Source organism: Variovorax sp. 05N34, from assembly GCF_056397405.1.
This window is the reverse complement of the sequence record NZ_JBFTNI010000003.1, coordinates 1-55919: the sequence shown is the minus strand read 5'-3', so window position 1 is coordinate 55919 and position 55919 is coordinate 1. Positions and strand designations below refer to the sequence as shown.

The 55919-nt window shown below is 63.3% G+C and carries 53 protein-coding genes and 4 tRNA genes (1 of these 57 running past the window's edge); 31 read left to right on the top strand and 26 right to left on the bottom strand.

Translation table 11 applies throughout. The features are described from left to right. Positions 1–159 carry the 5' portion of a signal recognition particle-docking protein FtsY gene (ftsY, locus tag AC1DMA_RS09225; RefSeq protein ID WP_478144007.1) on the bottom strand. Its footprint begins 1101 nt before the window's first position, so the window shows 159 of its 1260 coding nt (coding positions 1–159); it begins with the start codon at positions 157–159; the stop codon falls past the left edge of the window. Between the two features lie 29 nt (positions 160–188). Here ftsY and AC1DMA_RS09220 point away from each other — a divergent pair, with 29 nt between their 5' ends. The 6 genes from AC1DMA_RS09220 (at position 189) to AC1DMA_RS09195 (ending at position 5970) form a co-directional block, all read left to right on the top strand. Then, a complete protein-coding gene (locus AC1DMA_RS09220; RefSeq protein ID WP_478144006.1) occupies positions 189–1652 on the top strand; it encodes a M16 family metallopeptidase in 1464 nt (487 codons plus the stop codon). A 95-nt stretch (positions 1653–1747) separates the two neighbouring features. Continuing rightward, positions 1748–3058 carry a M16 family metallopeptidase gene (locus AC1DMA_RS09215; protein WP_478125270.1) on the top strand — a complete coding sequence of 437 codons (1311 nt, stop codon included), beginning with the start codon at positions 1748–1750 and terminating at the stop codon, positions 3056–3058. 34 nt (positions 3059–3092) lie between these two features. Then, entirely contained in the window at positions 3093–3758 is a 666-nt protein-coding gene (locus AC1DMA_RS09210) for an RsmD family RNA methyltransferase (RefSeq protein ID WP_478144005.1), read from the top strand. 45 nt (positions 3759–3803) lie between these two features. After that, entirely contained in the window at positions 3804–4307 is a 504-nt protein-coding gene (coaD, locus tag AC1DMA_RS09205; RefSeq protein WP_478144004.1) for a pantetheine-phosphate adenylyltransferase, read from the top strand. Further along, entirely contained in the window at positions 4304–4966 is a 663-nt protein-coding gene (gene pxpB, locus AC1DMA_RS09200) for a 5-oxoprolinase subunit PxpB (protein WP_478124752.1), read from the top strand. The genes coaD and pxpB overlap by 4 nt, the downstream gene beginning before the upstream one ends. Then, on the top strand, positions 4966–5970 hold the full coding sequence (locus tag AC1DMA_RS09195) for a 5-oxoprolinase subunit C family protein (RefSeq protein ID WP_478144003.1): 1005 nt from the start codon (positions 4966–4968) through the stop codon (positions 5968–5970). The genes pxpB and AC1DMA_RS09195 overlap by 1 nt, the downstream gene beginning before the upstream one ends. 25 nt (positions 5971–5995) lie before the next feature. Here AC1DMA_RS09195 and AC1DMA_RS09190 read toward each other — a convergent pair whose 3' ends face one another. Beyond that, the gene (locus AC1DMA_RS09190) at positions 5996–6706 is read right to left on the bottom strand and encodes an alpha/beta fold hydrolase (protein ID WP_478124750.1); all 711 of its coding nucleotides are present in this window, start codon (positions 6704–6706) and stop codon (positions 5996–5998) included. Positions 6707–6763: 57 nt separating this feature from the next. Here AC1DMA_RS09190 and AC1DMA_RS09185 point away from each other — a divergent pair, with 57 nt between their 5' ends. The 7 genes from AC1DMA_RS09185 (at position 6764) to glxR (ending at position 13558) form a co-directional block, all read left to right on the top strand. Next, complete coding sequence (locus tag AC1DMA_RS09185; protein ID WP_478124749.1) at positions 6764–7456, top strand: histidine phosphatase family protein; 693 nt, start codon at positions 6764–6766, stop codon at positions 7454–7456. A gap of 72 nt (positions 7457–7528) precedes the next feature. Continuing rightward, positions 7529–8335 carry a phytanoyl-CoA dioxygenase family protein gene (locus AC1DMA_RS09180; protein WP_478124748.1) on the top strand — a complete coding sequence of 269 codons (807 nt, stop codon included), beginning with the start codon at positions 7529–7531 and terminating at the stop codon, positions 8333–8335. 27 nt (positions 8336–8362) lie between these two features. After that, complete coding sequence (locus AC1DMA_RS09175) at positions 8363–9394, top strand: LacI family DNA-binding transcriptional regulator (RefSeq protein WP_478124747.1); 1032 nt, start codon at positions 8363–8365, stop codon at positions 9392–9394. 103 nt (positions 9395–9497) lie between these two features. Then, entirely contained in the window at positions 9498–10460 is a 963-nt protein-coding gene (locus AC1DMA_RS09170; protein WP_478124746.1) for a Bug family tripartite tricarboxylate transporter substrate binding protein, read from the top strand. A 28-nt stretch (positions 10461–10488) separates the two neighbouring features. Beyond that, on the top strand, positions 10489–11850 hold the full coding sequence (gene gudD, locus AC1DMA_RS09165; RefSeq protein WP_478124745.1) for a glucarate dehydratase: 1362 nt from the start codon (positions 10489–10491) through the stop codon (positions 11848–11850). A gap of 14 nt (positions 11851–11864) precedes the next feature. Further along, a complete protein-coding gene (locus AC1DMA_RS09160) occupies positions 11865–12662 on the top strand; it encodes an HpcH/HpaI aldolase family protein (protein WP_478124744.1) in 798 nt (265 codons plus the stop codon). Positions 12663–12676: 14 nt separating this feature from the next. Then, positions 12677–13558, top strand: coding sequence for a 2-hydroxy-3-oxopropionate reductase (glxR, locus tag AC1DMA_RS09155; protein ID WP_478125269.1), 882 nt, complete (start codon positions 12677–12679; stop codon positions 13556–13558). A 1-nt stretch (position 13559) separates the two neighbouring features. Here glxR and AC1DMA_RS09150 read toward each other — a convergent pair whose 3' ends face one another. The 7 genes from AC1DMA_RS09150 to AC1DMA_RS09120 all read right to left on the bottom strand — a co-directional run bounded on the left by AC1DMA_RS09150 (position 13560) and on the right by AC1DMA_RS09120 (position 21574). After that, positions 13560–14906, bottom strand: a complete 1347-nt coding sequence (locus tag AC1DMA_RS09150; RefSeq protein ID WP_478144294.1) for a tetratricopeptide repeat protein — start codon at positions 14904–14906, stop codon at positions 13560–13562. Positions 14907–14943: 37 nt separating this feature from the next. Next, positions 14944–16347, bottom strand: a complete 1404-nt coding sequence (locus tag AC1DMA_RS09145) for an amidase (protein WP_478144002.1) — start codon at positions 16345–16347, stop codon at positions 14944–14946. Then, positions 16344–17834: an ABC transporter substrate-binding protein gene (locus AC1DMA_RS09140; RefSeq protein ID WP_478144001.1), complete on the bottom strand. Its 1491-nt coding sequence runs from the start codon at positions 17832–17834 to the stop codon at positions 16344–16346. The genes AC1DMA_RS09145 and AC1DMA_RS09140 overlap by 4 nt, the downstream gene beginning before the upstream one ends. Positions 17835–17919: 85 nt before the next feature. Further along, positions 17920–18741 carry an ATP-binding cassette domain-containing protein gene (locus AC1DMA_RS09135; protein WP_478144000.1) on the bottom strand — a complete coding sequence of 274 codons (822 nt, stop codon included), beginning with the start codon at positions 18739–18741 and terminating at the stop codon, positions 17920–17922. Then, positions 18738–19739 carry an ABC transporter ATP-binding protein gene (locus tag AC1DMA_RS09130; RefSeq protein WP_478143999.1) on the bottom strand — a complete coding sequence of 334 codons (1002 nt, stop codon included), beginning with the start codon at positions 19737–19739 and terminating at the stop codon, positions 18738–18740. Before AC1DMA_RS09130 ends, AC1DMA_RS09135 begins: the two co-directional genes overlap by 4 nt. 6 nt (positions 19740–19745) lie before the next feature. After that, positions 19746–20627: an ABC transporter permease gene (locus tag AC1DMA_RS09125; protein ID WP_478143998.1), complete on the bottom strand. Its 882-nt coding sequence runs from the start codon at positions 20625–20627 to the stop codon at positions 19746–19748. Beyond that, complete coding sequence (locus AC1DMA_RS09120; protein ID WP_478143997.1) at positions 20624–21574, bottom strand: ABC transporter permease; 951 nt, start codon at positions 21572–21574, stop codon at positions 20624–20626. Before AC1DMA_RS09120 ends, AC1DMA_RS09125 begins: the two co-directional genes overlap by 4 nt. A gap of 135 nt (positions 21575–21709) precedes the next feature. On the opposite strand from AC1DMA_RS09120, the gene AC1DMA_RS09115 reads away from it, so the two are divergent. Then, on the top strand, positions 21710–22012 hold the full coding sequence (locus AC1DMA_RS09115; protein ID WP_478124737.1) for a YfhL family 4Fe-4S dicluster ferredoxin: 303 nt from the start codon (positions 21710–21712) through the stop codon (positions 22010–22012). Here AC1DMA_RS09115 and AC1DMA_RS09110 read toward each other — a convergent pair whose 3' ends face one another. The 8 genes from AC1DMA_RS09110 to AC1DMA_RS09075 form a co-directional block, all read right to left on the bottom strand. Next, entirely contained in the window at positions 22013–22489 is a 477-nt protein-coding gene (locus AC1DMA_RS09110; protein WP_478143996.1) for a hypothetical protein, read from the bottom strand. Between the two features lie 29 nt (positions 22490–22518). Further along, positions 22519–23157: an aminoacyl-tRNA hydrolase gene (gene pth / locus AC1DMA_RS09105; RefSeq protein WP_478143995.1), complete on the bottom strand. Its 639-nt coding sequence runs from the start codon at positions 23155–23157 to the stop codon at positions 22519–22521. A gap of 90 nt (positions 23158–23247) precedes the next feature. Continuing rightward, positions 23248–23907, bottom strand: a complete 660-nt coding sequence (locus tag AC1DMA_RS09100) for a 50S ribosomal protein L25/general stress protein Ctc (protein ID WP_478143994.1) — start codon at positions 23905–23907, stop codon at positions 23248–23250. A gap of 81 nt (positions 23908–23988) precedes the next feature. Beyond that, positions 23989–24963 (bottom strand): ribose-phosphate pyrophosphokinase, encoded by a 975-nt coding sequence (locus tag AC1DMA_RS09095; RefSeq protein WP_478124733.1) that lies wholly within the window; start codon positions 24961–24963, stop codon positions 23989–23991. 75 nt (positions 24964–25038) lie between these two features. Continuing rightward, positions 25039–25115: transfer RNA gene (locus AC1DMA_RS09090), tRNA-Gln, on the bottom strand. 104 nt (positions 25116–25219) lie between these two features. Next, positions 25220–26080 (bottom strand): 4-(cytidine 5'-diphospho)-2-C-methyl-D-erythritol kinase, encoded by an 861-nt coding sequence (ispE, locus tag AC1DMA_RS09085; protein ID WP_478143993.1) that lies wholly within the window; start codon positions 26078–26080, stop codon positions 25220–25222. Continuing rightward, the gene (locus AC1DMA_RS09080; RefSeq protein ID WP_478143992.1) at positions 26077–26553 is read right to left on the bottom strand and encodes a lipoprotein insertase outer membrane protein LolB; all 477 of its coding nucleotides are present in this window, start codon (positions 26551–26553) and stop codon (positions 26077–26079) included. The genes ispE and AC1DMA_RS09080 overlap by 4 nt, the downstream gene beginning before the upstream one ends. Before the next feature lie 14 nt (positions 26554–26567). Then, positions 26568–28391 (bottom strand): tetratricopeptide repeat protein, encoded by a 1824-nt coding sequence (locus AC1DMA_RS09075; RefSeq protein ID WP_478143991.1) that lies wholly within the window; start codon positions 28389–28391, stop codon positions 26568–26570. Positions 28392–28481: 90 nt separating this feature from the next. Here AC1DMA_RS09075 and mutM point away from each other — a divergent pair, with 90 nt between their 5' ends. The 3 genes from mutM (at position 28482) to mutY (ending at position 32395) form a co-directional block, all read left to right on the top strand. After that, positions 28482–29297 (top strand): bifunctional DNA-formamidopyrimidine glycosylase/DNA-(apurinic or apyrimidinic site) lyase, encoded by an 816-nt coding sequence (gene mutM, locus AC1DMA_RS09070; protein ID WP_478124729.1) that lies wholly within the window; start codon positions 28482–28484, stop codon positions 29295–29297. Positions 29298–29370: 73 nt separating this feature from the next. Then, on the top strand, positions 29371–31332 hold the full coding sequence (locus AC1DMA_RS09065; RefSeq protein ID WP_478143990.1) for a dynamin family protein: 1962 nt from the start codon (positions 29371–29373) through the stop codon (positions 31330–31332). Between the two features lie 25 nt (positions 31333–31357). Continuing rightward, positions 31358–32395 carry an A/G-specific adenine glycosylase gene (gene mutY, locus AC1DMA_RS09060; protein ID WP_478125267.1) on the top strand — a complete coding sequence of 346 codons (1038 nt, stop codon included), beginning with the start codon at positions 31358–31360 and terminating at the stop codon, positions 32393–32395. A gap of 33 nt (positions 32396–32428) precedes the next feature. On the opposite strand, the gene rapZ is transcribed toward mutY, so the two are convergent. From rapZ to AC1DMA_RS09045, 3 genes are read right to left on the bottom strand one after another with little or no spacing between them, the layout of a single operon-like run. After that, a complete protein-coding gene (gene rapZ / locus AC1DMA_RS09055; protein WP_478124727.1) occupies positions 32429–33304 on the bottom strand; it encodes an RNase adapter RapZ in 876 nt (291 codons plus the stop codon). Further along, entirely contained in the window at positions 33301–34983 is a 1683-nt protein-coding gene (gene recN / locus AC1DMA_RS09050) for a DNA repair protein RecN (RefSeq protein ID WP_478143989.1), read from the bottom strand. Before recN ends, rapZ begins: the two co-directional genes overlap by 4 nt. 1 nt (position 34984) lies before the next feature. Beyond that, positions 34985–35881, bottom strand: a complete 897-nt coding sequence (locus AC1DMA_RS09045) for an NAD kinase (protein ID WP_478143988.1) — start codon at positions 35879–35881, stop codon at positions 34985–34987. A 28-nt stretch (positions 35882–35909) separates the two neighbouring features. Between AC1DMA_RS09045 and hrcA the strand changes: the two genes are divergently transcribed. From hrcA to greB, 4 genes are all read left to right on the top strand, one after another. After that, positions 35910–36914, top strand: coding sequence for a heat-inducible transcriptional repressor HrcA (gene hrcA, locus AC1DMA_RS09040; RefSeq protein ID WP_478124724.1), 1005 nt, complete (start codon positions 35910–35912; stop codon positions 36912–36914). Positions 36915–36969: 55 nt separating this feature from the next. Next, a tRNA-Ile gene (locus tag AC1DMA_RS09035) sits at positions 36970–37046 on the top strand. 80 nt (positions 37047–37126) lie between these two features. After that, positions 37127–37203: transfer RNA gene (locus tag AC1DMA_RS09030), tRNA-Arg, on the top strand. A gap of 689 nt (positions 37204–37892) precedes the next feature. Next, positions 37893–38468 (top strand): transcription elongation factor GreB, encoded by a 576-nt coding sequence (greB, locus tag AC1DMA_RS09025; RefSeq protein ID WP_478124723.1) that lies wholly within the window; start codon positions 37893–37895, stop codon positions 38466–38468. A gap of 11 nt (positions 38469–38479) precedes the next feature. Here greB and AC1DMA_RS09020 read toward each other — a convergent pair whose 3' ends face one another. The 4 genes from AC1DMA_RS09020 to AC1DMA_RS09005 all read right to left on the bottom strand — a co-directional run bounded on the left by AC1DMA_RS09020 (position 38480) and on the right by AC1DMA_RS09005 (position 42613). Continuing rightward, positions 38480–40732, bottom strand: coding sequence for a RelA/SpoT family protein (locus tag AC1DMA_RS09020; RefSeq protein WP_478124722.1), 2253 nt, complete (start codon positions 40730–40732; stop codon positions 38480–38482). Positions 40733–40824: 92 nt separating this feature from the next. Then, the gene (gene rpoZ, locus AC1DMA_RS09015) at positions 40825–41028 is read right to left on the bottom strand and encodes a DNA-directed RNA polymerase subunit omega (RefSeq protein WP_093162973.1); all 204 of its coding nucleotides are present in this window, start codon (positions 41026–41028) and stop codon (positions 40825–40827) included. A gap of 35 nt (positions 41029–41063) precedes the next feature. Then, on the bottom strand, positions 41064–41684 hold the full coding sequence (gene gmk, locus AC1DMA_RS09010) for a guanylate kinase (protein WP_478124721.1): 621 nt from the start codon (positions 41682–41684) through the stop codon (positions 41064–41066). A gap of 11 nt (positions 41685–41695) precedes the next feature. Further along, complete coding sequence (locus AC1DMA_RS09005) at positions 41696–42613, bottom strand: YicC/YloC family endoribonuclease (protein ID WP_478124720.1); 918 nt, start codon at positions 42611–42613, stop codon at positions 41696–41698. A gap of 90 nt (positions 42614–42703) precedes the next feature. Here AC1DMA_RS09005 and AC1DMA_RS09000 point away from each other — a divergent pair, with 90 nt between their 5' ends. The 9 genes from AC1DMA_RS09000 to AC1DMA_RS08960 all read left to right on the top strand — a co-directional run bounded on the left by AC1DMA_RS09000 (position 42704) and on the right by AC1DMA_RS08960 (position 49893). Next, the gene (locus AC1DMA_RS09000) at positions 42704–43711 is read left to right on the top strand and encodes a serine/threonine protein kinase (RefSeq protein ID WP_028249365.1); all 1008 of its coding nucleotides are present in this window, start codon (positions 42704–42706) and stop codon (positions 43709–43711) included. Continuing rightward, positions 43708–44613, top strand: a complete 906-nt coding sequence (locus AC1DMA_RS08995; RefSeq protein ID WP_478124719.1) for a PP2C family protein-serine/threonine phosphatase — start codon at positions 43708–43710, stop codon at positions 44611–44613. Before AC1DMA_RS09000 ends, AC1DMA_RS08995 begins: the two co-directional genes overlap by 4 nt. A gap of 36 nt (positions 44614–44649) precedes the next feature. Continuing rightward, positions 44650–45378 carry a ribonuclease PH gene (gene rph / locus AC1DMA_RS08990; RefSeq protein WP_478124718.1) on the top strand — a complete coding sequence of 243 codons (729 nt, stop codon included), beginning with the start codon at positions 44650–44652 and terminating at the stop codon, positions 45376–45378. Positions 45379–45388: 10 nt separating this feature from the next. Beyond that, a complete protein-coding gene (rdgB, locus tag AC1DMA_RS08985; RefSeq protein ID WP_478124717.1) occupies positions 45389–45988 on the top strand; it encodes an RdgB/HAM1 family non-canonical purine NTP pyrophosphatase in 600 nt (199 codons plus the stop codon). Then, positions 45985–47238, top strand: coding sequence for a radical SAM family heme chaperone HemW (hemW, locus tag AC1DMA_RS08980; RefSeq protein WP_478143987.1), 1254 nt, complete (start codon positions 45985–45987; stop codon positions 47236–47238). Before rdgB ends, hemW begins: the two co-directional genes overlap by 4 nt. Positions 47239–47252: 14 nt before the next feature. Next, on the top strand, positions 47253–47924 hold the full coding sequence (locus AC1DMA_RS08975; RefSeq protein WP_478124715.1) for a TetR/AcrR family transcriptional regulator: 672 nt from the start codon (positions 47253–47255) through the stop codon (positions 47922–47924). A 37-nt stretch (positions 47925–47961) separates the two neighbouring features. Further along, positions 47962–48049, top strand: a tRNA-Ser gene (locus AC1DMA_RS08970). A gap of 1327 nt (positions 48050–49376) precedes the next feature. After that, entirely contained in the window at positions 49377–49598 is a 222-nt protein-coding gene (locus AC1DMA_RS08965) for a hypothetical protein (protein WP_478143986.1), read from the top strand. A 19-nt stretch (positions 49599–49617) separates the two neighbouring features. After that, positions 49618–49893 carry a hypothetical protein gene (locus AC1DMA_RS08960; protein ID WP_478143985.1) on the top strand — a complete coding sequence of 92 codons (276 nt, stop codon included), beginning with the start codon at positions 49618–49620 and terminating at the stop codon, positions 49891–49893. Between the two features lie 9 nt (positions 49894–49902). Here the strand turns inward: AC1DMA_RS08960 and AC1DMA_RS08955 are convergent, their stop codons facing one another. Further along, on the bottom strand, positions 49903–50910 hold the full coding sequence (locus AC1DMA_RS08955) for an AraC family transcriptional regulator (protein WP_478124712.1): 1008 nt from the start codon (positions 50908–50910) through the stop codon (positions 49903–49905). Positions 50911–51276: 366 nt separating this feature from the next. Here AC1DMA_RS08955 and AC1DMA_RS08950 point away from each other — a divergent pair, with 366 nt between their 5' ends. Beyond that, positions 51277–52278, top strand: coding sequence for a helix-hairpin-helix domain-containing protein (locus AC1DMA_RS08950; protein ID WP_478124711.1), 1002 nt, complete (start codon positions 51277–51279; stop codon positions 52276–52278). A gap of 139 nt (positions 52279–52417) precedes the next feature. On the opposite strand, the gene AC1DMA_RS08945 is transcribed toward AC1DMA_RS08950, so the two are convergent. Beyond that, positions 52418–55919, bottom strand: a 3502-nt coding sequence (locus AC1DMA_RS08945) for an autotransporter outer membrane beta-barrel domain-containing protein (protein WP_478143984.1), incomplete at its 5' end; no start/stop codon positions are given.

The window sequence follows — 55919 nt, the reverse complement described above, 5'->3', positions numbered from 1 at the left end:
AGGAGGGGCCGTCCGACCCCCAAACCAAGTCGAGGGCGAAAAGACCGATTTGGTGGCCGCAGGCTCGGCGGCCGGCTTGACTGGCAAAACCTCGGGCTCGGGCTCGGTCGCCGGGGCTGGCGCCTCGGAGGGCGGTTTTTTCTTGAAGAAACTGAACATTGGCGGGTTTTTACAATCCGAGCCATTCTATGAAACACCCCTCGCCACGCTCCGCAGCGTTTGGTGCGGTGCTGGCCTCGGTGCTCATTGCGCCTTGGGTCCTGCCCGCGTTTGCGCAGACTTCCCCTCCCCAATCCCAATCCGACTCTCCAGGTCCGGTCGCCGCGTCGGCCGCGGCACAGCAGTTCACGCTGTCCAACGGCATGACGCTGATCGTGAAGCCCGACCGGCGCGCGCCCACCGCCGTCCAGATGGTATGGGTCCGCGTCGGGTCCGTGGATGAGGTCGACGGCACATCGGGTGTCGCTCACGTCCTGGAGCACATGATGTTCAAGGGGACCAAGGACCTGAAGCCGGGTGAATTCTCCCGGCGCGTCGCGGCGCTCGGCGGACGCGAGAACGCCTTCACGACCCGCGACTACACCGGCTTCTACCAGCAGATTCCGGTCGAAAAGCTCGAACAGGTCATGAAGCTGGAGTCGGATCGCTTCGCCAACATGCAATGGCCCGACGATGAGTTCAAGCGTGAGATCGAAGTCGTCAAGGAAGAGCGACGCATGCGCACGGATGACCAGCCCCGCGCATTGCTCAGCGAGCAGCAGAACGCAGCGATCTTCACTGCATCTCCGTATCACCGCCCCGTCGTCGGGTGGATGAGCGATCTGGACGCCATGACGCCCGCGGACGCTCGTGCGTTCTTCAAGCAGTGGTACACCCCCGAAAACGCGGCAATCGTGGTCGCCGGCGACGTTGACGTGGAGCAAGTACGCGCCATGGCCGAGAAGTACTACGGTTCGATCCCGTCCCGCGCCCTTCCGGCTCGCAAGCCGCGCGTGGAACCCGCGCAGCGTGGGGTCAGACGCATCGAATACAAGGCGCCTGCGGAGCAGGCCTACGTGTCGCTCGCGTTTCGCGTGCCGCAGATCGATCCTGCAGACAAGTTTGCGGGCGACATCGATCCTTATGCGCTCGTCGTGCTGGCCGCCGTCCTCGACGGCTATCAGGGTTCGCGGCTCGACCGTGCATTGACGCAAGGGCCTGATCGTGTGGCGGACCAGGCGGGGGCTTATTCCGGCTTCGTCGGACGTGGGCCGCAATTGTTCGTGCTCGAAGGTGTACCGGCCGCAGGCAAGACCGCCGAGGCAGTCGAAACCGCCTTGCGCGCAGAAGTCGCGCGGATCGCCCGCGACGGCATCGGGGAGGCCGAACTGGCCCGCGTGAAGACGCAGTGGGTTGCGAGCGAGACCTACAAGCTCGATTCCGTCATGGCGCAGGCGCGTGAACTCGGCAGCAATTGGGTGCAAGGGCTTCCGCTGGAGGCAAGCACGCAGATCGTCGAACGGCTGCAGGGAGTCACGGCAGCGCAGGTGCAGGCTGTGGCTGCGAAATATTTTGGTGCCGACCAGATGACCGCAGCAGTTCTGCGGCCCCTGCCGCCCGAGAAAAATGCCAAGCCTCGCAGCGTTGCTGCGCCGGCCGGCGATCTGCGTTGAAGGAAGGTTTCATCCCCATGTTCAAGATTCCAAAGATGACCCTGCTTTCCGCTTGTTCCTCCGCTGCCGCCCGTCCGGTTCGCGCCGTTCTCCCCATGCTCGCCGGCGCGGCCTTGCTCGTCGCCTCGAATGCTTTTGCGGCCATACCGATCCAGCACTGGACGCTGCCGAACGGCGCCAACATCTATCTCGCCGCAACGAACGCATTGCCGATCGTGGATGTCCAGGCGGACTTCGATGCCGGTTCCCGCCGGGATCCGCCCGCTCAGGCGGGCCTTGCCGGCGTGACCGCAATGATGGTCGAGAAGGGCGTTCGCGCGGGCGGAAGCGACCCGGCGATGGATCAGAACGCCCTCGGCGAAGCTTGGGCCGACCTGGGCGCCAATTTCGACGTCAGTGGCGGCGGTGAGCGCACCAGCTTCACTCTGCGCACATTGTCCGAACCGGCGCTGCTCGACAAGGCGGTGCGGCTGGCGGCCCGCCAGATCGGCGAACCCGCGTTTCCGGAGGATGTATGGAAGCGCGAGCGCGAGCGGCTCGACGCTTCCATCAAGGAGGCAAACACAAAGCCGGCAACCGTGACTGAACGCGCGTTTTCGCAAGCCGTCTACGGCGCTCATCCGTACGGGCTCGATGTGACTGAGGAGACGCTGGCGCGGATTGACGTCGCCACGATGCGGCGCCGCTACGAGCAACTCATCGTTCCGTGCCGGGCAAAGATCAGCATCGTCGGCGCCGTGACGCGTCCGCAAGCGGAGAGCATCGCGACGACCTTGCTGTCCCGCTTGCCGGCTGCATCGTCGTGCGGCGCGCTCTCGCCCGTTCCGGAAGTGGCGCCGCTCACCGCCGCCAAGGAGGAGCGGATCCCTTTCGATTCGGCGCAGGCACACGTGATCATCGGGCAGCCTGGATATCGGCGCGCCGACCCTGATCACTTCGCGCTCAACCTCGGCAACTATGTCCTGGGCGGAGGCGGATTCGTCTCGCGCCTGACGGAGCAAGTGCGCGAAAAGCGGGGCCTCACCTACAGCATCTACAGCAGCTTCTCTCCGGGCTTGCACGCAGGCGCTTTCCGCATCGCCTTCCAGACGCGGCCCGACCAGGCTGACGAGGCGGTGAAGGTCTCGCGCGAAGTGCTTGCAAAGTTCGTTGCCGACGGGCCGACAGAGGCAGAACTGAAAGCCGCCAAGGACAACGTCATCGGCGGCTTTCCCCTTCTGCTGGACAGCAATCGCAAGCTGCTGGGCAATGTCGCGAACATCGCGTGGAACGACCTGCCGCTCGACTATCTCGACACATGGACCGCTCGGATGAACGCCGTCACTGCGGCCGACGTCAAGGCAGCCTTCGCGCGCAAGCTCCACCCGGACCGCATGGTGACGGTGATCGTCGGTGCCAAGCCCTGATGAACGCCATGGTTCGACGTGGTGCCGTTAAGCTTTGCCCGTGAAGTCAACCTCCCGAACCCCTCTCCCCGCCGCAGCCAAGACCACTGCTTCCGCCAAGCTGGCGAAGGCGCCGCATTTCGTCCGGATCATCGGCGGCGAATGGAAGCGCACGCGCCTCGCTGTCGCCGACAAGCCCGGTTTGCGTCCCACACCCGACAGGGTTCGCGAGACCCTCTTCAACTGGCTCGCGAGCCTTGCGGGAGCAGGCGGCGGCGAACTGCCTGGCTGGAAGTGCGTCGATGCCTTTGCCGGCACCGGTGCTCTGGGGCTGGAAGCCGCTTCGCGCGGCGCGGGCGCCGTGTTGCTTTGCGAGCAGGACCCGGCACTCGTCACCCAGTTGCAGGCGCTGAAGACCAAGCTCTCCGCCGATGCTGTTCGCGTCGAGCGTGGCAACGGCGTCACTGTCCTGGAGCGCACTGCTGCCGGCAGCCTGCATGCCGTGTTCCTCGACCCGCCGTTTGAAAACCCCGCGTTGTACGTGCCCGCCTTGCGAGCCGCAGAGCGCGCGCTGCGGCCGGGCGGCGTGATTTATCTCGAAGCAGCGCGCCGATGGCCGGAAGACGAGATCGCCGCGCTTGGCTTGACGCTGTATAGGCATCTGAAGGCCGGCGCAGTGCACGCGCACCTTCTTCAACGCTCTGCGGACGCGGCTGCATAATCCGCGGAACCAGGCCGCGATCGGCTGCATCAGGAGGAAGCCACCATGACCAGCAACGTGATCGCGGTATATCCCGGCACTTTCGACCCCATGACGCTGGGCCACGAAGACGTCGTGCGGCGCGCGACGCAGTTGTTTTCGCGGGTCATCGTGGCAGTCGCCGCGGGGCATCACAAGAAGGCGCTTTTCACTTTGCAGGAGCGCATCGACATGGCGCGAGACGCCGTCATGCCGTACAGCGATCAGGTCACCGTCGAAAGCTTCTCGGGGCTCCTGCGCGACTTTGTCGTGGCGCGCGGTGGCAAGGCCATGGTTCGCGGCCTGCGCGCCGTGACCGATTTCGACTATGAGTTCCAGCTCGCCGGCATGAATCGCTCGCTGATGCCGGAAGTCGAGACCGTGTTTCTCACACCCAGCGACAAATATCAGTTCATCTCCAGTACCTTCGTGCGCGAAATCGCCATGCTCGGCGGCGAGGTCGACAAATTCGTTTCGCCCAAGGTGCAAGAAAGTCTCATGGCCAAGGTGCGCAGCCTCGGCCGCGAATGACGCAGTCGGTGCCGCTTCGCTTGCACTCGATGGGCGAGGCCGCGCTGGTGTGCGAGTTGCCTGCGCCGGCGACGCTCGAACAACAGCAGCGGATCTGGGCGCTTGCCGCTGAAGCCATGCGGTGGCGCGGCGTTCGCGAAGCGCTGCCGGGAATGAACAATTTGAGCCTGCTCTTCGATCCCGACCAGATCGATGGCGCGGAACTCGAGATGCAGGTGCTTTCGGCCTGGCCACAGTTGAACGCCGCATCGATCGAAGGGCGATCCATCGAGATTCCAGTCAATTACGGCGGTGAGTTCGGTCCCGACCTGGCGGACGTGGCTTCGCACACGGGCTTGACGCCGTCGGAGGTCGTCCGGCGGCACAGCGAGGGCGACTACGTGGTGTACCTGCTCGGCTTCCTGCCGGGATTTGCCTTCATGGGCGGACTCGCGCCGGAGCTCGCCACGCCTCGGCGTACGGCGCCCCGGTTGGAAGTCCCTGCCGGAGCGATCGGCATTGGCGGCGAGCAAACAGGCATTTATCCGATGGTCTCGCCCGGTGGATGGCAGTTAATCGGCAGGACACCGCTCAAGTTATTTGATCCGACTGCGGCCGAGCCCACCCTGCTTCGGCCCGGTGATCACGTGCGCTTCGTCGTTGAAAGCCTGGAGACCTGATGGCCGTCGGCATCACAGTGCTGCGGCCGGGAATGCTGGCTTCGGTTCAGGATCTGGGCCGGCACGGCCATCGCCAGTTGGGCATCTGCCCCGGCGGCGCGCTGGACGCCCTCGCGTTGATGCTCGCCAACCGTCTCGTGGGCAATCCCGACGGTGCTGCCGGGGTGGAACTCACCATGGGGGGCTGCGAGTTCCGCTTCGATGCGCCGACGCGCATTGCGATCACCGGTGACGACTTCGACGCCCGCTTGGACGGCACTCCTATCTGGCCCGGGTGGAGCATGCCTGTGAGTGCAGGGCAGACGCTCAAGCTCGGGCGCGCCAATCGATCGAGCCGCAAAAAGGGATTGCGCACCTGGTTGGCCGTCGCAGGCGCTTTTGACGTGCCGGTCATCCTCGGGTCACGCAGTACGGACTTGAAGGCCGGATTCGGCGGCCATGAAGGACGGCCCCTGAAAGCCGGCGACAGCTTGTTTTCAGGCAAGTCGACCTTGACTGCCGAACAGTTGTCGAGGCGGGCTTTCGGCGTGCGCATGCCTGCTTGGGATTCGAACGCGGAAGACGGCGCCATCGTCTTGCGCACCATGCCGGGTCCTGAGCATGAGCAATTCACGGTCGCGTCGCGCGAGCTGCTGTGGCGCGAGCCATGGCGCATCACGCCCCGAAGCAACCGCATGGGCAACCGGCTGGAGGGAGCGGAACTCAAGCGCAAGCGCCCAATTGACATTCTTTCTTCAGGCGTGATTCCCGGAACGATTCAGGTGCCTCCTTCGGGTCAGCCCATCCTGCTGATGGGCGATGCGCAAACGACGGGCGGCTATCCGCGGATCGGTGTGATCATCCGGGCCGATCTGTGGAAGCTGGCGCAGGCACCGCTCGACGGCCGTCTTCGGTTCCTGCAGGTCGATGCCGCGGAAGCGCTGGCGGCCTGGGCGGGGCAGCGGCGCTATCTTGCGCATCTTGCGCAAGGCCTTGTCTCGATGGGCTGGATCGCGCCCTCCTAGAAGGCGTCTCCCTGGGGCGTGGGCTTCAATTGCCCGCGCTCAGCGGTACCAGCCATCGGCCCAGCGTGCCGTTGACGAACTCCGGCTTTTCCATCGTCAGCATGTGGCCGCACTGCGGAATCCACGCGACTTCAGCGTGGGGCATCAGCGCCGCGATTTCCCGTGAACATTCGGGTGGCGTGAGACGGTCGCCGTCGCCACACATCACCAGCGTCGGACATTGCAGCCGCGCCAGATGTGGGCGCTGGTCGGGACGCTCCATCAGCGCGCGGTTCTGCCGAATCAACTGCGCTGTACCTGCGTCAAGGATCAGGTCGATATAGCGCTGCACGAGTGCCGCATCGCGTGCCTGGATCGGGTGAAAGGCAAAGCCTGCGTTGAGCTCGATCACGTCGCGCGCCTCGCCGCGTTCGAACAACTCGATCGCCGATTTGCGAAGTTCATACATGTCCGGCGTCTCCGGACGCGCATTGGTGCCAAGCAGCGCCAGGCCGGCGATGCGTTCGGGAGCCTGCCGGGCGGCTTCCATGGCAATCATCCCGCCCATCGATGCGCCGCAGAGGATCAGCGAGCCTGAATGTTCCGAGAGCAGCGCCGCAGCCATGGTTTCGATGCGATCGTGCCGCATGTGCACGTCCGTCACCTCGACGCCGAGCGATCGGGGCAGGGAAGGGATCTGGGCTTCCCAGAGGCGTGCGTCGCAGGCGAGACCGGGCAGCAGGATAAGAGTTGGCATCGGCGAATTCTCCGCGATGAACACGGACACATCGCCGTCGCTCTCTGCAGGGACAATATGCCCCTGCCTATGCCCACTACCGAACTCATTCTGATCCGCCACGGTGAAACCGACTGGAACCGCGAACTCCGCTTTCAGGGCCACATCGACGTTCCCCTCAATGACATGGGCCATGAGCAGGCCCGCCGGCTCGGCCTGCGGTTGGCTGACGAGCCGATCGATCACCTGGTCAGCAGCGACCTGATGCGTGCGCAACAGACCGCTGCGCCGGCCGCGCAATTACTCGGGCTGGAGATCGTGACCACCGTTGCATTGCGCGAGCAGAACTTCGGCGTGGTCGAAGGCATGCGGGCTGACGAAATCCAGAGCCTGCACCCTCGCGCCTGGGAGGACTGGCTGAAGTTTCGCGAAGATCACGCAATGCCCGAAGGCGAGTCGCCGCGGCAGTTCCACAGCCGGATCATGCAGGCGCTCGGAAACATCGCCGAGGTCCATTCGGGTCAGCGCGTGCTCGTGGTGACGCACGGGGGCGTGCTCGACATGGTCTGGCGCACCGCCCGCGCGCTTGGGCTGAACGGACCGCGCCAAAGCGAGATCCCTAACGCCGGCTTCAACCGGATCCGCATCGCCGATGCCTCTGCGCCGGAAGACCTCGAGATCGTCGATTGGGCCGACACCCGCCATCTGGCCGATCTGCCGGCGCAACCCACCTATGACCAGCGCCGCCATCTGAAGAGCGTCGAGAAATAAGCCGCTGCGAGCGCGAATCGCTCTCGGTTTGCGCTGTTTCCCCATAATGTGCGTCTCTCAGGAGATGCATCGATGGCCCGAATGTCCGCGCAAGAAATCGACCACTACAAGGCTGAGGGCTGGGTCATACCGCAGTTTCGGCTTTCTCCGGAGCGCACCGCGGTCATGCGTGAGGCGCTCGATGCGTTGATCCGCGACAACCCGGGCGTGCGCCCGGAGAAGCTCGTCTCGGCGCACATCGAGGGCGACAACGGCGAAGGCGTGCGCGGCAGCCGTCACTTCCTCGATTTGGCCATGGACCCGGAGATCGTCGAACTCGTGTCCGGTGCCATCGGCGACGACGTGATCCTCTGGGGCTGCCACGTCTTCTGCAAGCCACCGGCCGAAGGCTATGAAACGCCGTGGCATCAGGACGGCCACTATTGGCCGATACGGCCGCTGGCCACTTGCACGGTCTGGGTCGCGCTCGAGGAATCGACGACCGAAAACGGGTGCCTGCGGGTCATCCCGCGCTCACATCGAGGGCAGGTTCTTCACGATCATCTGCACGAAGACCGGTCGGACCTGACCCTCAACCAGCGCATGGCGGCCGGCAGCTTCGACGAAGCGGCGGCGGTCGACCTGGAACTGCAGCCGGGCCAGATGTCCATGCACGATGTTTTCATGATCCATGGCGCCCAGGCGAATACGTCCGCCAAGAGACGGACGGGCGTGGCGCTGCGGTACATGCCTTCGACATCGGTGTTCGAACGTGACTTGCGGCCGTCGGACGGGAAGACCGGCTTGGCCGTCAACTTTGCCGAGCGGCCGCTCTGGCTCCTCAAGGGTGCCGACCGCAGCGGCCGCAACGATTTTCAGGTGGGACACAAGCGCTGGTAGCGCTATCGTGGCGCCTAGAATGCGCCGATGAGCAAAGACGACGTTCCCACCAGACGCGCCCGCCGAGGCAGCGGCGCTGTAACGTTGCACGACGTGGCAAAGCTCGCCGGCGTCGCACCCATAACCGCATCGCGCGCCTTGAGTTCCCCGTCGCAGGTGTCGGCGGAGGCTCTGCAAAAAGTCACCGACGCCGTGCGACGGACCGGTTACGTGCGCAATGTGCTCGCTGGTGGGCTCGCCTCGACGCGCAGCCGGCTTGTTGCTGCCGTGGTGCCGACCATGTCCGGGCCTGTTTTCCTGCAGACGGTGCAATCGCTGACCGAGGCGCTGGCGGAGCGCGGCTACCAGCTGATGCTCGGGCAAACCGGGTATGTGGATTCCCGTGAGGATGCGTTGCTCGAAGCCATCATCGGCCGGCGGCCCGACGGCATCGTGCTCACCGGCATCATGCATTCGCCCGAAGGCCGCAGGCGCCTGCTGGCCGCCGGAATTCCGGTGGTCGAAACATGGGACCTCACGCCGACGCCGCTTGACATGCTGGTGGGTTTTTCGCACGTGGAAGTTGGCCGGACTGTGGTCGACTTCCTGCGAGGCAGGGGGCGCCGTAACTTGGCGGTGGTAGCGGGCGACGATGAGCGCTCCCGGCGGCGCCACGAGGCTTTTTGCACAGCGGCACGCTCACTGGGCTTGCGTGATGTGCCGGTTTTTCCGGTGCCGGCGCCCACCACACTGAAGAGCGGCCGGGCGGCGCTCGCGGAATTGCTCCGCGAGTTTCCCGACACTGACGCGGTGTTCTGCAGCTCAGATCTTCTCGCGTTGGGTGTCTTGGTCGAGGCGCGGGCACAAGGGATCTCCGTACCGGCGCAACTTGCGGTCGTGGGCTTCGGAGACCTGGAGTTCGCCGCTGACTTTGAACCGGCACTGACCACGGTGCGGATCGATGGCGCGGCCATTGGTCGTCAGGCGGCGCAGTTCATCATCGACCGCGCCGAAGGGCGGGAGGTCGAACAGCGGGTCGTCGACGTCGGCTTTTCGATCGTCGACCGGGAAAGCGCCTGAGGGCAAACCCTGAGAGAGAGCGTCTGTTTTGTTTACGACGGTAGCGCTATCATTGCGGCACGATAGCGCTACCATTTGGAATCGTTTCGAACAGACGAACATCATGAAAAAACTACTGGTTTCCCTCGGCGTCGCGTTGGCCGCCGTCAGCATCGCGCATGCACAAGAGTGGCCGCAAAAGCCGGTCACTTTCGTCGTTCCGTTTCCTCCCGGCGGATCGACTGACATGGTCGCTCGAGCCATCACGCCGAAGCTCGCCGACAAATTGGGGCAGACCTTCCTGGTCGACAACAAGGCCGGGGCCACGGGCACCATCGGGGCGACCCAGGTCAAGCGTTCGGCGCCGGACGGTTCCACTTTCCTGGTCACCTCGCTCGGTCCCTTGGTCATCGCGCCCCACCTCATCAAGGGGATGCAGTACGACGCCTCCAAGGACTTCGACCTGATCACGGTCGCTGTGCAGGCGCCGAATGTCCTCGTCGTGCCCGCGAATTCGCCGCACAAGTCCGTCGCCGATGTCATTGGCTACCTGAAGGCGAATCCCGGCAAGATGACTTTCGCTTCTTCGGGCAACGGATCGAGCGACCACCTGACGGCAGTGCTTTTCTGGCAGCAGACCGGCACGAGCGGACTCCACGTTCCCTATAAGGGCGGCGCGCCAGCCATCACCGACCTGCTCGGCGGCCAGGTCGACGCCTCGTTCCAGAATGTCAATGCGGTGTTCCAGAACATCAAGGCCGGCAAACTCAAGGCACTTGCCGTCACGGGCGACAAGCGCTCGCCCGTGCTCCCCGATGTTCCGACCACGGCAGAGGCCGGGGTGAAGAACGTCGAGGTCTATTCATGGCAAGCCATCGTCGCGCCCAAGGGCTTGCCGCCCGCCGTGCGAGACAAGGCGCACGATGCAATGGTGGCCGCCCTCAACGACCCGGCCGTCAGGAAGCAGTTCACGGCGATCGGCTTGGAGGTCGTCGGCAACACGCCTGCCGAATTCGCAGCCTTTCAGCAGCAGGAATCGGCGCGCTGGAAGAAAGTGATCGAGACCGGCAAGATCACCGCCGATTGATGCCCCAGATTCAACTCGAGTCCATTCGATGTCCAATCCCCATCGCGATCCCAATCCCGATCGCAATTCAACGCCCACCATCTCCGGCTTGCGCGTGATCCCCGTCGCCGGCCGCGACAGCATGCTGTTGAACCTGAGCGGCGCCCACGGCCCTTTCTTTACGCGCAATCTCCTGATCCTCACCGACAGCGCGGGCCGGACGGGGGTCGGCGAAGTACCTGGCGGCGAAAAGATCCGCCAGACGCTCGAAGACGCGCGCGATCTCATCGTCGGGCAGTCCATCGGCGGCCACCAGCGTGTGTTGCAGCAACTGCAGCAGAAGTTCGCCGACCGTGATGCCGGCGGCCGCGGCTTGCAGACCTTCGACCTGCGCACCACCATCCATGCGGTGACGGCCGTGGAGTCTGCAATGCTCGACTTGCTCGGCCAGTTTCTGGACGTGCCTGTCGCAGCGCTGCTCGGCGAAGGCCAGCAGCGTGACGCGGTCGAAATGCTGGGCTACCTTTTCTTCGTCGGCGACCGCGACAAGTCCGACCTTCCGTACGCGCGGGAGCCGCAGGCTGACAACGACTGGTTCCGGCTCCGGCACGAAAAAGCCATGAGTCCAGAGGCGATCGTGCGGCTGGCGGAGGCTGCCCGAGAGCGGTACGGCTTCAATGACTTCAAGCTCAAGGGCGGCGTGCTGCGCGGAGACGAGGAAATCGAAGCGGTGGTTGCGTTGCACGAGCGCTTCCCGCAGGCGCGCGTCACGCTGGACCCCAACGGTGGCTGGCTGCTGAAAGACGCGATCCGCCTGATGCGCGACATGCGCGGCGTGGTCGCGTACGCGGAGGATCCTTGCGGGGCCGAGGAGGGTTTCTCGGGCCGCGAAGTGATGGCCGAGTTTCGCCGGGCCACAGGCCTGCCGACCGCGACCAACATGATCGCTACTGACTGGCGTCAGATGAGCCACGCGCTCGCGCTCCAGTCCGTCGACATACCCTTGGCGGACCCGCATTTCTGGACCATGGCCGGTTCCGTGCGCGTTGCGCAGACCTGCCGCGACTGGGGGTTGACCTGGGGTTCGCACTCGAACAACCACTTCGACGTTTCGCTGGCGATGTTCACGCACGTTGGCGCCGCCGCGCCGGGCCGCGTGACCGCCATCGACACCCACTGGATCTGGCAGGACGGCCAGCGGCTGACCAAGGAACCGCTGCGCATCGAAGGCGGCTTGGTGCGGGTGCCGACGAAACCCGGACTGGGCGTCGAACTCGACATGGCCGAAGTCGAGAAGGCGCACCAGCTTTACAAACAGCACGGCCTGGGATCGCGCGATGATGCGGTCGCGATGCAATGCCTGATTCCGGGCTGGACTTTCGACCCGAAGCGACCTGCTTTCGACCGCTAGAACAAGGAGTTCCCATGAGAGAAAACCGCCTGCGGGCGCTTTGGAAGACGGGAGGTGCCGCGGTCAACGGCTGGCTCGCGATTCCCAACGGCTTCTCGGCCGAAACCATGGCCCACCAAGGTTGGGATTCGCTCACCGTCGACCTGCAACATGGCGTCATCGACTATCAGTCGATGATCCCGATGCTGCAGGCCATCTCGACCACCGATACGGTGCCCGTTGTTCGCGTGCCCTGGCTCGATCCTGGCGCGTTGATGAAATCACTCGATGCGGGTGCCTACGGCGTCATCTGCCCAATGATCAATACGCCCGATGAAGCGGCGCGGCTGGTCGCCTACACGCATTACGCGCCGCGCGGCACCCGCAGCTTCGGGCCTGTTCGGGCCCTGCTGTACGGCGGCGCCGACTATGCCCAGCATGCGAACGACACCATCGTGACCTTCGCGATGATCGAGACCGCGCAGGCGCTCGAAAATCTCGACGCGATCATGTCCGTGGAAGGACTGGACGCGGTGTACATCGGTCCATCGGACCTTTCGCTTGCCCTGGGGTGCAGGCCGGTTTTCGACGACGTGGACCCTCCGGTTGAACAGGCCATTGATCACATCCTCGCTCGCGCCAAGGCGCACGGGCTGGTCGCAGGCATTCACAACGGCACGCCCGAGGGCGCGCTGGCGCGGATCGCCAAGGGGTTCCAGTTCGTCACCGTGAGCTCGGATGCGCGGCTTATTGCCGCAGGCTCGCAACAGGTGCTCGCAAAGATGCGCGCGACGCAGCCGGCCGGCACGTCGTCCGCCTCAAGCTCTTACTGAACGAAAGGACATCCATCATGAAAATCGGATTCATCGGACTGGGCATCATGGGCGCGCCGATGGCGCAGAACCTCTTGAAGGCCGGGCACGAAATGTTCGTGCGCACGCGTCGCCAGGTCCCGGAGGCGTTGAAGACGGCCACGGCCTGCGGCACGAATGCCGACGTCGCCCGCGCGGCGGACGTCGTGATCCTGATGCTGCCCGACACGCCGGACGTCGAGCTGGTTCTGTTTGGCGAAGACGGCGTTGCCTCCGGCCTCACCAAAGGCAAGCTTGTCATCGACATGAGCTCGATCGCGCCCATGGAGACCAAGCGTTTCGCCAAGAAGATCAACGAGCTGGGATGCGACTACCTCGACGCGCCGGTCTCTGGTGGCGAAGTCGGCGCGAAGGCGGCGAGCCTCACCATCATGGTTGGCGGCGAGGAGGCCGTGTTTGAGCGTGCCAAGCCGCTCTTCGAAGCAATGGGCAAGAACATCACCCTCGTCGGCGGCAACGGCGACGGGCAGACCACCAAGGTGGCGAACCAGATCATCGTCGCGCTCAATATTGCCGCCGTCGGCGAGGCGCTGCTGTTCGCCAGCAAGGCCGGAGCCGATCCTGCAAAGGTTCGTCAGGCGCTGATGGGCGGCTTCGCGGCCAGCCGCATTCTCGAAGTGCATGGCGAGCGGATGATCAAACGCACCTTCGATCCAGGCTTTCGCATCGCGCTGCACCAGAAGGATTTGAATCTGGCGCTGTCCGGCGCGAAAGCGATGGACGTGGCGCTGCCGCAAACGGCGTCGGCCGCACAACTGATGCAGTCCTGCGCCGCCCATGGTTGGGACCAACTCGATCACTCCGCGCTGGTGAAGGCGCTGGAGCAGATGGCGGCGCACGAAGTCGCCAAGGGCTGATCTACGCGGTCAGGCCGAGCCGCCCATAGATCGCGCCGGCTTGTCGGCGAAGCCGCACAGACTCGGGCTGCGCATTGACCTGTTGCTGCAGGAGGCCCTGCGCACCGGCCAAGGTGGTCTTGGTTCCGTGCCGGATCAAGGCATCGAGATAGACCTGCTCGAAAAGATCGCGCTGCGCATGGCTGCCGCCAATCTCGACCAGCCTCGGCAGTGCCAGCCCCAGCCATTCGATGGCGGACGCCGCATCGCCGCGCGCATGTGAGAGCAAGCCGCGTGCGGCCGGTAGGCAGACGCGCTGCCACGCGTCGCGCATCGAAGGCGGTGCAGTCGGCGTGAAAGACTCGATGCGGCTCAACAGCGCGTCGGCTTCGGGCCGACCGGCGCGCGCGAGGCCGTAGAGATATTGCAGATCGAGAAAGGGCAGCACGTGATCATCGAGCCGCCCGACAAGATGGGTGGCGACATCCTGCCAACGATCCCCCACGTCGATACCCGACAACTCGAGTCGCGCGAGCAGGGAAACCGCGCCGATCTGGTCCTGCGAGTAGTCTTTGACGACGCCCCAGACGTGGCGGTCATAGGTGTCCAGTGCCTCCGCGTTCCGCCCGAGGTCGATCTGGAAGAGCGCCACATGCCACCAGTTGTGCGTGACCATGAACGAATTGAGGCCCACCCATGTGTCGCTCACGCCCTGCATGAATTTCAGGCCCTCGTCGAGGCGGCCTTCGGTCAGCATGACATGGGCCAGCGCGTGGTGAGCCCACGGTTCCTTGCGTTCCATGCCGATTGCGCGGCGCGCGCTTGATTCGGCCTGCCGCATCAGGTGGCATTGCTCGTACGCGAATGCGGCCATGCCATGGACATAGGGCACATCGGCAGCCGAAGGCAGCGCAGCAAGCGCTAGCCGCAGCATGCCAGGGCAATCGCCGATGTTGAAGCAGTGGTACTGCCCCAGCTTGATGGACGCCAGATCGCGCGGGTGCTCCAGGGCCTGCTCCTGATGCAGGGCAATGGCTTGGTCGATGGCGCCATCTGCCCAGGCTGCGATGGCCGCAATGTAGCGCTGCTCGCGCGATGTCGCCTGCGCCGCGGCGGCTTGTGCGCGCTCGATGAAGGGACGTGCGTTTGCCGCGGCGTCGCCCGACTCAGCGAACAGGTGCAGCGTCGCGCAGTACGCCTGCACGATGGCACTCGGATCCTCTGCGGCGGCGAGCACGTCGGCTGCGCGCGTCTCGCAGGAGATGAAGCCTTCGACAAAATCGTTGATCGCGCGCAAAGCGGCCGGATCGGCAACGCTGACCGGATTGCCGAGGCTGTCGCAAGATCGGGGCGCTGAACTCAAGGCGATTCCTGGAGATATCGATCGAGATAACGATACCGCCGCTTCAGACCTGCGGCTGGGGCCAGGGCCTTTGAGGTTCGCGGATCAGTTCGAACGCCCGCGAGACCTTCAGAACACCCAGGTCGTCAAAACGATGTCCGGCGATCTGCAGGCCGATCGGCAAGCCGCTCGGGCTGTAGCCGCAGTTGATCGACGCGGCCGGCTGTTCGGACATGTTGTACGGGACCGTGAAGCCGATGTGTTCCAACGGTCGGAGCGGATCGTTGGTGGGCGACGGTGCTTCGGCCGGAGCGGGCATGTTCGGCGCAGTCGGCGAGATCACATAGTCGTATTTCGCGCAGGCCGCCACAGTGGCAAGCCGCGTCGCATGAAACTGGCTGAATCCACGAAACACGTGCTCGCCGCTGAAACCGGCTGCGCTCTCGGCCCAGGCGCGGATGTAAGGCAGCACCTTGGCGCGTTGTTCCGGCCTCAGCGCGTTCATGTCCACCAGCGAGCGCATGCGCCAGAAATGGTCCATGCCGTCGAGCATGGCCTGCGACATAAAGGGCTGCATGGTCTCGACGATGGCGCCCGCGCGCTCGAAGAGTCGGGCGGCGTGTTCGATGGCTTGCCGGATTTCCGGCTCCACGGCGAGTCCGCAGCCGGCATCCAGCAGGAGACCGATCCGGAGACCCCGAAGGTGGTCGACGTCGACCTCGAACGATGCCCAATCTATCTCCTGGGCGGGCAGGCTCATGCTGTCGCGGGCGTCCGGCTGCGCGAGCGTCTGCATCATCAGGGCGGCGTCCCCCACTGTGCGCGTCATCGGCCCCGCAGCCCTACCCATGTAGGGCGGGTCGATGGGGACGCGGCCCAGGCTGGGCTTGAGCGTGAAGATCCCGCACCAGCCGGCAGGCAGGCGCAGCGAGCCGCCGATGTCCGTGCCGATATGCAGTGGGCCATAGCCCGCCGCCGCTGCCGCGCCGGCGCCGGCGCTGGAACCGCCCGGCGTTTTCGAAAGATCCCACGGATTGCGCGCCAAGGTATGGAAGCTCGACAACCCGGAAGACAACATGCCGTAGTCCGGCATCGTGGTTTTGCTGAAGATCACCGCGCCGGCTTCCCTGAGCCGGGCAGCGGGCGGAGCATCCGACTGCGCAGGTTTCAGCTCGACAGCCGCGGTGCCAGCAGGGAGGGGATCGCCGCGCGTCGCGATGTTTTCCTTGATGGTCGTCGGCACGCCGTCCAGTGGACCCTGCGGCTCGCCGCGCCGCCAGCGAGCTTCGGACGCGCGCGCCTGTTCGAGGGCGGCATCGGGACGAAGCAGCCACGTGGCTTGCAAATGCGGCTCCCAGCGCGCCGCATGATCGAGAACGGCTTGCGTGACCTCGACCGGCGAGAGCTTTTTTTCGCGATAGGCGACGATGAGTTCGCGCGCGCTCAGTTCGTTCAAGGGAGTGTTCACGACCAGGACAACGCCGACAGATCGTTGACAAAGATGGGCATGTCCTTCCAGAGGCCCTTGACTCCCTTCTTGGCGACAGTGGGCCACTGCGGCTGGAAGAGGAAGGCGTTGGCCGCATCATTGGCAAGCATGCGCTGGGCGTCGCCCAGAAGCTTGTTGCGCTCGGCGGTGTTGCCCGTGGTCTTGATCTTGTCGTACAGCGCGTTGAAGTCCTTCGATTGGTAGCCCCAGTAGTAGTCGGCCTTGGCATAGTTGCCGAGGTCGAACGGCTCGACATGGGAAACGATGCTGAGGTCGTAGTCCTTATTGCCGTAGGTGCCGCTCAGCCATTGCGCCCACTCGACGTTCTGGATCTTCACGTTGATGCCGATCTTGGCCAATTGCGCCGCGACCACTTCGGAACCTTGGCGCGCATAGGGAGGTGGGGGCACCGTCATGGTGAGATCGAGCGGAGTCTTCACGCCTGCCTCGGCCAGGAGTTGCTTCGCCTTCTCGATGTTGAAAGGATTGACGCCGGTGGTGTCGACATAGCCCGCGGCGCCCGGCACATAGTGGCTGCCGATAGGTACGCCAAAGCCGTCGACGGCGCCCTCGATCACTGCCTTGCGGTCGATGGCCATCGATATGGCGCGGCGGACGCGGACATCGTCAAGCGGCTTGCGCTTGTTGTTGATCGAAACGATCGTCTTGGCCCGGGAGCCGCTCAAGATCACCTGGTACTGCGGGTTGGCCTTGAACTGCGGCACCACGCGCGTCGCGATGCGCGGGAAGGCATCGACGTCGCCTGCCAGCACCGCGGCCGCTTGCGCTGCGGGATCCGAGATGAAGCGGAACGTCACCTTGTTGATCTTCGCCGCGCCGGGGTTGCGGAAGCCGTCCCACTTGCTCAGCGTCAGCGAACTCCCTTTGTTCCAGCTATCGAGCTTGTAGGGTCCGGTGCCGATCGGCTTGGTAGCGTTCGTGTCGGCACTCTTGGGCTCGACGATGACGGCTGTGGCCTGGCCCAGGAGGAAGGGCAGGTCGGGGTCGATCTCGCTGTTGATGATGACGACCGTGTAGTCGTCGACCACTTGTGTCTTCAGGCTCGCGAAGGTGCGCTTGTCCTTGTTGGTGCTTTTTTCGCTTCCGGCGCGGTCGAAGGAAAACTTGACGGCCTGCGCATTGAAGGGCTCGCCGTTCTGAAACTTGACGCCGCGGCGTAGCTTGAAGGTGTAGGTGCGCAGGTCCGGCGAAACCTCCCAGCTCTCGGCCAGGAGCGGTGTGACGCTGCCGTCGGAGTTGATCTTGGTCAGCGTCTCGAGGATGTTGTATTGAACGATCTCCCCGATTGCCGAAGCCGCCCCGGCGGTCGGGTCCAGGCCCGGCGGCTCGAGCGCAATGCCAAGCACCATCGCATCCTTGCGGCCCTGGGCCAATGCCAACTGCGGCAGCGCGAGCGGCACGGTGGCGAGCGCGGCGGTGGTCATGAGGGTGCGGCGATTCAACATGGTCAGGGCTCCAGGGAAAGGCTTTGTGGAAAGGAAATAGAACGTTACATCATCGCGAGACGCAGCCTGCGGGGCAAGTATTTGCTCATGCCGCTGCTACCGGCTCTGCGCGCGGCACGGCCGCCAGCAAGCTCCGCGTGTAGGGATGCTCCGCGTGCGCAAAGAGATGCTGCGGCGAACCGCGCTCGACGATGAGGCCCCGATGAAGCACGCAGACCTGGTCGCACAGGTGGTTCACCACCGCCAGGTCGTGGCTGATGAGCAGATAGCTGATTCCATACTGTTGCTGCAAGTCTTGCATGAGATTGAGCACCTGCGCCTGCACCGACACGTCGAGCGCGCTCACGGGTTCGTCCGCGACGATCAGTTTGGGGCGCGTGATCAGCGCGCGCGCAATCGCGATCCGCTGCCGTTGGCCGCCGGAGAATTCGTGGGGGTACTTGTGCAGGTCATTGGCTCGCAGGCCGACCGCGGCCAGCGATTCGCCTGCGCGCTCCTGCTGTTCGGCGCGGCTTGTTTCGCCGAGCGCTTCGAGCGGCTCCGCCACGATGCGCGCGACAGTCTGGCGGGGATCGAGCGAACCATAGGGGTCCTGGAACACCATCTGCACGTCTCGCCGGGCTCTTCGCAGTTGATCGCTCGGCAGCGCGTGCAGATCGCGGTTGAGCAATTTGACGGTTCCTGAGCTCGGCCGATCGAGCGCCATCACCAGCCGGGCGATGGTCGATTTGCCGGAGCCGGATTCGCCGACGATGCCGAGGCTTTGGCCCTCAGAAATGCTGAAGCTGACGCCGTTGAGCGCCTTGACCATCGGCGGAGGCCCGAAAAGGCGTTCACGCGGCAGCGTGTAGTGCCGGACCAGGTCAGTCACTTCGAGGAGAACGCCTGGTTCAATGGGCTCCGTCATGCGATCAGTCCTTCCGTGGCCGTGGCCGCGGCCGCGACTGCGTCGAGCCGGATGCATCGCGCCAGATGGTCATGGGGAAGCCGCACCGGCTCCGGGCGCGTTGCCTGACAGGCATCGACCGTGTAGCTGCAGCGGCCGGCGAAAGGGCATCCTGCCGGCAAGTCGACGAGCTCAGGCACGCTTCCTTTGATGGTCGCGAGCTTGACCCCGCGCGGCGCCCCAAGTGCGGGCCGGGCCGCGAAGAGACCCTTGGTGTAGGGGTGCGCTCTTTCTGCGAAGACCGCTGCCGTGGGGCCGCTTTCGACCACGCTGCCGCCATACATCACCAGCATCTTCGACACGCTTTGAGCAATGACGCCCAGATCATGCGAGATCAGGATGAGCGCCATGCCGCGCTCGGCGACGAGACCTCGGATCAAATCGAGAATCTGCTTCTGGATGGTGACGTCGAGCGCGGTTGTCGGCTCGTCGGCGATCAGCAGGTCGGGTCCGCACGCCAATGCCATGGCGATGCCGATGCGCTGCCGCTGGCCTCCTGAAAACTGATGCGGATAGGCATCCAGCCGCGATGAGGCATCAGGAATGCCGACGCGCTCGAGCAGCGCAAGGGCTTCCTTGCGGGCATCGGCAGCGGAGAGGCCGCGGTGCAGGCGCAAGGGTTCGCCGACCTGGCGCGCAATGGTGTGGACCGGATTCAGCGCGGTCATCGGTTCCTGAAAAATCATGCCGATGCGGTCGCCACGAAGCTTGCACATCTCGCGCTCCGGCAGCCCGACGAGTTCGGTGCCCTCGAATCGGATGCTGCCCGAGACTTTGGCGGTCGACGGGAGCAGCCCCATCAGCGATTGCACGGTGATGGATTTGCCGCAGCCTGATTCGCCGACGATGCCGAGGGTTTCGCCGCGCTCCAGCGTGAAGCTCACGCCGCGCACCGCTTCGGCCGGGCCGCGCTGGGTCTGCAGTTCAACGTGAAGATTGTCGACTTCGAGGAGAGGCATAGGCGGTCAGCGCGCGCGGGCGAGGCGGGGGTCGAGCAGGTCGCGCAATCCATCGCCGAGAAGGTTCAAGCCGAGCACGGCCAGCGCAATCGCCACGCCCGGAAAAACAGCGAGCAGTGGCGCCTGGAACATCATCGTCTGCGCTTCGCTCAACATGCGCCCCCACGAAGGCTGCGGCGGCTGCGTGCCGAGTCCGAGGTACGACAGCGCGGCCTCGGCCAGGATGGCAATCGCGAAGCGGATCGTGATCTGCACGATCAGCACCGCCGAGATATTGGGCAGTACATGCTGCATCGTGATCGCGAACGGGCCCTTGCCGCAGGCGCGCGCTGCGGCGACGTATTCGCGCGACCAGATCGCATTGGCCGACGCGCGCGTGATGCGGGCAAAAGTAGGAATGTTGTAGATGCCGATCGCAATGATGGCGTTCACGATGCCGGCGCCGAAGACCGCCGTCATCATGATGGCCGACAGGATCGCCGGAAAAGCCATCGTGAAGTCGCTGAACCGCATGATCGCTTCCTCGACCCACCCGCGCCGTGCCGCCGCAAGCAGGCCCAGCGCGGTTCCCACGGTGAGGCCGATGCCTACCGCGATCACGCCAACCAGAATCGATGCACGGGCGCCGACCAGCAACAGCGACGCCACGTCACGCCCGAAGGTATCGGTTCCCAGCCAATGCGCTGCGCTTGGCCGCTGGAGCTTGCTGGCAAGGTCCATCTCATAGGGCGACCATGGGGTCCACACCAGGGAGACGGCAGCGGCCAACAGCAGAAGCAGCGTGAGGACAGCCCCGACGGCAAAGCTCGGGTGGTGCAGCGCACGGCGCCAGAAGCCCGGCACCTTGAAAGCAGCCGCGCTGGGTGTCGTTGCGGGAATGGCGCTCATATGTCGCTCGCCTTGATGCGGGGGTCGATGACGGCATACAGAACGTCGACGACGAAATTGACGATGACGACCATCGCAGCCAGCAACATCACGCAGTTGCGCACCACGATCAGGTCGCGGTTGCTGATCGCCTGGAAGATAAGGCGGCCGAGCCCCGGCAGGTAGAAGACGTTTTCGACCACGATCGTGCCCGCGAGCAGCTCGGAAAACTGCATGCCCATCACTGTGACGACCGGGATCAACGCATTGCGCAGTACGTGCCGCCAGAGCACGGCCCGCTGCGAAACGCCCTTGGCTCGCGCGGTGCGCACGAAATCTTCACGCATGACTTCGAGAACCGCCGAACGCGTGATGCGGGCGAGGATCGCGGCTTGCACGACGGCGAGCGACAACGCCGGGAGCAGCAGCGCCTTCAGGCCCGCGAAGATGCCTTCGCCCCAGCCTTCGAAGCCACCGGCCGAGAACCACTGGAGTTGAACCGAAAAGACGAGGATCAGCAGGATCGCGAACCAGAAGTTGGGTATGGCGACGCCGATTTGCGTGAGCCCCATCAACCCGACATCGCCGAGCTTGTTGTGGCGCGCCGCGGCGGTCAGGCCGACGACCAATGCCAGCGCCGTCGTGAAAGCCATTGCAAGCAGGGCCAGCGGCACGGTGAGTGCAAGACGTTCGAGGATCAGGTCCAGAACTGGCGAACTGTAGGTGTAGCTGTCGCCAAGTTGGCCGGTCAGGAGCCCGCCGATCCAGTGCCAGTAGCGGCTCCACGCCGGCTGGTCGAGCCCAAGCTTGGTGGCGAGCGCCGCCACGGCGTCGGGTGCGGCGTCCGGTCCCATGAGCATCTGCGCGGCATTGCCCGGCAAGATCTCCAGCACGAGAAAGACGATGATGGAAGCGCCGATCAGGGTGGCAATCAGCGTGATGAAGCGCTTGAAAAGAAACAGACTCATAGGGCGGGCCGCAGCATAACCCGAGTCTTGCAACGAGCGTGCCGGGGCTGCAGGCTTTCGGCCCGTCGGCGCGCCCCTGGTGGGGGCATCGGCGCCATTTTGGCGGCCCGTTTCGCGGCGATCGATAATCCGCACATGGCCCTCATGATCACCGACGAATGCATCAACTGCGATGTGTGCGAGCCTGAGTGCCCGAACGACGCGATCTACATGGGCACCGAGATCTACGAGATTGATCCGCACAAGTGCACTGAATGCGTGGGGCACTTCGATGAGCCTCAATGCGTGCAGATATGCCCGGTCGCCTGCATTCCGACCAACCCCGAGCATGCCGAGTCACGCGAGACTCTCTGGCAGAAGTTTGAGCGCCTCACGGCCGACAAGGCGGCCGCTCAGGGCGGCGGGACCGAGAGCGGCCCACCCGTGGCTGCTTCCTAGCTATTCGCTGGGCTTCCTGGCGCCGGACTTCTTCGACTTCTTTGGCGGCGCTGCTTCTGCGGCTCTGGCAGCCTGTGCGCTCACGTAGACGGTGTCCTTTCCTTTCTTCGGCTTCTTGGATGCATCCTTGTCCGGCCGGGTCTGTGTCTTCCGCGCCTCCTTGGGCTTGTCTCCGATCAGGATGGGCCGCTGTTGCGCGTGCTTGGCCTCAAGGCGAAGGCGGTCGCTCTTCATCCGGTCGGCGGCAATCTGCGCATCGCGTGTCGATTGATTAGCGACGCGCTTTTGCTCTGAATTTCTCGTGTCGTCCAGGTCGAGCTCCTTGCCGCCGGCGCAAGGTTGGTCGGTATAGGTGTTGCCGCAGCGCCAGGCACCGCCGGCACCAATGCTTTCCGCGGCCAGAGCGCCCCAGTGGAAGCACGCTCCCGCCAGCAGCAATGCGCTGCGAGCGGCGATCTTTGGACGTGACAGTTTCATTTTTATTTCTCCCTTTCGCTTTCTCTCCGCTAACCCGCGGCGGGTTCGCCTCCGCCCCCGTCCCCCGGCTCGCGCCTCGGCGGTTTAGGGCGCGGCGGCTTGCTCGTGTGAATGAGCAATGTCGCCTTGTCCATCTCGCCCGCAGCCAGCGCCGGGAAGGCATGCAGCGTGCGGACGATGGCGTCTTCGATGGCTTCGCGCTGTTCCTTCAGCGGCTTTTTCAGAACCCAATTGACGACTTCCGATTTGACTCCCGGATGACCAATGCCCAAGCGCAGGCGCCAATAGTCGGCGGTGCCGAGTTGCGCGTGAATATCTCTCAGGCCGTTGTGCCCGGCATGGCTGCCTCCAAGCTTGAGCTTGGCCTGGCCTGGCACCACGTCGAGTTCGTCGTGCGCCACCAGGATCTCGCTTGGTTCGATCTTGAAGAAGCGAGCCAATGCCGCGACTGACTTGCCGGAGACGTTCATGAAAGTCTGGGGCTCGAGCAGCCAGATCGGCCGCCCACTCACTTGCGTGCGAGCAACGAGCCCGTGATAGGACCGTTCCGGCGACAGCGTGACTTTCAGATCGCGCGCAAGCGCATCGATCCACCAGAACCCGGCGTTATGCCGAGTGGCTTCGTACTCAGGGCCAGGATTGCCGAGGCCAACGAATAGCTTGATCATGCGTGGATTATCTTGTTCGGGTCCGGTGCAGCCTCAAAAAGAAATGGCCCGCACAGGGCGGGCCATTGGACGCAACAGCGAAGGGGCGAATTACTTCTTCTTCGCGGGTGCCTTGGCGTCGGCCTTGGCAGCTGCCGGAGCACCTTCGGCGCCAGCAGCGCCTTCTGCGCCAGCGGCAGGCTCTTCGGCGACCAGCGGCGACACGGCGGACACCACCACCGGATTGCCCTTGCCATGGCTCACGTACTTCAGGCCCTTCGGCAGCTTGAGGTCGTTGACATGGATCGTGGCATTCTTGGTCAGACTCGAAAGGTCGACTTCGATGAACTCGGGCAGATCTGCGGGCAAGCAGCTGACTTCGAGTTCGGTCATCACGTGATTCACGAGATTGTGGTCGAGCTTGACGGCGGTGGACTCTTCTTCACCCTTGAAGTGCAGCGGCACCTTGACGGTCATCCGGGTACGCGCGTCGACACGTTGGAAGTCGACGTGTTGCACGAGCGGACGGAACGGGTGGTACTGCACGTCACGCAGCAGCACTTTGCTGGCGTTGCCACCGAGGTCCATTTCGAGGATGGACGAGTGGAAGGCTTCCTTCTTGAGGGCGTGCCACAGCGCGTTGTGATCGAGTTCGATCAGCTGGGGCTGGCCTTCACCACCATAGACGATACCGGGCGTCTTGCCCGAAATGCGGAGACGGCGGCTCGCACCCGTGCCCTGCTTTGCGCGCTCATAAGCGACGAATTTCATAACTCACTCCTGTGGAAGTCGACCGCGACCAGTGCGACTCCGGTTTAAAAAGGGCTTCCGAAAGGAAGCCCGGCTTTTTGCTCAGAACAGGTTTTCCTGATCCGAGAACAAACTCATGACCGACTCGCCCTTGGCGATGCGCTGGATCGTTTCCGCAATGAGCGGCGCGACCGAGAGCTGGCGAATCTTTCCGCAACCCATTGCAACATCGGAGAGGGGAATCGTGTTGGTCACAACCACCTCGTCGAGGGCGGATCCTTGGGTAATTCGCTCGATCGCGGGACCCGAAAAGATCGGGTGGGTGCAATAGGCATAGACCTTCTTCGCGCCACGCTCTTTCAGCACCTCCGCCGCTTTGACCAACGTGCCAGCGGTGTCGATCATGTCGTCCATGATGACGCAGTTGCGGCCGTCGATTTCGCCGATCACGTGCATCACTTCGCTCACGTTGGCGCGCGGACGGCGTTTGTCGATGATGGCGAGATCGCAATTCAGTTGCTTGGCCAGCGCGCGGGCGCGCACCACGCCGCCAACGTCCGGCGAAACCACGATCAGGTCTTCGTAGTTCTTTTGACGCAGATCGCCAAGCAGCACTGGCGATGCGTAAATGTTGTCCACGGGAATATCGAAGAAACCCTGGATCTGATCGGCGTGCAGGTCCATGGTGAGCACGCGGGCAACGCCAACGGTTTCCAGAAGATTGGCAACGACCTTGGCCGAGATGGGCACGCGGCTGGAGCGCGGGCGACGGTCTTGCCGCGCGTATCCAAAGTAGGGGATCACCGCACTGATGCGCTCGGCCGACGCGCGCTTGAGTGCGTCGACCATGATGAGAAGCTCCATCAGGTTTTCGTTGGTCGGAGCACAAGTCGACTGGACCACAAAAACATCGCGCGCTCGCACGTTCTGGTTGATCTCGACAGTGACTTCGCCGTCAGAGAAACGACCGACACGAGCTGCGCCCAGCGAGGTGCCTAGGTGGTGCGAAATTTCCGCGGCAAGCCCTGGATTGGCGTTGCCGGTGAAAACCATGAAATCAGGGTTGTGAGCCTGCATGAGCGTCCCGGCTAAGTGCATCCGGCAATGCGAAATGGCTCTTTAAGGAGCCGCCAAAAATCTCGTGAAAGGATTTGGCAGGGGAGAAAGGATTCGAACCTTTGCATGCTGGAATCAAAATCCAGTGCCTTAACCAGCTTGGCGACTCCCCTACACGGGTCAATGGCAAATGCCATCAACCGATATGTCGCACCAGGCCGCGCGCGGCCTGACTACCAACATCAGACCGCATATAGCGCCCTGATGTTTAAACCATTTAGACCGCCCACCCCACCAGTGGGTGAACAGCCAAGTTGTTGCACTTTCGAACCTGCCAGCCCTCCGGGGCCGTTGCGAGTTCGGCTTCATGCAACATTGCCGCAAATACCGAGCTTCCCGAACCGGTCATACGGCCTTCCAAACCTTGGTGACCGAGCCAATCGATGGCATCGGTGACCGCGGCGCAAAGCCGTTGTGCGACCGGCTGCAGGTCGTTATGACCAAAGTCAAAGCGAAAACTATCTGCTCTCTGTTCGCTATGTGCAGCAAAGCCCGAGAGTATAGCAGCGGGAGTTGCGCGTTGGAGATCAGGTGCCGCAAAAATTAAGCGAGTGTCCAGGCCATCAGCTGGCTTCACGACGGCGAAGCGACCGGATGGCAAGTTGATCGGCGTGATTGATTCGCCGATCCCCTCGACCCAGGCGTTTCGCCCGCGAAGAAAAAACGGCACGTCGGCGCCAAGCGTAAGGCCGATCTGTTCCAGTCGAGCCAGCGGCAGATTCAAGCCCCAAAGACGATTCAATGCCATGAGGCACGTGGCCGCGTCCGAAGAGCCGCCCCCCATTCCCGCCTGCGCGGGCACGTACTTGGCGATTGCGATGTGAGCGCCGTAGTTCGTCTGCGTGAAGTCCTGCAAGGCTCGTGCGGCTCGAACGACGAGGTCCTCGGCAGGAAGCTTCGTCGTCAGGTCTTCCCGGCTGATCGCACCGTCGCTTCGGCGCTCGACATGCAGCGTATCTGACCAGTCGATGAGCATAAAAACCGACTGCAATAGGTGGTATCCGTCTGCCCTTCGCCCCGTAATGTGCAGGAAGAGGTTGAGCTTCGCGGGCGCGGGCAGATCGTAGATTGCCTTCATGCGCGTTCGAAGACGATGCGCAGGTCGGCCCGCGGTTCTGGCGATTCGCGGGTGGCCTGCAAGCGGCCTATGCCGACGCGTGAAAGATCCGGACGCCAGCCGGGAACGCGTTCGTTCCGGCCCGCGAGCCAGGCGAACAGGGCGCCCACGGGGATGGCCGCGCCCGTCGCTGCCTCGATCAACGCGTCCACGGAATCGAAACGCTGTGTCTTGGCGCCGTTTTTGAGCAAGGCCTCTCTGGGCGACCAGTGAAGCTGCGCCAGAGTGCTGCCGATGGGGCTGGTCAGCGTCAGTTCGCCGGCCTGGGGCATGCCCCGCAATTCGAAGAGCGCGGAGAAGGTCTGCACAGGCTGGCTGTCGACGCGCAGCGACAACCTTCCGCTCCACGCTTCGGCACGGGCGTCGAGCGCGTCGTTGCGGCGCGGGCTTGCGCAGCCCGAGATGATCAACGCGCCAGCGCAGGCGGTTGACAAGAGTGAACGCCGATTCAAAGTCCTACGCGCAGGCGTTTGAGCGTTTCCTGCAGCGTCTCGTTGTCAGCATCGGCCAGCGAGGCCTCTTTCCAGATGGAAACCGCACGGTCACGCTGCCCCGCCGCCCACAGCACCTCGCCCAGATGCGCCCCGATTTCGGGGTCGGGCCGGCGCTTGTAGGCGTCTTCCAGGATTCGTGTGGCTTCGCCCGTGTTGCCAAGCCGGAATTCGACCCAACCGAGGCTGTCTGCAATGAAAGGATCGTCAGGCGCAAGCTGGACGGCTTTCTGGATGAGTGTCCGAGCTTCTTCAAGGCGGACCTTCCGATCCGCGAACGAGTAGCCCAGCGCGTTGTAGGCGTTCTGGTTGTCGGGCTTCAGTTCGATCAAGCGACGCAGGAGGCGCTCCATCTCGTCCATACGATTCAGCTTTTCTGCAACCATCGCCTGGTCGTAGATGAGGTCGGTGTCCGAGGGCGCCGCTGCGCTGGCCTGCGCGAGCATGTCCAGTGCAGCTTGGTATTGCTTGGCATCGCGCAGCAGCTGGACTTCGGCCAGGAACTTTTGCTTCTTCTCCTCGGGCGTGCGCTCGGGCAGGCTGCGGATCAGTTCGCGGGCCTGGGGCAACTTGCCTTGCCGGGCCAGCAATGACGCGCGGCGCACTTGTGCTGCCGCCAGGTCTTCGGAGTTGTCGATGCGCGCAAGCCAACTGTCAGCGCCCGCAAAGTCCTTGCGGCGCTCGGCGAGTTGCGACATGAGGAGATAGGCTTGCGTCAGTCCCCGGTCGCGTGCCTCGTCGTCTCCCTGTGTACCAACGAGCGAGATGTAGCGCTTCAGCGACGCCTCGGCCGCCGCATCCTGGCGCGCCTGCGCCTGAAGGCTGCCGAGGAGAAGCCAAGGCTCGGGCAATTCGGGGCGTGCCACGGTGAGGGCGGCGAGTTCCGCGGTTGCGTCGGAATAGCGCCGTCCTTCGACCAGTACACGGGCATAGGCGATGCGCATTTCTGGCTGCGCCTTGGGATTTGCGAGGTAGCGCTGAACGATCGGCTCCGCAAGCGGTTGGGAGGGATCGATCAAGTCCAGCGCAAGCAGTGCCGGACCTTCCGAAGCCGGATCCATTTCCTGGCCCTTGATGGCCGCATCGAGCGCTCCTGCGGTGTCGCCCGCGGCAAGACGCAGGCGCCCGACAGCCGCCCATGCGGCCCCACCCGTGGCGGGGCTCTTGAGGTCGTCTGCGAGGGCTTGCTCGACGACCGATGCGGCGAGTTTCTTGTCCGTGGCTCTCGCGTAGTTGCGCGCGATCACGGCCATCAGCAAAGGGCGCTCGATCTGCGGGGTTGCGGCCACTTCGGCTCGCAGCGGCTCGACCGTCTCGCCGATCCGGTTGAGCGCGATCAGGATCTGTAGTTCAAGGCGCCTCGGATCGCGCGACTCGGGGATTGCTTCTTTCCAGGCGCGCGTCGCTGCAAGCGCCGCGTCCCAAGAGCGCGCCTGAGCGGCGATTTCGACGGCACGTTGGAAGAGCTTGCCGTCGCGAGCCTGCTTGGCAGCATTGAGTATCTGGGCATAGCCACCGCCGGGATCTCCCGACCGCAAGTCAAGTTCGCCGACCAGTACCTCGTAGAAAAGCTCGGCCGTCATGGCAGAGGACAGCGGCTCCGACTTGTCGGCACTGGCCGCGGCGGCGGCTGTTTGCGGCGTCTTCGCAGGCTCGATCAAGGGTGTGAGGTCGCTTGGGAGTGGAGGCTTTTGCGGTTCTGTCTGGGCCTGGGCCGCAAGCGTGGTCAGAGCAAAGAGCGCAGCCGCCGCAAGGCGGGATCGACGAAGCGGAAAGGTCATCGGACCATAATAATCCAGGCTCCCGAGCGATGGCGGACGGGGGTTTCGATATCTGCCGATGTCGTCGCGGATCGTCCCACGCTTGCTCCCATGCCCGAACTACCTGAAGTTGAAGTCACTCGCCGCGGTTTTGCGGATCGCATTATTGGAGCCCGCATCGACGCTGTGCGCGTAGGCAAGCCGTTGCGCTGGGAGCTCGGCATCGATCCCGCCTTTCTGGTCGGGCGAACGGTAAAGGCCGTGCGCAGACGCGGGAAATACCTGCTTGTCGATCTTGACTCAGGCCTTCTTCTCATGCACCTCGGAATGTCCGGCAGCCTGCGTTTCGATGCCTCTCTGCCGCCTTCGGGCGCACATGACCACTTCGACCTCGCGACGAATCAAGGGGTCCTGCGCCTCAACGACCCGCGCCGCTTCGGTGCGGTGGTGTACGTTGACCACGAGGCTTCGCCGCTCGCGCGCAAATTGCTGGGCGGACTGGGGATGGAGCCGCTCGGTGAAGCCTTCGACTTCGATGCATTTCTGGCCGGAATGCGCCGTCGAAAGGCGCCAGTAAAGCAGGTGCTGTTGGCGGGCGAAGTGGTGGTCGGCGTCGGAAACATCTATGCCTCCGAAGCGCTGTTTGCCGCCGGAATACGCCCGACGCTTGCTGCGTCGCGGATCAGTCGGCCCCGCGCATTGCGCCTGCATGCAGCGATCCGCGAGATTCTGGCGCGAGCCGTCGAGCGCGGGGGAAGCACCCTGCGTGACTTTTCGAACACGGACGGGCAGAGTGGCTACTTTCAGTTGGAAGCTAACGTCTACGGGCGGGCGGGTGAACCTTGTCGGGTCTGTGCATCACCAATCCGTCAGGTGCGGCAGGGGCAGCGGTCCACGTATTTCTGCCCGAACTGCCAAAAGTACTGAAGCAGCACAGGCGATTGGCCTTCAAAAGCCCAGCCGATGCTATATTTTGTAAATCCTCCTTACATTTGTCCCCTTGACTGCTTCCTTTAATCAGCAATTCGACCAGCATGGCGCGTGGCGACGCAATTTCGCGCACCGCTTGAAGTGGCTTGCCAGCTGGCTGAACGAAAACGAACTGCTGAACCAGAGCGTTGCGGAGCGCTTGCGGGACGTCGAGTCGCAACTGCGAACCAGCAAGGTCATGGTCGCGTTTGTCGCAGAGTTCTCGCGTGGCAAATCCGAGTTGATCAACGCGATCTTCTTTGCAGGCTACGGGCGCCGCATCATGCCCGCGAGCGCTGGGCGCACCACAATGTGTCCCACGGAGCTGGGCTACGACGCCACGCATCCGGCCAGCCTGCGGTTGCTACCGATCGAAACCCGACTAGAGGCGTACTCTCTCTCGCATTGGCGGGACGAACCGGAGCGCTGGACCGAAATCGCGATCGATGTCGACAACGCAGAGCAACTGTCGCAGGCGATGAGCAAGGTCGCCGAGGTACGCTGGGTTCCGGTGCAAGAGGCTCAGGCACTTGGCTTCTGGAGCGACGACGCGCCCGACGACAACCCGGTCCCCGATTCTGATGGCCGTGTGGAGATTCCGCGCTGGCGGCATGCCTTGTTGAACATGCCGCATCCGTTGCTGGAGCAAGGGCTGGTCATCCTCGATACGCCGGGGCTCAATGCCATCGGCGCCGAACCCGAATTGACGGTGAGCCTGATCCCGCAGGCTCACGCGGTTGTGTTCATCCTCGGCGCCGATACCGGCGTGACACGCTCGGATCTTTCGATCTGGCGCGAACACCTGGTCACCGAGGGCGATGTGAGCGAAACCCGCATCGTGGTGCTCAACAAGATCGACACGATGTGGGACATCCTCAGCACGCCCGCTCAGGTCGACGCCCAGATCCAGCGACAGCGCAAGGGCGCGGCTGAACTGCTCGGCGTGCCGCTTTCGCAGGTACTCCCGGTTTCGGCCCAGAAGGGTCTGCAGGCAAAGATCCGCCGGGACGTGCCTTTGCTTCAGGCGAGCCGCCTTCCCGCGCTGGAAGCCGTGCTGGGTGAAGGATTGCTCGGCAAGCGAGAAACAATGCTGCGGCTGGCGGTCGATGCCGGCATCGCAGCCCTCCGCACAGAAGCAGCCCGCATCCTGCACGTGCGCCAGCGAGACCTGTCGGAACAGGCGCTCGAATTGCAGGGCCTACGCGGCAAGAATGGCTCGGTGATCCGTCACATGCGGGTGCGCATCGAACAGGAGCAAACCGAGTTCGAAGGCAGCAATACGCGCATCCTTGCCTTGCGATCCGTGCAGGGAAAGTTGCTGCGGGAGGTGTATGCAGTCCTCGGGAGCACCGCGCTCAAAGCGGACATGGGCCGCTTGTCTGCGGCCCTGAAGCGGCGCGGCATCAAGTTCAACGTGCGCAAGGTGTACGGCGAAACCTTCGACGCGCTGCGGAATAATCTGCGCGAGGTCCAGGCGACCACCGCCGAGATCCAGGCGATGCTGCATGCCACCTTCCGGCAGCTCAATGCAGAGCACGGCTTCACGCTCCAGGCTCCGCCCGAGCCGGATCTCACGGGTTTCGAGCAGCAGCTGACTCAGATCGAGCGCAGCCACACGCACTATCTCGGCGTCGGCAATCTGCTCAAGTTGTCGCAGCCCGATTTCTGCGACAAGCTGGTGCGCGCGCTGGCAAGCCGTCTTCGCGTCGTCAACGAAGCGGCCATGACCGAGGTCGAGCGCTGGAGCAAAGGCGCTGGCGCACAACTGGATGCTCAGCTGAAGGAGCGGCGCCGCACCTTCACAAAGCGGATCGAGGCCGTCGAACGCATTCAGGGAGCTGCCGGCAGCCTCGACGAGCGCTTGGCGGAGCTGGCCGCCCAAGAGAGCAATCTGGCTGAATTGCATCGCCGCTTGGGCGAGCTCACAACGTTGCTCGTGAGCCATGAGACGCCCGGCGCCGTGCCGGCGCGCAGTGAGCTCAGTGCGGTCTGAAGGCTCTCGGTCGCCGGCGCAACTCATCGCGCCCGCCTTCGCAGAAACTGTCGTCGCCTGGCAGCACACGCATGGGCGCAGTGAGCTTCCATGGCAGAACACGCAAGACCCCTATCGCGTCTGGCTCTCCGAGGTGATGCTGCAGCAGACACAGGTTTCAACCGTGCTCGGCTACTTTGCGCGTTTCCTCGAGCGCTTTCCGACTGTCGGGGCGCTCGCTGCAGCGCCTGAAGATGAAGTGATGGGGCTGTGGAGCGGACTCGGTTACTACAGCCGCGCCCGCAACATGCATCTGTGTGCAAAGGAAGTCATCGCGCGCTTTGGCGGGGAGTTTCCGAGTACGGCAGCACAATTGCAGACACTTCCTGGCATCGGCCGCTCCACGGCATCTGCAATCTCGGCTTTCTGTTTCGGGGAGCGCGTCGCCATCCTCGACGGGAACGTCAAGAGGGTGCTCACGCGAGTGCTGGGGTTTGAGGGCGACCTGTCTTCCTCGGCCCAGGAGCGCACGCTCTGGAACGAAGCGACCGAGCTGTTGCCGCCGGCCACGCAGAAGCAAGCCATCGCCCGCTATACGCAGGGATTGATGGACCTGGGCGCCACGGTTTGTCTTCCGCGCAACCCGAGTTGCATCATCTGCCCGGTGGGAGATGCGTGCGTTGCCAGACGGGAAGGTGCACCGGAGAGGTATCCGGTCAAAACGCGCAAGCTGCGGCGCAGTGCCGAGTCGCTATGGATGCTGAGTGCCCGTGACGATCAGGGGCGCGTATGGCTCCAGAAGCGTCCCGCCAGAGGGATATGGGCAGGGCTCTATTGCCTGCCCGTCTTTGATTCCCGCGAAGCGTTGATTGACAAACTCTCCGCCGCCGATCGCAAGCAGGCACGTGACGAAGCCGGGTTTGTTCATGTATTGACGCACAAGGACCTTCATTTGCATCCGGTTGCGGTCGTTTGCCGCGCACCCTCGACGCTGAGCGAAGACGGAGCATGGTTCGACGATCGCCAGTGGCCGGCGCTCGGCATGCCCGCGCCGGTGCGCAAATTGCTCTTGAACGCTGGTTGAGCCGACCGCAATCGCGCCATCGCGCAACCGCGCTCAGGATCCGTCGAGTTCCCGGTGCCGCTTGAGTGCGGCCCATTTTGAGCCGAAGCCGCGCGCCAGTTGCTCGACCAGGAAAACAGACCGATGCTGTCCGCCCGTACAGCCGATGGCTACTGTCACATAACTGCGGTGGTCCCGCGCAAGCGCGTCCAGCCATCTTCCGAGAAATTGCGCGATGTCGTCGTACATGCGCGCGACGTCGTCGTGCTCGCGCAGCCACTCGATGACTGGCGCATCGCGACCCGTCAACGGACGCAGCGCGGGCACATAGTGCGGATTGGGAAGCATGCGGACATCGAAGACGTAGTCGGCATCGAGCGGCACGCCGCGCTTGAAGGCGAATGACTCGAACACCAGAGTGAGGGCGCTCTCGGGCGCCGCGATCAGCGACTTGATGTAGCTCTGCAGTTGAGCTGGCCGAATGATGCTGGTGTCGATCACATCGGCACCATCGCGCAGGTCGGCGAGCAGTTCGCGCTCCAGGTCGATCGCTTGCGTCAGCACGCGCTGTTGCTCGGGTGCGTAGGTGTGGCCTTCCTGCCGGGACAGCGGATGGCGGCGACGGGTTTCCGAGTAGCGCCGCACCAGCGCGTCCGTCGTCGAGTCGAGGAACAGCGAGCGCAGCGAAACGCCTTCTCGCCGCAAGCCTTCGAGTTGCTGCGGGACGAGCGGCAGCGAAACGCCGCTGCGCACGTCCATGGCGATCGCCACCCGCGCTGTCTGTTGTTGCTGCTGCAATGCGACGAAAGGCGCGAGCAGTTCCGGCGGCAGGTTGTCGACGCAGTAGTAGCCGGCATCTTCGAGCGCGTGCAGGGCCACAGACTTGCCCGAGCCGGACATTCCTGTGATCAGCACGAGTTCGAGACTCATGCGGAAGTCTCCGGTGTCTTGTTGCCCAGCATCTCGCGAGCGTGCGCCAGCGAGGTCTGCGACACGCGTTCCCCGCCCAGCATGCGCGCGATTTCCTGCGCCCTGCCTTCGTTGTCCAGGACGGAGACTCCGCTTTCCGTGCGAAGACCGTCCTGGCCCTTGGCGGCCGTCTGTCGCTTCGCAACCACCAGATGGTGATCGGCACAGGCAGCGACTTGCGGCAGGTGAGTGACTGCAAGAACTTGCCGGTCGCGACCCAACTGCCTCATGAGTCGCCCGACGGTTTCAGCGACCGCGCCGCCGACGCCGGCATCCACCTCGTCGAAGATGAGGGTCTGCGCCTCGCCGAGTTCACTGGTGGTCACGGCGATGGCCAACGCAATGCGCGACAACTCGCCGCCGGAGGCCACTTTGCCGATAGAGCGCGGCGTGCTGCCCGCATGCCCGCTGACCAGGAATGCGATGTCTTCGAGGCCCGACCTGCCGGGTTGCGCCAGCGGTTGAAGTGCCACTTCGAACCGGCCGCCTTTCATTCCAAGCTCTTGCATGGCCTGCGTGACCGCCTGCGCGAGCCGCGGTGCGGCCTGCTTGCGCGCCTTGCCCAAGGCCTTCGCTTCTTTCATGTACGCTTGTTGCGAAGCCAGTTCGGCACGTTCGAGCGCACCGATGTCACTTTGGGCATCGAGCGCTTCCAACTCGGACTGCCACCCGGACAGCAAGACCGGAAGCTCGGCAGGTTGCCGCCGGTAGCGCCTGGCAAGCGACATCCAGAGACCCATCCGCTCGTCCAGTTCGGCGAGCTTCTCGGGGTCCGTGTCAGCCTGCCGGAGATAGCCGTGCAGCGAGTGAGCGGCATCCGCGGCTTGCGCGACGCTCGAGGCCAGAACCTCGCCTAGAACCTTGAACTCGGGTTCGATGTGATCGCAGTTCTGCAGCAGCGTCACCGCACGGCTCAGCGCGGACAGCGCTCCGCCGTCGTCGTCTTCGAGGGCGGAGCATGCGCCCTCGGCGGCTTCAATGAGGGCCTGGGCATTGGAGATGCGCGCATGGCTCGCCGAAAGCTCTTCCCACTCGTCCGTGCCAGGGTCGAGTTTCATGACCTCGGCGACTTGCCACTGGAGCCGCTCACGCTCGCGCTGCAGGGAATCCTGCGCCGATCGCGCGGTTTCCAGTGCGGAAATGGCTTGCCGCCAGGCGTGCCATGCAGCTTCCAGTGTGGTGGTCGTGACGCCCGCATAGGCATCGAGCAGACCTCGAACCGCATCAGGACGAGTCAGGCTTTGCCACGCATGCTGACCATGGATGTCGAGCAGGTGGTCGCCGAGTTCACGCAACTGCGTGGCGGTGGCGGGACTGCCGTTGATCCAACCGCGGCTGCGCCCCTGTAGATCGACTGTCCTTCGAAGGAGCAGGGAATCGCCAGCCTCGAATCCGCCTTCGTCCATCCAGGGACTCAGCGCCGGGTCGGCGTCGAATTCTGCGCTGACGTCCAGGCGGTCGGCACCTTCGCGCACGGCACCGGCGTCTGCGCGATTGCCAAGCGCGAGTTGAAGCGCGTCGACCAGGATCGATTTGCCTGCGCCGGTTTCACCGGTGAGGACGGTAAAGCCCTTGGAGAGATCGATTTCGAGGGCGCGCACGATCACGAAGTCGCGCAATGCGATACGGCGCAATGCCATGTCAGGAACCTCCTTCGTTCCAATGCAGTTTCTTGCGCAGCGTGTCGAAGTAGCTCCAGCCTCGGGGGTGCAGGAACCGCACGCGGTAGTCCGAGCGGCGCACAAGGACCCGATCTCCGATGACCAGCGATGCGAGGGATTGCATATCGAAATTGGCACTCGCGTCCCGTCCGCCAACGAGCTCGATGGAGATTTCTTCTGCATCCGGGAGCAGGATCGGGCGGTTGGAAAGGGTGTGCGGTGCGATTGGCACAAGGATCCAGCCTGGGACAGCCGGATGCAACAAAGGCCCGCCCGCCGACAGCGCATAGGCAGTCGACCCCGTCGGCGACGCAATGATCATTCCGTCTGCCCGCTGGTTCGCCACGAAATGACGGCCGACCGTTACTCGCAATTCCACCATTCCGGATGTGGCGCCGCGATTCACGACCACGTCGTTCATGGCTTGGGCGTCGAAGACCGACACGCCGTCGCGCATTACCTGCGCGTGCATGAGGCTGCGGTGGTCCTCTTCGTATTCGCCGGCAAGCATTGGAATCAGCGTCGCCTGGTAGTTGTCCAGTGCGATGTCGGTGATGAACCCGAGGCGCCCCCGGTTGATGCCGATCAGTGGAACACCGTATGGCGCGAGCTGCCGTCCGATGCCGAGCATGGTTCCGTCGCCTCCGACCACCAGGCCGAGGTCGCACTCTTCCCCGATTTCTTCGACGGTGAGCGCCTTGTAGCGGCTCACTTCGACGATTTCCGCCTGGGACTGCTCGACAAAGACAGTGCAGCCTTGTGATTCGAGGAACGCGCCGATGCCCTCCATGACTTCGTCGAGAGCGCCGCATTGCGCCCGAGCACCAGAAGCCTGGTACTTGCCAATGAGTGCGACGTGACGAAAGCGAGGGCCCATCTACAAATTACAACATTAAAATTGCCCGATGCTGGACGATCGCGCCAAGTTGCTGCTGAAGACACTCGTCGAGCGCTATATCGCCGAGGGCCAGCCCGTCGGCTCCCGCACTCTGTCTCGCGCCTCTGGACTGGATCTTTCGCCCGCGACGATCCGCAACGTGATGTCCGACCTCGAGACCCTCGGCTTGATCGCAAGCCCACATACGTCGGCAGGCCGCATCCCCACGGCACGCGGCTATCGGCTTTTTGTCGACACCATGCTGACGGCGCAACGTGAACACCTCGCCGCGCCAAGCCTTGCCCCGGACCAGCCGCAGAAGGTCATCGCCAATGCCGCGAACTTGCTGTCGAGCCTTTCGCAATTCGTCGGGGTTGTCATGGCCCCGCGGCGCGCCTCCATCTTCAGGCAGATCGAATTTCTCCGGCTTTCCGATCGCCGATTGCTTGTGATCATCGTCTCGCCGGACGGCGACGTGCAGAACAGGGTCATCTTTCCCGAGGCCGACTATTCGCAATCGCAGCTAGTGGAGGCATCGAACTACATCAACGCCCACTATGCGGGGCTGTCGATCGAGCAGGTGCGCGACCGACTGCAGTCGGAAGTCGAGCAACTGCGCGGCGAAATCGCGGAACTGATGCAGGCGGCCGTCAAAGTGAGCTCGGAAGTCCTGACCGAGGCGCAGGACGAAGTAGTGATCTCCGGAGAGCGCAATTTACTTGCGGTCACCGATTTCTCCAGCGACATGGGCCATTTGCGTCGTGCTTTCGAACTGTTCGAGCAAAAGGCCCAGTTGATGCGTCTGCTGGACGTTTCCAGCCAGGCCGAAGGTGTGCGCATCTTCATCGGCGGCGAAAGCCAGGTCGTGCCGTTCGACGACCTCTCGATCGTGAGCGCGAACTACGAGGTCGATGGTCAAGTAGTGGGGACCTTGGGCGTCATCGGCCCGACTCGAATGCCGTACGACCGGATGATCCAGATCGTCGACATCACGTCGAAGCTCGTCACGAACGCTTTGAGCCATCGGAAGTAGCGAAGTAAAGGAAGCAGGAGTGCGCGCCTGTGTCCCACTAGAATCCGGATCGCGTGGGCCGTTAGCTCAGTTGGTTAGAGCAGCGGACTCATAATCCGTTGGTCGCTGGTTCAAGCCCAGCACGGCCTACCACCCCGTTTTTTTCTTTGCCTTGCGTGAAGCTCTGGATCGAGAAAAAGTGTCCAGTTTTGAATGCTATACTTGCAAGCTGTGCGGCTGTAGCTCAGTTGGATAGAGTACTTGGCTACGAACCAAGGGGTCGTGGGTTCAATTCCTGCCAGCCGCACCATCTCAATAAAGGGTTAGCTCGTTGACGCGAGCTAACCCTTTTTCTTTGGTGCGGCCGTATTCGCAGGTTCTTCCCGGCGCATGAAAAAGCCCGCCGAAGCGGGCGAAAGGACCTTGGAGTCCAGAGGAGAGCGTTCATTGTGAGCGTCTCCGGCCGCTTGTGTCCAGAACTACGTCACCTGATGTAAGTGGCGCTCCCGGCCGACTATGCCGTTGACACTACCGCGCTCAGGGCCGAAAGCGCCAAGCCTTTTACCCGCGGCCATAATCGTTGACGGCGAAGCCAGCGCTGCTTGGAGTGACTACCCTCTATCCATCAGATGGAGGGTCCCACGTTTCCTTCCTGGCCTTCTTTGGGGACAACAAGATGAGCTCATTGCAAATGTTCCTGCCAGTCTCCGAGCCTGCTCGCAGCGAGGCACTTTCTCGCCTGAAGCGAACACATCATTTGCCGCGCCATCTCGTCAAGGGCATTGCTCTTGGAGAGCAAGGGAAGAGATTGGTTGTTCCGGACATCTCTCGGCAAGTCGAGCAGTCCCTGCCAGTCTCGGACACCTCAGACGCGTCCGCGCCCGAGCAGCAGTCTGGCTGACCCTGCGGCCCTCTGGCAAGGGCAATTTCCAGCGACCGACGATCGCCCGGTGTGATACAACCGGCGCCCGATTTTCCTGTGGGTCGAAGGCTGGAGCAATGAGCAAGGCATTCACGAAAGAAAACGACGCCGACGACGATGAAAGCGGAGAAGGCAGCGCTCTGCCTCCGCTTCCGGCCGGCGGCAAGAACTACATCACGCCGGCTGGTTACGCGCGGCTGCGATCCGAATTGCTCGATTTGATGGACACGGAGCGTCCGAAGGTGGTCGAAGCGGTCCATTGGGCCGCGAAGAATGGAGATCGCTCGGAGAACGGCGACTACCTTTACGGCAAGAAGCGCCTGCGCGAGATCGACCGCAGGATTCGTTTTCTCACCAAACGGCTCGAGGTCGCCGAAGTCACCGATCCGTCAGTGCATCACGGCAGCGACCAGGTGTTCTTCGGTTCGACCGTGCTGTATGCGGACGAGAACGGCGACGAACGTTCGGTCACGATTCTTGGCATCGATGAAGCCGATAGCGCTCAGTCACAAGTCAGCTGGATTTCGCCGATCGCGCGCGCGCTCCTCAAAACCAGAGAGGGAGATGTCGTCAAACTCGCCACGCCGGGCGGCGTGCATGAGATCGAAGTGCTGTCGGTGAGCTATCCGCCGCCTTCGGACGGACCCCATTGAGCCGCTGAGATTCAGGGGACCGGCACCGTCCGGGTAGCGGCAAGGACTGAGGAGGTCCGCCGAACAGCGCGCAATACGACGTCGAGGTGCGTGCGGTCGCGCACCGCGATCACGAAGCGCAAATCGGTGGAGTCCTGCGGAGTCTCATCCGCCATCTCCACGTGCGTGATGTCGGCCTCGGTATCCGCGAGCGTAGCGGCGACCCGCGCCAATACGCCCTTGTCGTTGCGAACGGTAATGACCACTCCCGTTTCAAAAGCCCGGACCGGATCATCTGCCCATTCGACCGCGAAGAATCGTTCGCTGTCCTTGTAGCGCAGACGCTGGCCGACACCGCATTCCTCCGTGTGCACGACCAGGCCTTCGCCGTGCCCGAGATAGCCCACGATCGGGTCGCCCGGAATAGGGCGACAGCAAAGTGCGAAGCGCACGGATGAGTTTTCGCTGCCGTCCAGCGTGACAGCGCCTTGCGAAACGGCATCATGCGCCGCGAATCGCTCACGACTCAGCATCAGCGCATCGGGCTTTTCGCCACGTTCGGCCATCAGCGCCATCAACCGCTTTGCCACAATGCTTGCGATGCGCTTGCCCAGTCCGATGTCGGTCAGCAATTCGGCCCGCGTTCGGTTGCCGGTGAACCGCAGGAGCTTTTCCCACAGTTGTTGATGCTCGGCGTCGTCGACCGGCAGATTCCCGAGACCTTCGGCGCGCAGAGCCTGCGCCAGCAGCTTTTCGCCCAACCCTTCGGACTCTGCATGCGCGAGCGTCTTGAGGTAGTGACGAATCTTGGAGCGCGCCCGGCCGGTCCGCACGAAGCCGAGCCACGCGGGATTGGGCGTCGAAACGGGCGCCGTGATGATCTCCACGACGTCTCCGTTCTTGAGTTCGGTGCGAAGCGGAACCTGATCGCCGTTGATGCGCGCGGCCGAGGTGTGGTCGCCGATGTTGCTGTGAATCGCATAGGCAAAGTCCACCACGGTCGCGCCACGCGGGAGCGCCATGATCTGACTCTTCGGCGTGAAGACATAGACCGCATCAGGAAAGAGATCGACCTTGACGTGATCCCAGAATTCGGCCGCGTCGCGCGTCTCATCCTGGATGTCGAGCAGCGACTGGAGCCACTTGGCACCCAGCCGCTCGCTGGTCGGCGCCGTTGGCTCCGCGGCCTTGTAGAGCCAATGCGCCGCGACGCCCGATTCGGCGACCACGTGCATGGCTTCGGTCCGCAATTGGAATTCGACGTTCACGCCGGCTGGCCCCACCAGGGTGGTGTGGAGCGACTGATAGCCGTTGAGCTTGGCGATCGCGATGTGGTCCTTGAATTTGCCGGGCAGCGGCTTGTACATCTGGTGCAGGATGCCAAGCCCCGTGTAGCAGGAAATCACGCTGGGCACGATCAGCCGGAAACCATAAATATCGGTGACCTGGGCGAAGCTCAGGTGCTTTTCGTCCATCTTCCGGTAAATCGAATAAAGGGTTTTTTCGCGCCCTGCGATGCGTACGCTCATCGACGCGTTGGCAAAGGCTGTCTCTACTTCCTGCTGAACCTTCTGGATAAGGTCTCGACGTCGTCCCCGGGCTTTCGCGACCGCTTTGGCAAGAATGGCGTAGCGCCACGGACGCAGGTGCCGAAAGGACAAGTCCTGCAGCTCCCTGTAGGTTTGGTTGAGGCCCAACCGATGCGCGATAGGTGCGTAGATTTCGAGCGTTTCGCGCGAGATGCGCGCCCATTTTTCGCGCGGCGCGTCGTCCAGCGTACGCATGTTGTGCGTCCGGTCAGCGAGCTTGACCAGGATGACCCGCACATCCCGCGCCATGGCAAGAAGCATCTTGCGGAATGACTCCGCCTGGTTTTCTTCGCGCGTATTGAAGCGGAGTTTGTCGAGCTTGGTGAGACCGTCGACCAGCTCCGCAACAGGGGCTCCGAAGCGTTCAATCAGTTCTGACTTGGTCACCCCGCAGTCTTCGATCGCGTCATGCAGCAGAGCCGCCATCAAGGCCTGCGCGTCGAGCTTCCATTCTGCGCATTGGGCAGCGACTGCAATCGGATGCGTAATGTAGGGCTCGCCGCTGTTGCGCAGCTGGCCCAGATGCGCTTCGTCGGCGAAGCGATAGGCGCGGCGAACTTGGTCGATGTCCTCGGCGCCAAGATAGTCAAGCCGGTCGGTCAGCGCGGCGAAGCTCGCGGCGGCCGCATTCAGCGCCGCCGGACTCGGCTGGGGGCTTCGAGGAGCCTCGGATTGGGGCTTGACGACCGCACTCATAACTGCCACTTTAGCGTGGCAGCCGGGTCGACGCATTCAGGCATAAAAAAAGCACCGCATGCGGTGCTTCCTTGTTGCTTGTCTGCATCAGGTCAGCCGGGGACCTTTTTGAGCATTTCCAGACCGATCTTGCCTTCGGCGATTTCACGAAGCGCGGTCACGCCTGGTTTGTTCTTGCTTTCAATCTTCGGGGCGTGTCCCTGGCTCAGCATGCGGGCGCGGTAGGTCGCGGCCAGCACGAGTTGAAAACGATTCGGGATTTGTTGCAGGCAATCTTCGACGGTGATGCGGGCCATGAGGATCTTTCGGCGGTGGGCTGACGGTTGGCGGATCAGGGAATGTTCAGTGCGGCAAAGGTGCTTGCACGTATGCGGCGCTGTGCAGAATAGCGAAGCCGCTGAGCGTGGACGATCGCTTTCAGATCGAAAAGTGCGCGCTCAAAAACCTCGTTAATTATAACGAAATCAAATTCGCTGGCCCTGGCCATTTCTTCTGCTGCGTTTTTCAATCGCAGCTCGATGACCGAGGCGCTGTCCTCCCCGCGCCGCTCGAGCCGGGAGCGCAGCTCCTCCCAGCTAGGGGGAAGAATGAAGATCATCACGGCGTTCGAGAATGTCTTCCGGATCTGCAGCGCTCCCTGGAAATCGATCTCGAGAATGACGTCTGCGCCTTGCGCAATACGCTCTTCGATGGCTTTTTTAGACGTGCCGTAGCGCTGGCCATGAACGTGCGCCCATTCGACGAAAGCTTCAGCGGCCACCATGGCGTCAAACTCTGAGTGGGACGCGAAAAAGTATTCCCGGCCGTGCTTTTCCTGACCCCTCGGGGGACGGGTCGTGTGTGAGACCGAAGGTTGCACAGCCGAATCGAGTTCCATCAACGCCTTGACCAGACTCGATTTGCCCGCGCCGCTCGGCGCAGCGACCACGAAGATGTTGCCGGGGTAGTCCATTCGCTGGTTCTCTATTCGATGTTCTGGACCTGCTCGCGCATTTGCTCGATGAGGACTTTCATGTCCACGCCGATGCGCGTGAGTTCGAGGGTCGCGGATTTCGAGCCCAGCGTATTGGCTTCGCGATGCAATTCCTGAATCAGAAAGTCGAGCCGCTTGCCGATTTCTCCGCCTTTCTTGACAAGGCGCTCGATCTCGTCGAGATGGGAGTTCAACCGGGTCAGTTCTTCCGCGACGTCGATGCGGATCGCGAAAGCAGTGGCCTCGGTCAATGCACGATCCTGTGCCGCATCTGGGGGCGTGGCGCCGCCGCTCAGACCCATGGCTTCCTGCCAGCGCTCGAGGAAGCGTGTGCGCTGCTGCTCCACGAGCATGGGCACCAACGGCAACGCCTGCATCGCGAGCCCGCGCAATTGCTCAAGATGATCTTGCAGCATGCGGGCGAGACGGGAGCCTTCGCGCTCCCTGGCAGACATCAGGGCCTTCAACGTCTTCTCTGTCAATGCGGTGATCTCCGGACCCCAGTCGCCCCTTATCGCGCTGTCGCCCGAGGCGAGCCGCAGAACATCCGCGACGCTGAGATCCCGAGCGCTGGGCAGCCACGACTTGATCTGGTCCTGCACGCCATTGAGGCGTTGCAGCAACTTTGCCGAGGGCTCGCCCACCCCTGCGGCTGCCGTCGATTCAATTGCAGCACGGACTTCGACCTTGCCGCGCTTGAGCTGCTTGGTAATGACCTCGCGCAGCGCCGGTTCGTGCTGGCGCAGTTCCTCGGGCAACTTGAAAGTCAGGTCGAGAAAACGGCTGTTGACGGAGCGGATCTCGACCCCGAGACGAGCTCCGGCGGGAGGGCGCGCCTCGGCTTCTGGGTGGCCGCCTGCAGGGCTGTTTTGCCCGCTGGCATAGCCGGTCATGCTGTAAACTGGCATTGCGCCTCGCTGTGAATCTGTTGTTTGCACCGTGACGTCGGCACGGCGTTCGCTTGCCGCACCATCGCCTTCGGGCGAAACTCCCGGATTATGTCAAAGGTCAAACCTTCGCCCTTGCTGCCAGACACGGTCATTGGCGGTTATCGCGTCGTGCGCCGGCTTTCGGCGGGTGGTTTTGGTGTTGTCTACCTCGCCGTCGACCATAGTGGCCAGCAGGTTGCCATCAAGGAATATCTTCCGTCGTCCCTCGCCACGCGGGGCACCGGCGAACTGGCGCCGCAGGTCCCGCCCGAAAAGCTTTCACTTTACCGCCTTGGACTGAAGAGCTTCTTCGAAGAAGGTCGTTCGCTCGCGCAGATCTCGCATGCCTCGGTCGTGAGCGTTCTCAATTTTTTCCGCGAGAACGAGACGGTCTACATGGTCATGAATTATCTGGAGGGTGCGACCCTGCAGGACTTCATCGTCACCGCGCGCGACCTCAAAAAGCAAAAGGTCTTCCGCGAATCCACGATTCGCTCGTTATTCGACGAAATCCTCCGTGGCTTGCGCATCGTTCATCAGCACAAGATGCTGCATCTGGACATCAAGCCGGCCAACATCTTCGTGACCGACGACGACCGGGCGGTAATGATCGATTTCGGCGCGGCGCGCGAAGTGCTGTCCAAGGAAGGCAATTTCATCCGGCCGATGTACACGCCCGGATTCGCGGCGCCTGAGATGTACCGCCGCGACTCATCCATGGGCCCCTGGACGGACATCTACGCCATCGGCGCGTGCATCTACGCGTGCATGCAGGGGTATCCGCCGAACGACGCGCCGCAGCGCATCGAAAAAGATCGCCTCGGCCTTTCGCTGTCCCGGCTGCGCGGCATCTACTCGGACAACCTTATCGAGGTGGTCGAGTGGTGCATGTCGCTCGATCCGCTTTCGCGTCCGCAGTCCGTTTTCGCCCTGCAGAAGGAGTTGAGCCGGGAGGGGGAGCGCCGCTATACCAAGCTCACGGTCGGTGAAAAAGTAAGACTTTCCATAGACAACATGCGTTCATTTGAAAAGAAGGGGTTGCCCAAAGCGGCAGCACCGACCACCCGCCCCGCATGAAATTTTCTGTCTTTCAGGTCAGCCGCAAGGGCGGTCGTCTCAAGAATGAAGACCGCATGGGCTACTGCTACACCCGTGAATCAGGATTGTTCGTTTTGGCAGACGGCATGGGCGGACATCCGGAAGGCGAAGTCGCGGCGCAATTGGCCCTGCAGACCATAGCGGCGCTGTATCAACGTGAAGCGCGGCCGATCGTGAAGGACGTGAAGGCATTCCTGACGTCGTCCGTGATGGCGGCTCACCAGCAGATCATGCGGTATGCCGGCAACAAGGGCATGCTCGACACACCTCGTACAACCGTCGTGGCGGCGGTGATCCAGGGCACGACCGCCACCTGGATTCACTGCGGCGATTCGCGTCTGTATGTTGTGCGCGACGGCGAACTCCTCATGCGCACCCGCGACCACTCGCACGCCGAACGTCCGCGTGCCAATGCCGGCCCCGAGCCGGTCAATCGCAATCTGCTCCTGACCTGCCTGGGTTCGCCGACGCCGCCCTTGTTCGACATTTCGGAGCCGCTTCAACTGTTGCGCGGTGACCGGATCATGCTGTGTTCCGATGGCGTCTGGGGCGTTTTGGACGACAGCCTGATCGTTCACACGCTGTCTTCGGGCAGACCGGTTTCCGACGCCGCCCCCGACCTCGCCGAAATGGCACTGCGCAACGGCGGCAGCCACAGCGACAACGTGACCCTGATCGCGCTCGAATGGGAAACCCCCGACGCGCCGGGTCAGAAACGGGGTGTTTCCACCGACAGCATCAGCGATGGCGTGTTCGCGTCGACCATCCAGGCGGGTATGCCGTCGGACAGCGAACTCGACGATCTCGACGAAGACGCGATCGAACGATCGATTGCTGAAATCAACGAGGCGATCCGCCGCTCCGCCGCGCGCAAGGGCTGAGTCTGTTCCCTCTTTTTTCTTTTCCGTTCATCAAAAATGACTGTTTTCGTACGAAGCGGCGGCCGTGCCGCTGATCAGTTGCGCCCCGTGCGCATCACCCGTGGCTTCACCATCCATGCCGAGGGATCGGTCCTGATCGAATTCGGCCAGACGCGCGTCCTCTGCACGGCCTCCGTTGAGGAAAAGGTGCCCCCGCACAAGCGCGGCAGCGGCGAAGGCTGGGTCACGGCCGAGTACGGCATGCTCCCGCGCGCGACGCACACGCGCAGCGACCGCGAAGCCGCTCGTGGCAAGCAGAGCGGGCGGACGCAGGAGATCCAGCGTCTCATCGGCCGCTCGATGCGCGCCGTCTTCGATCTGGCTGCGCTCGGCGAACGCACCATCCACCTCGACTGCGACGTGCTGCAGGCGGACGGCGGCACGCGGACGGCCGCGATCACCGGCGCCTTCGTTGCTGCCCAGGACGCCGTCAACAAGCTGCTGGCGGACGGCAAGATCCCCGCATCGCCGATTCGCGGGCAAGTCGCCGCCATCTCGGTGGGTATCGTGCAAAACACACCGCTGCTCGACCTCGAATACATCGAGGATTCGGCCTGCGACACGGACATGAACGTCGTGATGACCGGCGCCGGCCATTTCGTCGAAGTGCAGGGCACCGCCGAAGGCGCCGCCTTCTCGCGCGGCGAAATGAACGCGCTCCTGGCGCTGGCCGAAAAAGGCATCTCCGAACTGACCGCGCTGCAGACGAAGGCGCTCTCGAGCTGAAGCACCGACGATGAAGCTGGTTCTCGCGTCCAACAATGCCGGCAAGCTCGCCGAGTTGCAGGCTCTTCTTGCGCCACTCGACGTCACCTTGGTGCGACAGTCGGAACTTGGCGTCGGCGAGGCCGAGGAGCCATTCCGCACCTTTGTCGAAAACGCGCTTGCCAAGGCGCGCCATGCGTCGGCGCACACGGGGCTGCCTGCCATCGCCGACGACGCGGGCCTGTGCGTTCAGGCTTTCGGCGGCCTCCCTGGCGTCGACACTGCTTACTACGCGACGCAGTTCGGCTACGAAAAAGGCGATGCGAACAATGTGCGTGCGCTGCTGGAGCAATTGGCGTCCAAGACCGATCGCCGCGCCGCCCTGGTCAGCACCCTCGTGGCGCTGCGCAACGCCGACGACCCTGAACCGCTGATTGCGGTCGGGCGCGTCGCCGGCTTGATCGCCAGCGAACCCGTCGGCGACAACGGCTTCGGATTCGACCCGGTGATGTTCCTGCCTCAGTTCGGCAAGACCTTTGCGCAACTGTCGCCCGAAGTGAAGAACGCCAACAGCCATCGTGGACAAGCTGCGCGCGCCATGCTGGCCCTGATGCGCGAGCGCTGGTCGTGAGCGCCATCATTCCGATCTCCAGCGGCGACGAGAGTGCCGCGGGTGCGGCGGACGCCAACGACGCCCTGCACCTGATGCGGCCTGGGCCGCTGCAGTTGTCGGCTCTGCCGCCGTTGTCGCTGTACGTTCATCTTCCGTGGTGCCTGCGCAAGTGCCCTTACTGCGACTTCAATTCCCATGAGTGGCGGAATGCGTCCGGCGAATTGCCCGAGCAACGCTATCTGGACGCCCTGGTTGCCGATTTGGACGCGGCGCTGCCGCTGATCTGGGGCCGGACGGTTCACACGATCTTCATCGGGGGCGGCACGCCGAGCCTGTTTTCTCCGGCATCCATCGACCGGCTGATTGGGGATTTGCGCGCTCGACTCAAGCTGACACCCGATTGCGAGATCACGCTGGAGGCCAACCCGGGCACCTTCGAGCGCGACCGGTTCCGTGCCTACCGGGCGGCCGGTGTCACGCGCCTGTCGGTCGGCGTGCAGTCCTTCAACGACGAGCATCTGAAGGCGCTCGGCCGTGTGCACGATCGCGCGCAGGCCATTGCGGCAGTGGAGGAGGCCGCCGCCAGCTTCGAGACCTTCAACCTCGACCTGATGTATGCGCTGCCGGGCCAGACGCCCGAGGACCTCGAAGCGGACCTCGATCAGGCGCTTTCGCTGGCGCCGCCGCACCTGTCGGTCTATCACCTGACCATTGAGCCGAACACCTATTTCGCCAAATTTCCTCCGGTGGTACCGGAAGACGACGCCGCCTACGCCATGCTCGACCGCATTTGCGAGCGCACGGCCGAGGTGGGGCTCGAACGCTACGAAATCTCGGCCTATGCACGCAACGGCCACCAGTGCGCGCACAATCTGAACTATTGGCAGTTCGGCGACTATCTGGGTATCGGCGCTGGTGCCCACAGCAAGCTGAGCTTTGCGCATCGTGTCGTGCGGCAAGTGCGGTTCCGGGAGCCGCGTCTGTACATGGACAACGCACTTGCCGCCCATGCCGTTGCGCAGAGTGAGGATGTTGGCATCGGTGCCCTTCCTTTTGAATTCATGCTCAATGCCTTGCGCTTGAAGGACGGCTTTACGCTCGCGCAGTTCGCGGAACGGACCGGCTTGGCTGTGACGGCCATCCAGCGCGGACTGGAAGAAGCCGAGCGCAAGGGATTGATCGAGCGCGACTTGGCGCGCGTGTGGCCGACAACGCGCGGCTTCGACTTCCTGAGCGATCTTCAGACGATCTTCCTGCCAGATTCCTGAGGAGAGATACCGCCATGGAAAACCTCGAATCTCCCGAAGTCAAGCGCCGATCCCGCGGACGGCCCAGCCCCGAACAGGCCGTCGCGCTGCGCGAATCCTTCCTTGCCGCCGCGTTGGAATCCTTCCTCGAAAAGGGCTATGCGGCCACCAGCATCGAGGCCATTGCTCGCGAGGCGGGCGTCGCCAAGATCACGATCTACCGCCAGTTCGACAACAAGGAAGCCTTGTTCAGGGAAGTGGTTCACCGCGCCGTGAGCAGTGCCCGCGAAAACATGCAGGCCACCTTGGTGCGCCGGGGCGCCGACGAGAGGCAAGTCCTGCTCGACCTGATCGAGCGCATGTACCTGAGCGCGACCGAGCCGAAGACCCTGGCGCTGTTGCGCCTGGTGATTGCCGAGGCCGTGCGCTTTCCGGAACTGGCGAAGTCGCTCTATGCGGAGAACAGCTACGTGCTCGCGCCTGTCGTCGAATACCTTGCCGAAGCACATCGGGCCGGAACGCTGCATGTGCCGTCACCTGAATTGGCCGCGGTGCAGTTGTCGACCTTGGCGTTTGGCGGCGTGCGCTTCTTCATCTCGAAGCCTCTGGCCGGGCCTGAGGAGCGCCGCGCCTGGGCTGAAGGGATTGTTGATTTGGTCATGCGAGGTTGGGCGCCGACGGCCGAAACGCGGGAAGACAACCGCTAAAATCGCCGGCTGTCTTCTTTGCACAGAAGGCATCCCAGGAGAGTTGGGTGAGTGGTTTAAACCAGCAGTCTTGAAAACTGCCGACGTGAAAGCGTCCGTGAGTTCGAATCTCACACTCTCCGCCACAGGTTGATGTCTCTCATCGGCGATCGGACAGTTCAAGGCCTTGTCCATCTCACCCATCCGTCGGCAGTGCGACTATCAGCGTAACCGATGAGACGCCGATTGCCTCGCGAAGTTGGCGCTGCACGCTGCCAAACCCATTTCTGCGACAGGACACTCCTGGTCTTACTTCCAGGAGAGTCGAAGGCCCACGCTGCCTTGAATGGAGGAACGCACTCGCGCATCTCCGGAGACGCTGAACACGCGCCCCAGTTCCCCGTAAAAACTGGTCTTGTCGTTCAGTGCCAGTGTCAGCGGCGTCGTCTTCCGCCGACGTGCCCTTCGCCTGATCCAGCAATGCTTGCAGGGCGGCTTCGTCCTCGGCCAGTGTCTCCTCGAACAGCCGGCGCTGCTCAGTGCTCATCGCCTCGGACTTCGCACCTAACTTCCAGGCCTTGTGACGTGCCAGTTCGAACGTGAGCTTCTCGAGCTTGCGTCCTTCAGGCGGAAGTCCTGCGCCTGGCGCTGGATGTGCCGCAGCATCTGTTGGGCGAGCGCCGTGACCGCCTCGGGCGTCAGACCTTGAAGGTCTCATCCTTGGGGTCGCGCAGGTCCTGCATGGACACCCATCATGCAACCCTCGCCTGCTTCGCGTCATTGGGAGTTGCGCTGTCAACGCGCGCTCGCTGCTGCGAGCCTATAGCCGTGCGATCACACTCATCTCTGGCAGGCGCTTCCAAGGCAGTCCCACCACCAGCGCATCGAACTGCGCCTGCGTCAGCGACAGCGGTGTCGCAGCGCACGAACGTGACCAAGCTCCATTTCGAAGTGCGCCGCGGCGGCGTGGCTGTTGATTCGATGCCGTACCTGAAGCCGCCGCCCGCCCCGTGATGTGTGGTAGGGGGGCGTGACTTGAATGCAGCACCGCTGGCCGGATTGGGTAAACCGAAAACTGACCATCTGGGGGTCAGTTTGTCGTGTCGCCTGACACCACCGCCCTGGGACGCTATTTTTTGGACAAGGGTGGCGAACTAATCGGATAGCAGCGGCAGGCGATTGACGGTCCAATGACCGCGAGCAACAAGAACCGGATCGCGACAAACGTCTCGACCGACGCTATTCGATCCCTCGTCAACCCTCGTCATGAATCGCAGATTTCGGCAACCTGCCTTTTGGAAGAGAGCAGCATGAACACCATCCTTCGTTCAATAGGTGGCACGCGCATCGTCGCATCCCATGCGCTCGGGTTTCCGTGGCGACAGGAGCTATCCGAACGCCTGCGCGCCCACCGCAAATCCAACCTTGCTTCGCTCGGACGCATGAGTCCACATGAGAGGAAAGGAGCACATCATGAACTCGTCTCAGGTGACTCTGCGCCCGAGCACTCTCTACGAACTGCGCTTTCGCTCGCTCTTCAACGAGGGGCGCGGATATGCGTTCCCGTGCGATGCCGACGGGCAGGTGACCATGGACTCGCTCAGCGACAGGGCTCGCAACAACTACCTCTATGCGCGTATCGGTGTCGGACGCGAGTTCTCGGTGCCCGCCGTCCAGCTTGCTGGTGTGGCGTGACCCCACAAAGGCCGCTGTCATGCGCAACCCAGTGCAGACTGCAAAACACCTGTGGCTGAAGTGCCCCGAGGACTTGGCCTGGGACATCTTCACGCTGGACTGCATGCTCGTGGTGCTGTTCGCGATGCTTGTCGCGGGACTGGCGAGCTGCAGCGCCAAATTCTCTGAATTCATTGCCGACCACGAGCAATGGCTTTGGGTAACCGGCGTTACGCTGGCCATCTTCGCGCTCATCAGCCTGTTGCGTGTCTTGTGGCCCAGCGAACGGATCAGGCCTCGCGCGTGGTGGGGATAGCCGGGCAGTTCACGAGGACCGAGCATTCCGTTGGATGGTTTCGGACGGCGTTTCCGAGAAGGCGAGCTTGTAGTCAATGGCAAAGCGACCGAGATGATTGAAGCCCACACCCAGCGCAATGGACGACACGTTTTGGTCTGATCGGTCCTGCTGCAACTGAGCACGTGCTTGGCGCAGCCTGTAATCCTTGAGGTAGGCAGCCGGCGTGAAGCCCGTGTGCTTGCGAAAGCTCTCAAAGAGCTTGAGCCGCGAAACGCCCGAAGCCGCCTCGATGTCTTCGAGGTGGATCGCCTCACGGTAGTTTGCTTCGATGAAACTTCTGGCACGCGCGATAAATGCGGGGATCTTGGCGCCGAGCGCTTGTTGGATCTGCCCCGAATAGTTGCTCGGCTGTGAGATCAGAAGGCCTTTGATCAGGGTCTCCTCGATCGATCGTCGGAAATAGCCGCACCCGTAGAGTTCCCGCGCGCGATCGATCTCGGTGAGGTAGTGCTTGACCATGCGCCACCAAGCAGCTGTCGCCCCCTCCACGGCATCCATGCTTTCGGAAAACACCAGCAGGCCATCGACGGGCCTGCCGAGGACATCGCTCAAAGTCTGCTCTAAGGCTGAGCGCGGGATGCCGACCACAATGTTGCGGCAATTTCCCGCAAGGCTGAACTCGGATGGCTGCTCGGGCGACACGGCAATGCCACGATTCGAGTCGGAGCGCACACGGCCCTGTAAAGATCGCAATTCCTGCTCGCCTGAAAGCGGCAGACTGAAGCTGTAGCTAGCGGATTGCTGCTTCCGGTCCGTATCGATCCGCAGCTCGACGCCGCTCATATCGGAGTAACCGACGGTCGTGGACATACCACTCAAGACGTGGCCGCTGTACATCATCCGAAAACGACTGGGCGCCGAGACATGCATTGAGTGCGGCCCGTAGAGGTCCTCGTGTAATTCACATGCGGCATTCCAGTCCAGGCCCCTGGCCAAGATCGAACCGTCCGGCCGCAATGCTTCCTTGAACAACATGGCCAGCCGTGCCCCCTCGAGCGAATAGTCAGAGCGAGAACCATCGCCTAACAAATGCGAGTATCGGCGAGAGCCTCGTCAGCACTATAGGGTTTCTCAGCATTGAAACGAGAGGTCGTCGTTTATTTGCGATAAGGTGCCCTTCCCCCAAAAAGGTAGGACATGCGCACGCGGATCCACGGTAGTGCGCGCAGGCAGCGGACGCGGGCTGTTGAGATGGCAGAGGGAATATCGACCTCGATGCACCGCGACCTGGCGCCCGCATGCGGTCGCACCGTCACTCTGTCCCGGATGCCCACTTTTCGGATAGAGGTGGCGAACTATTCGGATAGCAGCGGCAGGCGACTAACGGCCCAATTCCAGGCTATGTCCGCTCGAACCATCCAATCCATTGACGACCTGGCGCAACTTCCTGACGAAGAATTGCTGGCATGTCTCGGCGCCCTTCGGCTTGCCATCGTTGAAGCGAAGCGGCAACACGCGATCGCACTTCGAGAGCGTGTCGTTCCTGCGGGCTTGCCGTTCGCGTATCCCTCTTTCAATTGGCGACCCAAAGGTTCCCAGCTGCTGAACACGCCCATCCGGCTCGAACCGGATACGCCGATCGACGAGATTCCCGTGCGTGCGAGCGCCCGCGAAGCGCTGAGGGAGCTCAGCATCTTCTGCATCGAGGATCTGTCGGAGATCAGCGAGCAGGAGCTTCTGAGAGAAGAGGGGATCGGTGCAAAGACGGTCGGTCGATTGCGCGCAATACTTGCGCGCGTGGGACTCGACTTTCTACCGAATCCGAACATTGAAGAACGCGCGCATGAACAAAGCAAAGCGGTGCTTGCGCTGCCGTCCGAGGCGCGCACGCTCGCGCTGCGTGGCCTTGCGGATTCCGCGCCTGTGTCCGCGCTGGGCCTGCGACCTTGCACGTTGACTAGGGCGTTGGCCAATGATCAGGAGACGGTCGGTCAATTGCGACGGCTCACCCTGCCTCTGTTGTGCGAGCGTTTCGGAAAACGCGAGGCACGCGAGGTCTACGACTTGTTGATGGCGACCGATCGTCCATTCGCCAGTTCGGCGCCTCCGTTCGAGCTCTGGCGCTACGGTCTGGTCTCGACGAAGGAACTTCACATTCCCACGGCGCCCGAGACGCCGATCGTCGAATTGCGGCCCTGGCTGGGTGCGTCGGTGGACTCGATGAGCGCTTGCGGCATTCATACACTGGACGCGCTGCGTGGAGTCGCATCTCGAGGAGATGTTGCCTCGTTCCGCGGGATAGGGCGCGCCACCGCTGATCGTGTTCTCGGCCTTCTCGGCGCCCATATCACGCCTCAACCCCATCGTCTCGGCATGTCGACGGCGAACGTATCGGTGGCTTGATCGATCGGGATATCTCGATCAATAGCACCGCCTACGCAAACTCCCCATCGTCGAGTTCGCCACCATGCTGATCGACGGCGCTTACGTCCATCCCTAACATGACAATGCCCTGGGCTCCAATCGGCGATCGCCAGCGGCCTTATTTCCAGGAGAGTCGAAGCCCCACGCTGCCTTGAATGGAGGAACGCACTCGCGCATCTCCGGAGACACTGAACACGCGCCCCAGTTCCCCGTAAAGACTGGTCTTGTCGTTCAGTGCCAACGTCATGCCGGCAGCCAGCTCGGCAGACGTATAGCCGGTCCGGCTCGAAATGTCGGTCACCGCGCCGGGCGAGATGAAGCGTGCGATATCCGTGCCCGATCCGCCGTAGTACAAGTTGGCGCGGCCGTAGGGCTGAAGCCGTCCTGCGGATGTCGCCACGTCGCCCTTGATGCGAACGCCGAGCCGGCCGATCCATCCGGCATCGGTGTCCTGCCGCACGGTTGCGCCGCTAAGCTGCACATCGTCGAAGCTGCTCCTCTGATAAACCAACTGCGCTTGCGGTTCGATGCTCCAGCTGTCGGAAAGCTTGAAGGGCTTGCCAGCTTCAACCGAGGCCGTCAGGCTGCTGGCCTTGCCCGAGACGCTCGGGTTGAAGTCGGGACGCAGGGTGTACCGGTGGCTTCCGCCCTGCAGCACCGTATCGGCATAGAGCCCGTCCTCGCGCGTCCACGTCGCATAGCCGCCGAGGTAGCGAGACTGCAGGTCGTTGCGGCCAACGTGGCCAAACGTTGCGCGTGCATTGCCGCTGGTGTCGGAGCCGCCTTCGAGATAGCCCACATACACGCCCGCGCGCCAGGCGCTGTCCGACCACAGGTCGGTGCCGGCCTGCAGGCCGCCAAGATACCCGCTGCTTTGAGGGTTGACGGTGCCTTCCTGCTGGATGTCGAGATCGGTATAGATGGCGCGCCCCCATGCGCGCCGATCGCGCGGCGTTGCCGACGAAGCATCCGACGCAGTCTGCGGCTGTGTAATGTTCTCGTCGCCGATCCGCCTGTGCAGATTGCCGAGCATGGCCAGATCGCCCTGGCGGAACTGTGCGGGGAGACCGGCAACCATGGGCACCTCGGCTCGGTAGGTGGGTACCTCGACCGGCGGAGGAATGATGACCGGATTAGGCCCCGGGGGTGGCGTCGGGACGATCGTGGAAGTCGACCGCAGATACCAGTTCTCGCCAGAGCCGCCGGCATCCGCGGCGTAAAGGCGGTACTCGTAGGCCCCCGCATCGATGTGAGGCGCTTGCAGCGTGGTGTTGCCTTTGGCGACTCCGGCGATAGTCGCGCCGCCGGCCAGCACAAAGGCATCCTTGGTGGTCTGCGCCGTGGTAGTGGCGCCATTGCGCGCGCTGACGACCTCGATGCCGCTGCCGCTGGTGAGCGCACCCAGGCCGGCCACATTGGTGATCTCCAGATGGGTGGTGCCGCTGGCGCTCGCGCCGGGGCCGTCGAGCACGAACCGATCGCTGAGACTTGCGCTGTCACCCAGCCGGGTGCCCAGGCGCAGCGTGCCGCCCCGGCCGACATAGGCGCCGGCGACCGCGAGCGTGCTGCCTGGCGTGGTGCTCAGCAAACTCACAGTACCCGCGTTGTCCAGCGCCGCAACAGTCTGGTTGAAGCCGCCGGTATCGAGTGTCGCGCCGCTCGACACGGTATGAGCCGATGCAGCGCTGAAGGCATTGGCAACACCGGCCTTGAGCGTGCCCACGTTGACGTTGGTCGCACCGCTGTAGGTGTTCGCGCCAGCCAATGAGGCGACGCCAGCGCCAAGCTTGGTCAACGAACCGCTGCCGCTGATGGGTCCGGGCAGTTGGACGCTGTCCGAACGGTTGATGACAAGCGCCGCATTGTTGGTGATGTTGCCAAGGATGCCGCCGGCGGTGCCACCATCGCCGATCTGCAATGTGCCGGCATTGATCGTGGTGCCGCCGGTGTAGGTGCTGTCGCCGGCGAGCACCAGTGCGGCGGCACCCTCCTTGGTCACGCTGCCTGCACCGCTGATCACGCCTCCGAACGTCGTGTTGCTGTCGCTTTGCACGGTCAGCGCAGCGCTCCCGAGCGTGACGCTGCCAGCACCACCGAGGTTGTGCGCGAGCTGGTTGAACCCATTCAGCGCCAGCGTAGCGCCGGCCGCGACGTTCACGGCGCTGCTGGTTGCAAAGGCATCCGCTATGCCGGCTCGCAGAGTGCCCCCGTTGATCGTCGTCGCCCCTGTGTAGGTATTGGCCGCCGACAGCACCAGCGTGCCCGCGCCGTTCTTGGTGAGGCTCGTGCCATCCCACCCGGAACTGGAAGGCGTCTGGTTGCCCAATGGCACATCGACGTCGAAGGTTTCCGTCGCGCTCACGAGCGTGAACACGCCATGGCTTTGCGTCGCACCCGCCATCCAAGCCAGGCCGAAGCCTACGTTGTAGTCCAGCGAATCGACCGACTTGCTGCCGGCCAATGTGAGAAAGTCGAGATCGCCGCCGGCCCCGCCCAGTTCAACCGTCGAGAAGTCATTGGTGATGCCGCCCGACGTGTGGATCACGTTGAAATGCGTGCTCGTCAGGGCGCTCGCGGTGTTCGGCACAGCGGCGCCGAAGCCGGTGATGTCGAGCGTGCCGCCGAGGTTGGCCGTGGCCGCCGAGACGATGGGTTGGGTGCTGCCGAGATCGACGGCGAGCGTGCTTCCGGAAGCCTGCGTGAATGCGCCTGCGACAGTCAATGTCGATTCTGCGGCGATGTGCGTGGTGGCGCCGGATGCGGTCGTAAAGGCGTTCGCGTTGAAGGCGCCCGCCTGAGCGAGGTCGAGCGTGCCGGCGTTGACATCGACGCTGGACACCGAGGAGCCCGTACCCGTGAGCGTTGTCGTTCCGGCACCCGCTTGCACCACGGCTCCGCCGCTGATGGTGCCCGCGTAGGTCATCGCATTCGAGCGGTTGAACGCCAACGTGCCGTTGTTGGTGACGTTGCCGACGATGCTTCCGGTGGTGCCGCCGGCACCCAGTTGCAGCGTGCCCGCCGAGATGGTCGTGCCGCCCGCATAGGTGTTGTCCGCGGTGAGCGTGGTCGTACCGGTGCCGGCCTGCCTGAGCGAGCCGGTGCCGCTGATCGTGCCCGCGAAGGTCAGCGCATCGCTGCGGTTAAATGCCAGCGTGCCGTTGTCCACCACATCGCCAACGATTGAACCGCTGGTGCCGCCATTGCCCAACTGCAGTGTGCCCGCCGAGATCGTCGTGCCGCCGGTGTAGGTGTTGTCGGCCGTCAGCGTCGTTGTGGCCAAGCCGATCTGGTTGACGTTGCCGGTGCCGCTGATCGCGCCGGTGAAGGTCCAGGCGTTCCCGTGTCCGAGCGCCAGCGTGCCGTTGTTGGCGACATCGCCCACGATCGAACCGGTGAGACCAGTGGTGGTGCCAATCTGCAGTGTGCCCGCCGAGATCGTCGTGCCGCCGCCATAGGTGTTGCTGCTGGTCAGAACCAGCGTGCCATCGCCTTCTTTCGTCAGTGCGCCGCTGGCACCGGAGAGCGTGTTGGTCAGCGTGAGCGTCGTCCCCGCATCGGTCTGGATGCTGCCGTTGTTGGGAGTGATCGTGACCGCGCGGCCCGACGTGAAACTCGCACTG

Excerpts from the sequence above, each read along its gene's own strand:
- AC1DMA_RS09220 (WP_478144006.1), top strand. The coding sequence starts at position 189 with ATGAAACACCCCTCGCCACGCTCCGCAGCGTTTGGTGCGGTGCTGGCC.
- AC1DMA_RS09215 (WP_478125270.1), top strand. The coding sequence starts at position 1,748 with ATGCTCGCCGGCGCGGCCTTGCTCGTCGCCTCGAATGCTTTTGCGGCC.
- coaD (WP_478144004.1), top strand. The coding sequence starts at position 3,804 with ATGACCAGCAACGTGATCGCGGTATATCCCGGCACTTTCGACCCCATG.
- pxpB (WP_478124752.1), top strand. The coding sequence starts at position 4,304 with ATGACGCAGTCGGTGCCGCTTCGCTTGCACTCGATGGGCGAGGCCGCG.
- AC1DMA_RS09195 (WP_478144003.1), top strand. The coding sequence starts at position 4,966 with ATGGCCGTCGGCATCACAGTGCTGCGGCCGGGAATGCTGGCTTCGGTT.
- AC1DMA_RS09190 (WP_478124750.1), bottom strand. The coding sequence starts at position 6,706 with ATGCCAACTCTTATCCTGCTGCCCGGTCTCGCCTGCGACGCACGCCTC.
- AC1DMA_RS09185 (WP_478124749.1), top strand. The coding sequence starts at position 6,764 with ATGCCCCTGCCTATGCCCACTACCGAACTCATTCTGATCCGCCACGGT.
- AC1DMA_RS09180 (WP_478124748.1), top strand. The coding sequence starts at position 7,529 with ATGGCCCGAATGTCCGCGCAAGAAATCGACCACTACAAGGCTGAGGGC.
- AC1DMA_RS09175 (WP_478124747.1), top strand. The coding sequence starts at position 8,363 with ATGAGCAAAGACGACGTTCCCACCAGACGCGCCCGCCGAGGCAGCGGC.
- AC1DMA_RS09170 (WP_478124746.1), top strand. The coding sequence starts at position 9,498 with ATGAAAAAACTACTGGTTTCCCTCGGCGTCGCGTTGGCCGCCGTCAGC.
- gudD (WP_478124745.1), top strand. The coding sequence starts at position 10,489 with ATGTCCAATCCCCATCGCGATCCCAATCCCGATCGCAATTCAACGCCC.
- AC1DMA_RS09160 (WP_478124744.1), top strand. The coding sequence starts at position 11,865 with ATGAGAGAAAACCGCCTGCGGGCGCTTTGGAAGACGGGAGGTGCCGCG.
- AC1DMA_RS09140 (WP_478144001.1), bottom strand. The coding sequence starts at position 17,834 with ATGTTGAATCGCCGCACCCTCATGACCACCGCCGCGCTCGCCACCGTG.
- AC1DMA_RS09135 (WP_478144000.1), bottom strand. The coding sequence starts at position 18,741 with ATGACGGAGCCCATTGAACCAGGCGTTCTCCTCGAAGTGACTGACCTG.
- AC1DMA_RS09130 (WP_478143999.1), bottom strand. The coding sequence starts at position 19,739 with ATGCCTCTCCTCGAAGTCGACAATCTTCACGTTGAACTGCAGACCCAG.
- AC1DMA_RS09125 (WP_478143998.1), bottom strand. The coding sequence starts at position 20,627 with ATGAGCGCCATTCCCGCAACGACACCCAGCGCGGCTGCTTTCAAGGTG.
- AC1DMA_RS09120 (WP_478143997.1), bottom strand. The coding sequence starts at position 21,574 with ATGAGTCTGTTTCTTTTCAAGCGCTTCATCACGCTGATTGCCACCCTG.
- AC1DMA_RS09115 (WP_478124737.1), top strand. The coding sequence starts at position 21,710 with ATGGCCCTCATGATCACCGACGAATGCATCAACTGCGATGTGTGCGAG.
- AC1DMA_RS09110 (WP_478143996.1), bottom strand. The coding sequence starts at position 22,489 with ATGAAACTGTCACGTCCAAAGATCGCCGCTCGCAGCGCATTGCTGCTG.
- pth (WP_478143995.1), bottom strand. The coding sequence starts at position 23,157 with ATGATCAAGCTATTCGTTGGCCTCGGCAATCCTGGCCCTGAGTACGAA.
- AC1DMA_RS09100 (WP_478143994.1), bottom strand. The coding sequence starts at position 23,907 with ATGAAATTCGTCGCTTATGAGCGCGCAAAGCAGGGCACGGGTGCGAGC.
- AC1DMA_RS09095 (WP_478124733.1), bottom strand. The coding sequence starts at position 24,963 with ATGCAGGCTCACAACCCTGATTTCATGGTTTTCACCGGCAACGCCAAT.
- ispE (WP_478143993.1), bottom strand. The coding sequence starts at position 26,080 with ATGAAGGCAATCTACGATCTGCCCGCGCCCGCGAAGCTCAACCTCTTC.
- AC1DMA_RS09075 (WP_478143991.1), bottom strand. The coding sequence starts at position 28,391 with ATGACCTTTCCGCTTCGTCGATCCCGCCTTGCGGCGGCTGCGCTCTTT.
- mutM (WP_478124729.1), top strand. The coding sequence starts at position 28,482 with ATGCCCGAACTACCTGAAGTTGAAGTCACTCGCCGCGGTTTTGCGGAT.
- rapZ (WP_478124727.1), bottom strand. The coding sequence starts at position 33,304 with ATGAGTCTCGAACTCGTGCTGATCACAGGAATGTCCGGCTCGGGCAAG.
- recN (WP_478143989.1), bottom strand. The coding sequence starts at position 34,983 with ATGGCATTGCGCCGTATCGCATTGCGCGACTTCGTGATCGTGCGCGCC.
- AC1DMA_RS09045 (WP_478143988.1), bottom strand. The coding sequence starts at position 35,881 with ATGGGCCCTCGCTTTCGTCACGTCGCACTCATTGGCAAGTACCAGGCT.
- hrcA (WP_478124724.1), top strand. The coding sequence starts at position 35,910 with ATGCTGGACGATCGCGCCAAGTTGCTGCTGAAGACACTCGTCGAGCGC.
- greB (WP_478124723.1), top strand. The coding sequence starts at position 37,893 with ATGAGCAAGGCATTCACGAAAGAAAACGACGCCGACGACGATGAAAGC.
- AC1DMA_RS09020 (WP_478124722.1), bottom strand. The coding sequence starts at position 40,732 with ATGAGTGCGGTCGTCAAGCCCCAATCCGAGGCTCCTCGAAGCCCCCAG.
- rpoZ (WP_093162973.1), bottom strand. The coding sequence starts at position 41,028 with ATGGCCCGCATCACCGTCGAAGATTGCCTGCAACAAATCCCGAATCGT.
- gmk (WP_478124721.1), bottom strand. The coding sequence starts at position 41,684 with ATGGACTACCCCGGCAACATCTTCGTGGTCGCTGCGCCGAGCGGCGCG.
- AC1DMA_RS09005 (WP_478124720.1), bottom strand. The coding sequence starts at position 42,613 with ATGCCAGTTTACAGCATGACCGGCTATGCCAGCGGGCAAAACAGCCCT.
- AC1DMA_RS09000 (WP_028249365.1), top strand. The coding sequence starts at position 42,704 with ATGTCAAAGGTCAAACCTTCGCCCTTGCTGCCAGACACGGTCATTGGC.
- AC1DMA_RS08995 (WP_478124719.1), top strand. The coding sequence starts at position 43,708 with ATGAAATTTTCTGTCTTTCAGGTCAGCCGCAAGGGCGGTCGTCTCAAG.
- rph (WP_478124718.1), top strand. The coding sequence starts at position 44,650 with ATGACTGTTTTCGTACGAAGCGGCGGCCGTGCCGCTGATCAGTTGCGC.
- rdgB (WP_478124717.1), top strand. The coding sequence starts at position 45,389 with ATGAAGCTGGTTCTCGCGTCCAACAATGCCGGCAAGCTCGCCGAGTTG.
- AC1DMA_RS08975 (WP_478124715.1), top strand. The coding sequence starts at position 47,253 with ATGGAAAACCTCGAATCTCCCGAAGTCAAGCGCCGATCCCGCGGACGG.
- AC1DMA_RS08965 (WP_478143986.1), top strand. The coding sequence starts at position 49,377 with ATGAACTCGTCTCAGGTGACTCTGCGCCCGAGCACTCTCTACGAACTG.
- AC1DMA_RS08960 (WP_478143985.1), top strand. The coding sequence starts at position 49,618 with ATGCGCAACCCAGTGCAGACTGCAAAACACCTGTGGCTGAAGTGCCCC.
- AC1DMA_RS08955 (WP_478124712.1), bottom strand. The coding sequence starts at position 50,910 with ATGTTGTTCAAGGAAGCATTGCGGCCGGACGGTTCGATCTTGGCCAGG.
- AC1DMA_RS08950 (WP_478124711.1), top strand. The coding sequence starts at position 51,277 with ATGTCCGCTCGAACCATCCAATCCATTGACGACCTGGCGCAACTTCCT.